52 protein-coding genes, 3 tRNA genes and 2 pseudogenes (1 of these 57 cut by a window edge) are annotated in these 56,205 nt (G+C 72.4%); 22 read left to right on the forward strand and 35 right to left on the reverse strand.

The window, feature by feature from the left end; all coding sequences use genetic code 11:
• The 4 genes from HNR61_RS10225 to HNR61_RS47515 form a co-directional block, all read right to left on the reverse strand.
• Positions 1–152, reverse strand: the 5' end (the start) of a protein-coding gene (locus HNR61_RS10225; protein WP_182842866.1) for a YdcF family protein. Its footprint begins 505 nt before the window's first position; the window shows 152 of its 657 coding nt (coding positions 1–152); its start codon is at positions 150–152; its stop codon lies off the left edge, out of view.
• Positions 130–606: a hypothetical protein gene (locus HNR61_RS10230; protein WP_182842867.1), complete on the reverse strand. Its 477-nt coding sequence runs from the start codon at positions 604–606 to the stop codon at positions 130–132. The genes HNR61_RS10225 and HNR61_RS10230 overlap by 23 nt, the downstream gene beginning before the upstream one ends.
• Before the next feature lie 275 nt (positions 607–881).
• Positions 882–957 (reverse strand) — tRNA-Ala (locus HNR61_RS10235).
• Positions 958–1,108: 151 nt separating this feature from the next.
• On the reverse strand, positions 1,109–1,228 hold the full coding sequence (locus tag HNR61_RS47515; protein ID WP_211342807.1) for a DLW-39 family protein: 120 nt from the start codon (positions 1,226–1,228) through the stop codon (positions 1,109–1,111).
• Positions 1,229–1,446: 218 nt separating this feature from the next.
• On the opposite strand from HNR61_RS47515, the gene HNR61_RS10240 reads away from it, so the two are divergent.
• The 3 genes from HNR61_RS10240 (at position 1,447) to HNR61_RS10250 (ending at position 4,397) form a co-directional block, all read left to right on the forward strand.
• Positions 1,447–1,650 (forward strand): hypothetical protein, encoded by a 204-nt coding sequence (locus HNR61_RS10240; RefSeq protein WP_182842868.1) that lies wholly within the window; start codon positions 1,447–1,449, stop codon positions 1,648–1,650.
• A 15-nt stretch (positions 1,651–1,665) separates the two neighbouring features.
• Positions 1,666–2,457 (forward strand): SDR family NAD(P)-dependent oxidoreductase, encoded by a 792-nt coding sequence (locus HNR61_RS10245; protein ID WP_182842869.1) that lies wholly within the window; start codon positions 1,666–1,668, stop codon positions 2,455–2,457.
• Between the two features lie 161 nt (positions 2,458–2,618).
• Entirely contained in the window at positions 2,619–4,397 is a 1,779-nt protein-coding gene (locus HNR61_RS10250) for a M64 family metallopeptidase (protein WP_182842870.1), read from the forward strand.
• A gap of 41 nt (positions 4,398–4,438) precedes the next feature.
• Here HNR61_RS10250 and HNR61_RS10255 read toward each other — a convergent pair whose 3' ends face one another.
• The 3 genes from HNR61_RS10255 to HNR61_RS10265 form a co-directional block, all read right to left on the reverse strand.
• Positions 4,439–5,350, reverse strand: coding sequence for a DMT family transporter (locus HNR61_RS10255; RefSeq protein WP_182842871.1), 912 nt, complete (start codon positions 5,348–5,350; stop codon positions 4,439–4,441).
• Positions 5,351–5,395: 45 nt separating this feature from the next.
• A complete protein-coding gene (locus HNR61_RS10260; RefSeq protein WP_182842872.1) occupies positions 5,396–6,169 on the reverse strand; it encodes a helix-turn-helix transcriptional regulator in 774 nt (257 codons plus the stop codon).
• Between the two features lie 82 nt (positions 6,170–6,251).
• Positions 6,252–6,485 (reverse strand): hypothetical protein, encoded by a 234-nt coding sequence (locus HNR61_RS10265; RefSeq protein ID WP_067816700.1) that lies wholly within the window; start codon positions 6,483–6,485, stop codon positions 6,252–6,254.
• Between the two features lie 162 nt (positions 6,486–6,647).
• Between HNR61_RS10265 and HNR61_RS10270 the strand changes: the two genes are divergently transcribed.
• Positions 6,648–7,394: a methyltransferase domain-containing protein gene (locus HNR61_RS10270; RefSeq protein WP_182842873.1), complete on the forward strand. Its 747-nt coding sequence runs from the start codon at positions 6,648–6,650 to the stop codon at positions 7,392–7,394.
• A 598-nt stretch (positions 7,395–7,992) separates the two neighbouring features.
• Here the strand turns inward: HNR61_RS10270 and HNR61_RS10275 are convergent.
• From HNR61_RS10275 to HNR61_RS10285, 3 genes are read right to left on the reverse strand one after another with little or no spacing between them, the layout of a single operon-like run.
• A complete protein-coding gene (locus tag HNR61_RS10275) occupies positions 7,993–8,703 on the reverse strand; it encodes a bleomycin resistance protein (RefSeq protein WP_182842874.1) in 711 nt (236 codons plus the stop codon).
• A gap of 51 nt (positions 8,704–8,754) precedes the next feature.
• Positions 8,755–10,035, reverse strand: a complete 1,281-nt coding sequence (locus HNR61_RS10280) for an SGNH/GDSL hydrolase family protein (protein WP_182842875.1) — start codon at positions 10,033–10,035, stop codon at positions 8,755–8,757.
• Complete coding sequence (locus tag HNR61_RS10285; RefSeq protein WP_182842876.1) at positions 10,011–11,540, reverse strand: MFS transporter; 1,530 nt, start codon at positions 11,538–11,540, stop codon at positions 10,011–10,013. Before HNR61_RS10285 ends, HNR61_RS10280 begins: the two co-directional genes overlap by 25 nt.
• A gap of 101 nt (positions 11,541–11,641) precedes the next feature.
• On the opposite strand from HNR61_RS10285, the gene HNR61_RS10290 reads away from it, so the two are divergent.
• Positions 11,642–12,223 (forward strand): TetR/AcrR family transcriptional regulator, encoded by a 582-nt coding sequence (locus tag HNR61_RS10290; RefSeq protein ID WP_182842877.1) that lies wholly within the window; start codon positions 11,642–11,644, stop codon positions 12,221–12,223.
• 93 nt (positions 12,224–12,316) lie between these two features.
• Positions 12,317–12,862: a dihydrofolate reductase family protein gene (locus HNR61_RS10295; RefSeq protein ID WP_182842878.1), complete on the forward strand. Its 546-nt coding sequence runs from the start codon at positions 12,317–12,319 to the stop codon at positions 12,860–12,862.
• 12 nt (positions 12,863–12,874) lie between these two features.
• Here the strand turns inward: HNR61_RS10295 and HNR61_RS10300 are convergent, their stop codons facing one another.
• A complete protein-coding gene (locus HNR61_RS10300) occupies positions 12,875–15,076 on the reverse strand; it encodes a hypothetical protein (protein WP_182842879.1) in 2,202 nt (733 codons plus the stop codon).
• A gap of 2 nt (positions 15,077–15,078) precedes the next feature.
• Positions 15,079–15,150 (reverse strand) — tRNA-Arg (locus HNR61_RS10305).
• 96 nt (positions 15,151–15,246) lie between these two features.
• Between HNR61_RS10305 and HNR61_RS10310 the strand changes: the two genes are divergently transcribed.
• Complete coding sequence (locus tag HNR61_RS10310; protein WP_182842880.1) at positions 15,247–16,728, forward strand: hypothetical protein; 1,482 nt, start codon at positions 15,247–15,249, stop codon at positions 16,726–16,728.
• Between the two features lie 145 nt (positions 16,729–16,873).
• Here the strand turns inward: HNR61_RS10310 and HNR61_RS10315 are convergent, their stop codons facing one another.
• From HNR61_RS10315 to HNR61_RS10335, 5 genes are all read right to left on the reverse strand, one after another.
• Entirely contained in the window at positions 16,874–17,608 is a 735-nt protein-coding gene (locus HNR61_RS10315; RefSeq protein ID WP_182842881.1) for an ABC transporter ATP-binding protein, read from the reverse strand.
• The gene (locus HNR61_RS10320) at positions 17,605–18,621 is read right to left on the reverse strand and encodes an efflux RND transporter periplasmic adaptor subunit (protein WP_182842882.1); all 1,017 of its coding nucleotides are present in this window, start codon (positions 18,619–18,621) and stop codon (positions 17,605–17,607) included. The genes HNR61_RS10315 and HNR61_RS10320 overlap by 4 nt, the downstream gene beginning before the upstream one ends.
• Positions 18,622–18,632: 11 nt before the next feature.
• On the reverse strand, positions 18,633–19,856 hold the full coding sequence (locus HNR61_RS10325; protein WP_182842883.1) for an ABC transporter permease: 1,224 nt from the start codon (positions 19,854–19,856) through the stop codon (positions 18,633–18,635).
• Positions 19,857–19,984: 128 nt separating this feature from the next.
• A complete protein-coding gene (locus HNR61_RS10330) occupies positions 19,985–21,094 on the reverse strand; it encodes an alpha/beta fold hydrolase (protein ID WP_182842884.1) in 1,110 nt (369 codons plus the stop codon).
• On the reverse strand, positions 21,091–21,345 hold the full coding sequence (locus tag HNR61_RS10335; RefSeq protein ID WP_182842885.1) for a hypothetical protein: 255 nt from the start codon (positions 21,343–21,345) through the stop codon (positions 21,091–21,093). Before HNR61_RS10335 ends, HNR61_RS10330 begins: the two co-directional genes overlap by 4 nt.
• A 380-nt stretch (positions 21,346–21,725) precedes the next feature.
• Between HNR61_RS10335 and HNR61_RS49110 the strand changes: the two genes are divergently transcribed.
• Complete coding sequence (locus HNR61_RS49110; RefSeq protein WP_220509154.1) at positions 21,726–22,742, forward strand: HNH endonuclease; 1,017 nt, start codon at positions 21,726–21,728, stop codon at positions 22,740–22,742.
• Here HNR61_RS49110 and HNR61_RS46750 read toward each other — a convergent pair.
• Positions 22,732–23,427 (reverse strand): sensor histidine kinase, encoded by a 696-nt coding sequence (locus tag HNR61_RS46750; protein ID WP_220509155.1) that lies wholly within the window; start codon positions 23,425–23,427, stop codon positions 22,732–22,734. The two genes, HNR61_RS49110 and HNR61_RS46750, sit on opposite strands and share 11 nt — an antisense overlap.
• Here HNR61_RS46750 and HNR61_RS47525 point away from each other — a divergent pair.
• Positions 23,365–23,760 carry an ABC transporter permease gene (locus HNR61_RS47525; RefSeq protein WP_312897833.1) on the forward strand — a complete coding sequence of 132 codons (396 nt, stop codon included), beginning with the start codon at positions 23,365–23,367 and terminating at the stop codon, positions 23,758–23,760. The genes HNR61_RS46750 and HNR61_RS47525 overlap by 63 nt on opposite strands.
• 55 nt (positions 23,761–23,815) lie before the next feature.
• On the opposite strand, the gene HNR61_RS10350 is transcribed toward HNR61_RS47525, so the two are convergent.
• Positions 23,816–25,234, reverse strand: coding sequence for a serine hydrolase domain-containing protein (locus HNR61_RS10350; protein WP_312897834.1), 1,419 nt, complete (start codon positions 25,232–25,234; stop codon positions 23,816–23,818).
• Between the two features lie 76 nt (positions 25,235–25,310).
• On the opposite strand from HNR61_RS10350, the gene HNR61_RS10355 reads away from it, so the two are divergent.
• Positions 25,311–25,937: a TetR/AcrR family transcriptional regulator gene (locus tag HNR61_RS10355; protein WP_182842887.1), complete on the forward strand. Its 627-nt coding sequence runs from the start codon at positions 25,311–25,313 to the stop codon at positions 25,935–25,937.
• 116 nt (positions 25,938–26,053) lie between these two features.
• On the opposite strand, the gene HNR61_RS10360 is transcribed toward HNR61_RS10355, so the two are convergent.
• The 6 genes from HNR61_RS10360 to recF all read right to left on the reverse strand — a co-directional run bounded on the left by HNR61_RS10360 (position 26,054) and on the right by recF (position 33,832).
• Positions 26,054–26,127: transfer RNA gene (locus tag HNR61_RS10360), tRNA-Ile, on the reverse strand.
• Between the two features lie 94 nt (positions 26,128–26,221).
• On the reverse strand, positions 26,222–27,145 hold the full coding sequence (locus HNR61_RS47530; protein WP_312897835.1) for a DUF3566 domain-containing protein: 924 nt from the start codon (positions 27,143–27,145) through the stop codon (positions 26,222–26,224).
• Positions 27,142–29,676 (reverse strand): DNA gyrase subunit A, encoded by a 2,535-nt coding sequence (gene gyrA, locus HNR61_RS10370; RefSeq protein WP_182842888.1) that lies wholly within the window; start codon positions 29,674–29,676, stop codon positions 27,142–27,144. The genes HNR61_RS47530 and gyrA overlap by 4 nt, the downstream gene beginning before the upstream one ends.
• 53 nt (positions 29,677–29,729) lie before the next feature.
• Positions 29,730–31,679: a DNA topoisomerase (ATP-hydrolyzing) subunit B gene (gene gyrB / locus HNR61_RS10375; protein WP_182842889.1), complete on the reverse strand. Its 1,950-nt coding sequence runs from the start codon at positions 31,677–31,679 to the stop codon at positions 29,730–29,732.
• 442 nt (positions 31,680–32,121) lie between these two features.
• On the reverse strand, positions 32,122–32,676 hold the full coding sequence (locus HNR61_RS10380; protein ID WP_182842890.1) for a DciA family protein: 555 nt from the start codon (positions 32,674–32,676) through the stop codon (positions 32,122–32,124).
• A gap of 16 nt (positions 32,677–32,692) precedes the next feature.
• Complete coding sequence (gene recF, locus HNR61_RS10385; protein ID WP_182842891.1) at positions 32,693–33,832, reverse strand: DNA replication/repair protein RecF; 1,140 nt, start codon at positions 33,830–33,832, stop codon at positions 32,693–32,695.
• A 176-nt stretch (positions 33,833–34,008) separates the two neighbouring features.
• Between recF and HNR61_RS10390 the strand changes: the two genes are divergently transcribed.
• Positions 34,009–34,845, forward strand: coding sequence for an NAD(P)H-binding protein (locus tag HNR61_RS10390; protein ID WP_182842892.1), 837 nt, complete (start codon positions 34,009–34,011; stop codon positions 34,843–34,845).
• Between the two features lie 190 nt (positions 34,846–35,035).
• Here the strand turns inward: HNR61_RS10390 and gnd are convergent.
• From gnd to dnaA, 3 genes and pseudogenes are all read right to left on the reverse strand, one after another.
• Positions 35,036–36,022 (reverse strand): annotated as a pseudogene (gnd, locus tag HNR61_RS10395) (phosphogluconate dehydrogenase (NAD(+)-dependent, decarboxylating)); the annotation flags it as partial.
• Positions 36,023–36,040: 18 nt separating this feature from the next.
• Positions 36,041–37,168 (reverse strand): DNA polymerase III subunit beta, encoded by a 1,128-nt coding sequence (gene dnaN, locus HNR61_RS10400; RefSeq protein ID WP_067816775.1) that lies wholly within the window; start codon positions 37,166–37,168, stop codon positions 36,041–36,043.
• Positions 37,169–37,751: 583 nt separating this feature from the next.
• Positions 37,752–39,020, reverse strand: a pseudogene (gene dnaA, locus HNR61_RS50755) (chromosomal replication initiator protein DnaA); the annotation flags it as partial.
• Positions 39,021–40,494: 1,474 nt separating this feature from the next.
• Between dnaA and rpmH the strand changes: the two are divergent.
• Genes rpmH through HNR61_RS10430 form a run of 5 tightly spaced genes read left to right on the forward strand, consistent with a single transcriptional unit; the run spans position 40,495 to position 42,965 of the window.
• A complete protein-coding gene (gene rpmH / locus HNR61_RS10410; protein ID WP_067816781.1) occupies positions 40,495–40,632 on the forward strand; it encodes a 50S ribosomal protein L34 in 138 nt (45 codons plus the stop codon).
• Positions 40,633–40,649: 17 nt separating this feature from the next.
• Entirely contained in the window at positions 40,650–41,036 is a 387-nt protein-coding gene (rnpA, locus tag HNR61_RS10415; protein WP_182842895.1) for a ribonuclease P protein component, read from the forward strand.
• Positions 41,033–41,446 (forward strand): membrane protein insertion efficiency factor YidD, encoded by a 414-nt coding sequence (gene yidD / locus HNR61_RS10420; RefSeq protein ID WP_182842896.1) that lies wholly within the window; start codon positions 41,033–41,035, stop codon positions 41,444–41,446. Before rnpA ends, yidD begins: the two co-directional genes overlap by 4 nt.
• Positions 41,439–42,440, forward strand: a complete 1,002-nt coding sequence (yidC, locus tag HNR61_RS10425) for a membrane protein insertase YidC (RefSeq protein ID WP_182842897.1) — start codon at positions 41,439–41,441, stop codon at positions 42,438–42,440. The genes yidD and yidC overlap by 8 nt, the downstream gene beginning before the upstream one ends.
• Positions 42,441–42,476: 36 nt before the next feature.
• Positions 42,477–42,965 (forward strand): Jag family protein, encoded by a 489-nt coding sequence (locus HNR61_RS10430; RefSeq protein WP_182842898.1) that lies wholly within the window; start codon positions 42,477–42,479, stop codon positions 42,963–42,965.
• 182 nt (positions 42,966–43,147) lie between these two features.
• Here HNR61_RS10430 and HNR61_RS49115 read toward each other — a convergent pair whose 3' ends face one another.
• Positions 43,148–43,609 (reverse strand): DUF6458 family protein, encoded by a 462-nt coding sequence (locus HNR61_RS49115; RefSeq protein WP_182842899.1) that lies wholly within the window; start codon positions 43,607–43,609, stop codon positions 43,148–43,150.
• A 159-nt stretch (positions 43,610–43,768) separates the two neighbouring features.
• Between HNR61_RS49115 and rsmG the strand changes: the two genes are divergently transcribed.
• The 3 genes from rsmG to HNR61_RS10450 all read left to right on the forward strand — a co-directional run bounded on the left by rsmG (position 43,769) and on the right by HNR61_RS10450 (position 46,580).
• Positions 43,769–44,434, forward strand: coding sequence for a 16S rRNA (guanine(527)-N(7))-methyltransferase RsmG (gene rsmG, locus HNR61_RS10440; RefSeq protein ID WP_067816799.1), 666 nt, complete (start codon positions 43,769–43,771; stop codon positions 44,432–44,434).
• 332 nt (positions 44,435–44,766) lie between these two features.
• Positions 44,767–45,588 carry an AAA family ATPase gene (locus HNR61_RS10445; RefSeq protein ID WP_067816831.1) on the forward strand — a complete coding sequence of 274 codons (822 nt, stop codon included), beginning with the start codon at positions 44,767–44,769 and terminating at the stop codon, positions 45,586–45,588.
• Positions 45,585–46,580 (forward strand): ParB/RepB/Spo0J family partition protein, encoded by a 996-nt coding sequence (locus HNR61_RS10450; RefSeq protein WP_182842901.1) that lies wholly within the window; start codon positions 45,585–45,587, stop codon positions 46,578–46,580. The genes HNR61_RS10445 and HNR61_RS10450 overlap by 4 nt, the downstream gene beginning before the upstream one ends.
• Positions 46,581–47,260: 680 nt before the next feature.
• Here HNR61_RS10450 and HNR61_RS10455 read toward each other — a convergent pair.
• Together HNR61_RS10455 and HNR61_RS10460 are read right to left on the reverse strand one after the other, a co-directional pair.
• The gene (locus tag HNR61_RS10455) at positions 47,261–48,205 is read right to left on the reverse strand and encodes a D-alanine--D-alanine ligase family protein (RefSeq protein ID WP_182842902.1); all 945 of its coding nucleotides are present in this window, start codon (positions 48,203–48,205) and stop codon (positions 47,261–47,263) included.
• Between the two features lie 72 nt (positions 48,206–48,277).
• Positions 48,278–49,513: an aminotransferase-like domain-containing protein gene (locus HNR61_RS10460; protein WP_182843207.1), complete on the reverse strand. Its 1,236-nt coding sequence runs from the start codon at positions 49,511–49,513 to the stop codon at positions 48,278–48,280.
• A 280-nt stretch (positions 49,514–49,793) separates the two neighbouring features.
• Here HNR61_RS10460 and HNR61_RS10465 point away from each other — a divergent pair, with 280 nt between their 5' ends.
• Both HNR61_RS10465 and HNR61_RS46760 read left to right on the forward strand, forming a co-directional pair.
• Positions 49,794–50,411 (forward strand): GCN5 family acetyltransferase, encoded by a 618-nt coding sequence (locus HNR61_RS10465; RefSeq protein ID WP_067816806.1) that lies wholly within the window; start codon positions 49,794–49,796, stop codon positions 50,409–50,411.
• Between the two features lie 99 nt (positions 50,412–50,510).
• The gene (locus HNR61_RS46760; RefSeq protein ID WP_220509157.1) at positions 50,511–52,115 is read left to right on the forward strand and encodes a serine/threonine-protein kinase; all 1,605 of its coding nucleotides are present in this window, start codon (positions 50,511–50,513) and stop codon (positions 52,113–52,115) included.
• A gap of 104 nt (positions 52,116–52,219) precedes the next feature.
• On the opposite strand, the gene trxA is transcribed toward HNR61_RS46760, so the two are convergent.
• Positions 52,220–52,549 carry a thioredoxin gene (trxA, locus tag HNR61_RS10475; protein WP_182842903.1) on the reverse strand — a complete coding sequence of 110 codons (330 nt, stop codon included), beginning with the start codon at positions 52,547–52,549 and terminating at the stop codon, positions 52,220–52,222.
• Positions 52,550–52,625: 76 nt separating this feature from the next.
• Positions 52,626–53,603, reverse strand: coding sequence for a thioredoxin-disulfide reductase (gene trxB / locus HNR61_RS10480; RefSeq protein WP_182842904.1), 978 nt, complete (start codon positions 53,601–53,603; stop codon positions 52,626–52,628).
• A 106-nt stretch (positions 53,604–53,709) separates the two neighbouring features.
• Between trxB and HNR61_RS10485 the strand changes: the two genes are divergently transcribed.
• Complete coding sequence (locus HNR61_RS10485) at positions 53,710–54,285, forward strand: dienelactone hydrolase family protein (RefSeq protein ID WP_182842905.1); 576 nt, start codon at positions 53,710–53,712, stop codon at positions 54,283–54,285.
• Between the two features lie 59 nt (positions 54,286–54,344).
• On the opposite strand, the gene HNR61_RS10490 is transcribed toward HNR61_RS10485, so the two are convergent.
• Both HNR61_RS10490 and sigM read right to left on the reverse strand, forming a co-directional pair.
• Positions 54,345–55,169, reverse strand: coding sequence for an anti-sigma factor family protein (locus HNR61_RS10490; protein ID WP_182842906.1), 825 nt, complete (start codon positions 55,167–55,169; stop codon positions 54,345–54,347).
• Complete coding sequence (sigM, locus tag HNR61_RS10495; protein WP_067831149.1) at positions 55,166–55,789, reverse strand: RNA polymerase sigma factor SigM; 624 nt, start codon at positions 55,787–55,789, stop codon at positions 55,166–55,168. The genes HNR61_RS10490 and sigM overlap by 4 nt, the downstream gene beginning before the upstream one ends.
• Positions 55,790–56,205 lie beyond the last annotated feature (416 nt).

The raw sequence follows: 56,205 nt of genomic DNA on the forward strand, positions 1-56,205 counted from the left end.
TACAGCTCCGCGGTGAAGGTGGCCACGCCCAGGTCGTGGCTGCCCAGCCCGATGCCGATGTCACAGGGGCGGACCGTGTGACGCATGTCGTGGTACGCCCACAGGACCTCCACGTCGGAGCGGTGGGCGTCAGGCAGGGTCGCGTCGACCATGGCTGCTCCTCGATGCAAGCGGGGAGGGACTCCCCGGCCCGGCGCGGTCAGGACCGATGCCGGTACCCCGGCGGTGGGGCCAGGGCGCCGACCGGCAAGGCGCCCCCAGCGCGTTTATCAGCCGGTCGATGTCCTGGCTCGCGTAGTGCTGGGCATACACCTTGACGAGCAGGTTGCGGTGCTCGTCGAGCAGGAACAGGGTGCCGGCGGGAGCCGGGTGCGGCGTGCCTTCGGTCACGCGCCATACTTCCGCGATCCGCGCGCGGGGTCGGCGTCGCCGGAGAACCGGCCCGTCCACGTTGATCTCATGCGGGGTCAGGACGATCCTGGAGCGACCGAGCTGCACGGCCACCCAGGCGAGCACCAGGGCGACCAGGGCGACGGTCCCGACCTCGATCGTCGATGGCCGGCGTCCCAGGGCCAGGAGCGTGACCACACCCGCCGTGGCGGACATGGCGGTCCCCACCGCGAGGCCCAGGGCCCTCAGTGTTCTCCGTCTGTTGGGCCGTAGTACGAGATCGGCCCTCTGCCGGCGCACGCGGACACCGCCCTCCCCCGATCCTTGAGGATCTTGTCTCACCTCAGACGAGACGATCAGGGCTGCCGTTGCACCTTGCTTGGTGGCGCTGGATGCTCTGCCCTCTGGGAGCGGCCCGGAAATCACGTGGCCTAATCGCACGTTAATTGCACGAACGCCCTCATCCATGATCAGGATGGGGGCGTTCCGGCTGGTGGAGCCACGGGGATTCGAACCCCGGACACCCGGCTTGCAAAGCCGGTGCTCTGCCAACTGAGCTATGGCCCCTGGTCAACGTAGGCGTGGACAGCTTACCCGTGCTCCGTGGGCGGTGGGGCACGGTGGACGGGCGCGTCCGGTGGGCTCCGGCGGTGGCCCGGCGGGATCGGGCGGTCGGGCCGCGCCGGTCTCGCCGGGTCCTGCCTGAGCCAACCGGTCGTCAGTTGTCGGAGGACGTCGCCTCGGTCCACAGGTCCAGCTCGGCGCGGTCCTGCTGGAGCCTGCGCCAGACCGCGAAACCGCCGAGGGCGACGACAGCCAGAATCAGAAGCTTCTTCACGGTGGGGACCCCTTCACCTCGACTATGAAGCCATATGCCCGAGGGGAACGATCGACTCGCGTATGAGAGTTCCCCCAGGTTCGGTCGCAGCCTAGCAACCCGGCCACGGCGCTCCGCACCCCCTCGCCGTTGTGGGACCCAACGTCCGAATCCGGGCAGGGGGGTGTGGCGGTTCCGTCATCTCGTCGGCGGGGCAGGGTCGCCGCATAATCCGAGGGGTGAGCGCGGAGGACGACTTCCGCCTCTGGGAACGGGAGTTCCGCGAGCCGGAGGCCGATCAGGACGGCTGGGGCGTGCTGCCGGTGGCCGTGGGGGTCGCGGCCGGGTGCTTCGTGCTGGTCGCGTTCGGCGAGGTCATGCTCGGGCTGATCGCCCTGGGGCTGGCCGGTGTGATCCTTCTGCTGTGGCGTTCCGGGATGTAGTGGGATGATCCGGAGATGGATCTGCGTGGCGCGAGGGTGTTGCTGACCGGAGCGACCGGGGGGATCGGGCAGGCGCTGGCGGTGGCGCTGGCCGGGCGGGGCGCGGACGTCGTCCTGACGGGCCGGCGCGTCGAGGTGCTGGAGCCGCTGGCCGAACGCGTCGGCGGGACGGCGGTGGCCGCCGACCTGGCCGACCGGGACGGGGTCCGGGAGCTGGTCGGCGAGGTCGGGGACGTGGACGTGCTCGTCGCCAACGCGGCGCTGCCCTCGTCGGGGCCGCTCGGCGGGTTCTCGCCGGAGGAGATCGACCGGGCGCTGGACGTGAACCTGCGCGCGCCGATCATGCTGGCCCGGCTGCTGGCGGACCGGATGGTCGAGCGGCGGCGGGGGCATCTGGTGTTCGTCTCGTCGCTGGCGGGCAAGGCCGCTTCCGGTCATGCCTCGGTCTACAACGCGACCAAGTTCGGCCTGCGCGGGTTCGCGCTGGCGATGCGCGAGGAGCTGCGGCCCCACGGGGTCGGCGTGTCTACGGTGTTCCCCGGGTTCATCCGGGACGCGGGCATGTTCGCCGAGGCCGGGGTCGCGTTGCCGAGGGGCGTGGGGACCCGGTCGCCGCGGGACGTGGCGGTGGCGACCGTCCGGGCCGTGGAGCGGGACCTCGGCGAGGTGGACGTCGCGCCGCTCGGGCTGCGGCTGGGCGCGCTGGTCGGCGGCGCGGTCCCGGGGCTGGCGGCGGCGGTGCAGCGCGCGGCCGGCGGCGGCCGGATCGCGCGGGAGCTGGGGGAGCGGCAGCGCGACAAGCGCTGAGGGAGCGGTGGGGCCACCGGTTCTGTGCGGAACTGCCGAGGACAAAGACGGATCTTCGCGACATAATCCGGGTCGGTCCGTGTGATCAACGCGGGCCGGGCCGGTGCGTGTCCCCCTGGAATGACCCCGTCCACCACGCGCGGGCCCGAGGAGGTCCGTGCATGAGGACAGGCAGGAAGGCGGCGCTCGTCACGGCCGCGTTCGTTCCGCTGACCGCGCTGGCCGCGCCCCCCGCGCACGCCGCCGCTCCCGCGACCGTGGTCCCGGTGCAGGTCACCGGCGACCCGGCCAAGCGCTTCAACCTGGTGATCCTGGGCGACGGGTACACGTCGGCCGACCGGGCGAAGTTCCGCGCCCACGTCGACAAGCACCTGTCCGACCTGTGGACGATCGAGCCGTTCAAGTCCTACCGCAGCTACGTCAACGTCTACGCCGTCGAGATCGCCTCGGACGAGTCCGGGGTGAGCTGCGACCCCGCCCTGTCCTCGCCGCGCCGCACCACCCCGCTCGGCATGGCGTTCTGGGGCGGCTGCAAGGAGGCGGGCCCGCAGCGCCTGCTGACGATGAACGCCACCGCCGCCAAGTCCTACGCCGACCTGGTCGCCGGGACCAACGCGGGCAACCGGCAGATCCTCGCGCTCGCCAACAGCGACACCTACGGCGGCGCGGGCGGCGCCTACGCGACCGCGTCCGGCGGCAACGCCCTGTCCGCGCTGATCACCCCGCACGAGCTGGGACACTCGCTGGGCGGGCTGGACGACGAGTACGACTACTACCAGCGCGGCGTTCCCGGCGGCACCTACACCGGGCCCGAGCCGGAGTCGATCCACCACACGCTGCTGACCGAGCGGCAGATGCGCGAGCAGAAGAAGAAGTGGTGGCGCTGGCTGGGCGAGAGGAGCGAGTCCGGCGGCGTGATCGGCCGCTACGAGGGCGGGCTGTACTCCACCAAGGGCGTGTGGCGGCCGAGCCGGCACTCGATGATGAAGACGCTGGGCTACTACTTCGACCAGGTCGGCCGCGAACGCATGACGCAGCGGATCTCCGGCAAGGTCAGCCTCATCCAGGACCACACCCCGACCGACGCGCCCGTGGGCGCCGACCGGGTGCTGTGGCTGGAGACGACGCATCCGGTCGGCCACGACCTGGCCGTGACCTGGACCGTCGACGGCAGGAGGCTGAAGGGCGGCACCCGGAACCTCGACCTCGGCGACCTGCGGCTCAGGCCCGGCACGCACACCGTGACCGCGACCGTCACCGACCCGACGCCGTTCGTCCGCGACCCCGAGATCCGGAACTCCCCGGCGCTCACCCAGTCCCGCACCTGGACGGTCGACACGAAGGTCACGACGCCGCCGCGCAACGACCCCGCGGGATTCGGCCCGACCACCCCGACCGACCGGCCGGTGGGCGCGGGCGACGTGATCTACGCCGAGACCACGCACCCGACGCACCGGGTGCCGACGGTCCGCTGGTCGCTGGACGGCAGGAGGGTCCGGGGCGGGGAACGCTCCCTGGACCTGAAGCGGTTCCGGCTGAGGTCGGGCACCCACACCGTCACCGCGCGCGTCGGGTCGCAGAAGCGGACCTGGACGGTGGACGCGAACCGGCCCACCGCGACGTTCGAGCTGTCCAAGGCGGCACGGGCCAAGGGCGGCGGGTACGTGTTCGACGGGCCGTTCACGATGAGGCTCACCGGGGCCGACGACCGGCCGGGCACGGTGGTCAACGAGTTCCGGGTGGACGGCGACGGCTGGTTCAACTACTTCGGCTGGCCGACCGACTCGACCAAGCCGTTCCTGTTCACCGAGAACGGCACCGTCATCGACCACCTGACCTACGGCAAACTCGGCAAGGGCCGCCACACGATCGAGTACCGGGCGATCGACGCCGCCGGGAACATCGGCAAGGCGAGGAAGTTCGTGGTGACGCTGCGCTGAACGCGCGTGCGGCCCGGGGCGCGTTCCCCGGGCCGCACGGCTCAGCCCTTGACGGTGTCCACCTCCACCGCCTCGGGGACGGCGACCGGCCTCCCCTTCGGCGGGCGGAGCGTCGCCAGCACCGACCCGCACAGGATCAGCCCGAACGCCGCCGCGATCTCCCACGTCAGCGACTCGTCGAGGAACAGCACCCCGGCCGCGACCGCGACCGCCGGGTTCACGTAGGTGAACACCGGGGCGCGCGTCGGCCCGACCTCCCGGATCAGTTCGAAGAACAGCACGAACGCCACCGCCGTGGACGCCACCCCGAGCACGGCCAGCGCCGCCAGCACCCGGCCGGGCGGCAGCGCGGCCGGGGCGGTCAGCGCCGCCGGGACCGCGTAGACCAGCGCGGCGATCCCCAGGCACGCCGTCGTCATCGTCAGGCTCGGCACGTCGCCCAGCTTCCGCGCCAGGATCAGCGGCGCGGTCGCGTACCCGACCACCACCAGCGCGACCTCGGCGACGGCCCACGCGCTGCCGCCGTCCAGCTGCGGGGCGGCCAGCACCGCGACCCCGCCGAGACCGAGCAGCAGGCCCGCCCAGCGCAGCGGGCCGAGGCGCTCGCTGTCGCCGGTGGCGCGCGCCGCCAGCACCCCCACGATCGGCACCGCCGCGATCAGCAGGCCCGCCATGCCGCTGGACAGGGTGCGCTCGGCGTCCGACAGCAGCGCCCACGGCCCCAGGACCTCCAGCGCGGCGAACGCCAGCACCGGCTTCCAGTGCTTCCTGACCTTGTCGAACCCGCCGGTCCGCACCGCCAGCGGCAGCAGCACGAGCGCCCCCAGAGCCGTGCGCGCGAACACCACGCCCGGCACCGAGATGTCGTTCTCCACCGCCACCTTGATCAGCAGATAGGGGATGCCCCACAACACGCTCATCAGCGCGAACAGCACCCAGCCCCGCCTACTCACCGCGTCCTCCTGACACGGGCCGCGCCGCCCTGGCACGGCCCGTGCTCAGTGTCGGCGCAGCAGCACCGCGCCGTCTTGAACGCCGTTGCGGTACGCCCCCGGCGTGACGCCCATCACCCGCCGGAACCAGCGGGTCAGGTGCGCCTGGTCGGCGAAGCCCACCAGCGCCGCCGCCTCCGCCGGGCGGCGCCCCGCGTCCAGCAGCGAACGCGCCCGCGCCACCCGGTGCTGCGCCAGCCACGCGTACGGCGTCATGCCGGTGGCCTCCCGGAACGCGCGCAGCACCTGGTAGCGGGACATGCCCAGGTCGGCGGCCAGGTCGTGCAGCGTCGGCGGGTCGGTCACCGCGTCGGCGAGCCGCGCGGTGACGGCCCGCGCGACGTGCGCGCCCCGGCCGGGCGGGCCGACGGGACGGGCGGCGGCCTCGGCGTGCCGGCCGACCAGCGCGGCGAGCGCCCACAGCAGCCGCGACTCCCCCTCCAGCGGATCGCCGGGCGCGCTGAGCGCCAGGTGCGCCGCCCGCAGCGCGCCCGACACCTGGGGGTCGGTGAGCACCGCGTCCCGGAAGTGGGGGACCGCCCGGGAGCCCTCGGCGAGCAGCTCGACGCTCGGGTAGAAGACCCGGTAGGTGAACCCGTCGTCGCCCGCCGGGCCGCCGGTGTGGGTCTCGCCCGGCTCCACGATCACCAGGTCGCCGGGGCCGGAGCGGATGCGCTCGCCCCGGTAGACCATGGTCTCGACCCCGGCGACGGTCACTCCGATCGCGTACTCCTCGTGCGCGTGCGGGGCGTAGTGCCGCCGCCCGATCCGGGCGGTCATCAGGTGGAGCGGAGTCCGCCCGATGCCCTCGACCCGCCGCCAGACCAGCTGGTCGGCCGGGGCGGGGGACGCGGGCGGGCGGTCAGGCGGAGAAGACGTGGCGGAGGCGCCAGCGGTCGGCGTCACGGCCCAGCTCCGCGACGGCGGGGCCGTTCTCGCCGGTGATCCGGACGCGGTAGATCCGGGTCTCCGGCGCCGCGCCGTAGGTCTTCAGGACCTCGTCCACCGCGTAGCGCGCCCCCCGCCACTCGTACGCGGTGAGCCGTCCCGACGGGTCGTGCTCGGCGCTGATCGGCTCGTTGAGAAGGTGCCCCATGGGATCGCGAGCGTAGCACCGGATCGAACGCGTGTTCCCTGCCTTGCCGGCCTCTTGGCGCACCTGTGACGTGGTTATCCACGGCGCGGGAAGGTCGTGGCCGCCGCGCCGGTGCTCCTGACGCTTGACTTCATGTCGGCATTAAGCCCCAGCATGGGGAACATGTCCACATCACGGTTCTCCCCCTCCGAGCTGACGGCCATCCTCGACACCTTCGACACGCTGCCCGGGGTTCCCGAGGTGCGCGCCCGGACCTACGACCTGCTGCCGCCGGACGGGCTCGTGGCCGACGTCGGGTGCGGGGCGGGCCGCGCGGTCGTCGAACTGGCCGCCAGGGGCGTGCGGGCGGTCGGCGTCGACCTCGACGAGCGGATGGTCGGGCTGGCGCGGGAGCGGTTCCCCGGCGGGGACTTCCGGGTCGGGGACGCGTGCGCGCTGCCGTTCGGGGACGGGGAGCTGCGCGGGTACCGGGCCGACAAGGTGCTGCACGACCTGGCCGAGCCGGAGCGGGCGCTGGCGGAGGCGCGGCGGGTGCTCGCGCCCGGCGGGCGGGCCGTGCTGACCGGGCAGGACTGGGACGTGCTGGTGATCGACTCCGACGACGGGGAGCTCACGCGGCGGATCGTGCGCGCGCGGGCCGACCTGGTGCCGAGTCCGCGCGCGGCGCGGGCGTTCCGGGCGCTGCTGCTGGACGCGGGGTTCGGGGAGGTGGCGGTGGAGGTCCGCACCGTCGTGCTCGCGGAGCCGGGGGTCGAGGCGTTCCTGGCCAGGGTGGCCGAGGCGGCGCGGGCCGCCGGCGCCGTGACCGACGCGGAGGCCGAGGGGTGGACGGCCGAGCAGCAGGAGCGGGCGCGCCGGGGCCGGGCGTTCGCGGCGATCCCGTTGTTCGTGGCGTCGGCCACCCGCTGAGCGGAGTTGTCCACAGGCTGGGGGGAATTTCATGCACAGGCTCCGACCTGCGGTGGAGGGGGCGGAGGGGGTCCGGTTCCACAGCGAAATCCCCAGTTGATCAGGGGTTTCGCACATCTCGCGCCGGGTGTTTCCACAGTCTTGGGGTGTCGGTGATCGACCGTCCCGTCATCCACAGAATCCACAGTCTGTGGATAACTTCCGTGCACAACCTGTGGTTCACGGGCCGACGCGGTCGTCCACCGTTCCTCCCCAGTTCACCCCCAGGCGCCCCGGGCCGTCATCCACTTCGTGGATAACGCTCTGAACAGGGGAAAGCGGCCCTCTCGACCACGGTCGCCCACAGGGCGTTCACAGCCTGTGGGCATCTCGTCTCCACAGCGCGGCCCGTCCGGTGGACAACGTCGTGCACCGGGAGTCCCCAGCGCTGTCCCCAGGCTTTACCTCCTTGTGCACGACACGATCGCGGCCCGTGCACATCGCGCTCCAGCCGACACACCGGAGAAGAACGCAGAGATCAGACAATGCGCGACGCCCCCGGCCCGGGGCGGGCGCGGGGGCGTCGTACGGGCGAGCGGGCCCGGCGCCGGGAGGCGGGTCAGGAGGCGGCGGCCTCGTCCAGGTCCTCCATGCGGCGGAACAGGTCGCCGGCCTCGGCGCGGTCCCCGTCGGTCAGCGGGAGGGCGCGGGCCTCGTCCAGCAGGGCGCGGGCCCGCGCGGCGTCGTCGTCGCGGATCGCCAGGTCGGCGCGCATGACCAGGGCCTTCAGGCGTTCCGGGGCGGTCATCGGGTGGTCGGAGTCCAGCAGGCGGTCCAGGATCGTGGTCGCCGAACGCAGGTCCTCCTTGGAGTCCAGCATCTGCATGGCCAGGTGGAGGGCGCGGGCGACGGGCTCCTTCGGGACGGGCGCGTGCGCGAAGTCGCCGGAGATCGGCATGCCGATGCGCAGCTGGTTGCCGTCGGTGTCGGTCAGCAGGAACTGCCGGACGCCGTAGGTCATGTCCTTGAGCGCGCCGATCCGGGGCAGGCCGCGGGTCGGCACGCGGCCGAGCGACGCCTTCAGGCCGGAGCGGAACGCCTCGTACAGCGTGTCCACATCATCGGTGATGACGTAGCACATGTGCATCGAGGCGGCCGGGTCGTACTTCTTCAGCCCGAAGAACTGGAGGATCAGTTCGCCGCGGGAGACCTCGACGAACGGGTTCGGGCTCTTCTGCTTGAAGGTCGTCTCGAAGCCGAGGGCCGCGTAGAACTCCTCGATCGCGTCGACCGACCGGCACGGGAATATCGGGATCGTCTTCTCGCCCATGCCCTCGACCGTAGGCCGCCCCACCTCGCTAGTCAAACTTGAACAGTGGAGTCACAGGTTGCCCGGATCGATGGCGGCGGCGAGGGCGAGGTGCCCGGCGTCGTTGGGGTGCAGGCCGTCCTTGAAGACGTAGCCGGGGCGCGGCATCCGGGGGTCGTCCGGGGCGGCGAGCGCCTTGGCGCCGTCCACGACGGCGTCGTACTCGCCGCTCTGCCGGATCCAGCGGTTGAGCTCCTGGCGGAGGCGCTCGGCCTCGGCGTTCCAGAACGGGAACAGGGCTCCCTTCATCGGCGGGAGCGTCATGCCGACCGTCTTGACGCCGCGCTCCCGCGCCGCCCTGATCAGTTCGCGGTGGCCCTGGACGAGCTGCTCGGCGGTGACCCTGGGGTTGGGCTGGACGCAGGGGTCGGAGACCTGGGGCGCGCCGATGTCGTTGGCCCCCAGATGGACGATCACGGCCTTGACGCCGGGGCGGTCCAGCACGTCGCGCCGGAACCGGGCCAGGGCGCTCTCGCCGCCGCAGGGCGAGGAGCGCAGGAGCTTGTTGGAGCCGATGCCGACGTTGACGACGCCGTACCCGTGGCGGCCCGCGGCGAGGCGTTCGGCGAGGCGGTCGGGGAAGCGCGCGTCGGCCTCGGGGGTGGTGCCGACGCCGTCGACCAGCGAGTCGCCGAACACCGCCACCGAACGGCCCGGCCCGCCCTCGGTCTCCACGCCACTGAGGAAGTACCAGGAGGAGGTGGACTCCCTGTAGGCGTCGCCGGTGTCGGTCAGGCGGTCGCCCGCGGCGCGGTAGCTCCGGGTGAGCGCGAAGCGGTGGAACGTCGCCGGGCCGGTCGCCTCGGTGAAGCGGAGGCTGACCGCCAGCTTCTCCATGGGCGAGGTGGTCAGCTCCACCGGGTCGCTGACGATCTCCGCGCCGGGCGCGATCTCGGTGGCGGCCGCGCGGCCGAACGTGATCGGCCTGGACGATCCCGGCCACACCAGCGCGTCGCCCGCCGACCGCCCGACCGCCGCTCCGGCGATCGTCAACGGCCGCTCGCCGTACCGGTTCGACAGCCGGACGCGGACGCGCCTGCCGCCCGCGCCGACCCGGACGACCTGCCGCACCGACTCGTTCCGGAAGCCGCGCGGGGACCAGTTGGGGCCGGAGTCCTCGTCGCCCGCGACCGGCGGCTGCATCGCCGCGCCCCAGGTCGTGGCCCACGGCTCGGCGGCGGTGAGCCGCGCGACCGCGTGCCGGGCGGGCGAGGCCTGCACCATGCCCGCGATCAGGACGGCCCCCGCCGCCGCGCCCACCGTTATCTTCACCGCCGCCGGAACGTTCGCCATGGTTCGATCACACCGTTCCGGAGCCCGCGGCGCATCGGGGGCAGCACCCCATTCGGGGTGGGGAAGCCCCCACCCGGGGAGTCGGGGGCGTCCCCGACCACAGGGGGAAGCCCGGGTCGGCGGGCGGCGCGGCGGTCCGGCGCGACCGGCGTTCCGGCGGAGGCCGGGCGGGGCAGCGCCGCCGTCATGACGGCGGCCAGGGCGGGGAGCGCCAGGGCCGCCCAGAACGCCGCGCGGTAGCCGTCGGCCGGGGCGTCGGGGCCCGCCGCCGCGACCGCCACCGCGCTCGTCGCGGCCAGGCCGAGCGGCGCGCCGAGCTGGAACGCGGTGTTCAGCAGCCCCGAGGCCAGTCCCTGGTCGTCGTCGGCCACGCCGGTGGTGGCCACCGCCATCGACGGCGCGAACGAAAGGCCCGAGCCCGCGCCGCTCAGCAGCAGGCCCGGCAGCGCCATGGCCCAGCCGCCGCCGAACGCGGGCGCGAGCGCCAGCAGCACCAGCCCCAGCGCGGTCACCGCCGCGCCGCCCAGCAGCAGGGCGCGGGCGCCGAACCGCGCCATCAGCCCGGCGGCCCGCCCGGAGATCAGCACGATCACCAGGGTGACCGGCGCGAACACCAGCCCGGTGCCCAGCGGGGACAGCCCGGCGGCGTTCTGCAGGTACAGGGTGCCGAAGTACTGCGTCACCAGCGCCGCCGAGGCGGTGAACGCGCAGATCAGGTTGCCGTGGCGCACGTGGGCGTTGGCGAGCAGGGCGGGTTTAACCAGCGGGTCCGCGCCCCGGCGGTCGCGGCGCAGCTGCACGGCCCAGAACGCCGCCAGCAGCACCGGCGCGGCCGCCAGCGGGAGCGCGGCGCCGGACAGGCCCATCGCCAGCAGCACCGCGCCGGAGGTGAGCAGGGCGGCCCCGGCGAGGTCGGGGCGCGCGGCGCGGGCGGGCCGGGCGGCGGGCGCCAGGGCCAGCACCGCGCCGACCGCCAGCAGGCCGACCGGCAGGTTCACCAGGAAGATCGCGCGCCAGTGGAGCAGGTCGGTGAGCAGGCCGCCGACCAGCCCGGCCGCCGCCACGCCGCCGGAGGCGACCGCGCCCCAGATCCCGAGCGCCCGGTTGCGCGCCGGGCCCTCGGCGAAGGTGGTGGTGAGCAGGGCCAGCGCGGCGGGCGACACGAGCGCCGCGCCGAGGCCCTGGGCGGCGCGGGCGGCGACCAGCGTCGGCGCGTTCGGCGCGGCCCCGGCCAGCAGGGAGGCGGCGGTGAACGCGACCAGCCCGGTGACCAGCACGCGGCGGTGTCCGTACAGGTCGCCGGCCCGGCCCGCGACGATCATGAAGCCACCGTAGGCGAGGCCGTAGGCGGTGACGATCCACTGCTGGTCGGCCTCGGCCATGCCGAGCCCGGCGCGCATCGCCGGGAGCGCGACGGTGACGACGACCACGTCCAGCACGAGCATGGTCTGGGCCAGGCAGAGCGCGACCAGCAGCGGGCCGGGGCGGGATGGGGAACGGGACACGGGGGCCTCCGGCACCAATTAGTAAATGTACATTCGTTTATGAACGTGGCCGGTGCGGTAGCGTTTGTGAAGAGACGTTTACAAACCGGGAGGGACGACGGATGGCCAGACCCCGCACGACCAGCGACGAGGAGATCCTGGAGGCGGCCACCCGGGCCGTGTGGCGGCACGGGGTCGGCGGGCTGACGCTGGCGGCGGTCGCCCGGGAGGCGGGGCTCGCGCCCGCCACGCTGGTCCAGCGTTTCGGTTCCAAGCGCGGCCTGCTGCTGGCGCTGGCCCGGCGGTCCTCCGACCCGTTCGGGGAGGCGCGGAAGGGGCACGACTCACCGCTGGCGGCGCTGCACGCGGCGCTGGAGGCGATGGTCGCCGACGTGCGCACCCCCGCCGAGCTGGCCAACAGCATGAGCTTCCTGCAACTGGACCTGACCGACGAGGAGTTCCACGGGCACGCGGCGGAGGGCGCGCGGCGCACGCACCGGCGGATCGCCGACCTCGTCGCCGAGGCGGTGGCGGCCGGGGAGCTGGCGGACGGGACGGACGCCGGGCGGCTGGCCCGCACGGTCCAGGTGACCTACAACGGCACGCTCATCGTGTGGGCGCTCACGCGGGAGGACGAGCCGCTCGCGTCGGTCCTGCGCGCCGCCGTCGACGAGGTGCTGCGCCCCTACCGGGCGGAGCCCTGAGCCAGATTAGTAAACGAATATTTGTTTACTTACTGGGCGATCAGGGCTACGGTGGTTACCGAACAGCCGTTCACAAACCTGGGAGGTCCCGCCATGAGCACCCCGCACCCCTTCACCGCCCGCGTGTTCATCGGCGTCAGCGTGGACGGGTTCATCGCCCGCCCCGACGGCGACCTCGGCTGGCTGAACGAGCGCGGCGAGGCCGCCGGGCGGGACCTCGGCTACCAGGCGTTCATCGACGGCGTGGACACCGTCGTCATGGGCCGCGCCACCTACGAGAAGGTGCTGACGTTCGGCCCCGACGCCTGGGGCTACGACGGCAAGCACGTCGCGGTGCTCAGCACCCGGCTGCCCGCCGACGCCGACCCGCGCGTCACCGTGTACCGGTCGATGGACGACCTGGTCGCGGGGCTGACCGGGCGCGGCGCCAAGAGCGTGTACGCCGACGGCGGGCAGGTGGTGCGGGCGTTCCTGCGCGCCGGGCTGGTCGACGACCTCACGATCACCACGGTGCCGGTGCTGATCGGCCGGGGGCTGCCACTGTTCGGCGACCTGGACGCCGACGTCCCGCTGACCCTGCGCTCGGTCGAGGACATGGGCGCGGGCGTCGTGCAGGCCGTCTACGCGGTGGACCGGTGACCGGGGCGGCCCTCAGGTCCGGCGCCGGGCGCGGTCCAGCATCCAGTGGCCGCCCGCGGCCCAGCCGGTGAAGCGGCGCGCGCCGGGGACGCGTTCGCCGGTCGCGGCCTCGCGCAGGCCGCCGAGGACCGGGCCGAGCCGTTCCCGGACGTGCGCGGGATGGCGGCCGGCCTCCTCGCCCAGCCACGCGAAGTCGCGCGTCCTCGCCATCGTCAGGAAGAACACCGTCTGCCGCCACGCGTAGGCCGCGTCCTTGACCGTGCCCAGCGGGCGCGGGTTGCCGTGGACGCGCTCCAGCAGACGGCACACCGTGCCGAACGCCCGCCGCGCCAGGTCCTCCCAGCCCGGCGCGGGCCACACGCCGACCGGGCCCGCCAGCGCCGCCAGGTTGTGCGTGGTGAGGATCTGCGCCTGCTCGATGACCATGCCGTTGGCCGCGACGGAGTGCCCGCGCGCCCCCTCCCCGGCGCGGCGGGTGCACAGCCCGGCGAACCCCTGGGAGTCCGACGCCCGGAAGCGCCGCTTCCTCGACACGTCCTCGATGGCCTGGACCGCCTGGTAGTCGATGTCGTAGTACCGCGCGTACAGCGACCCGTCCAGGAGTTTCCCGGCGAGCTTGGCGGCGCGCAGGAACTTGCCCGAGAACGCCCCCATGAAGATGTCGGCGGCGAGCTCCTCCACGAACACCACGTCCAGGCCGGCACCCCGGGCCAGGGTGTCCATCTCGCGGAGCAGCGGATTGGGCAGGATCGTGCCCGGGAACCCCTGCAACGCCAGCTCGCCGATCTCCCGCAGCGCCGTCCGCGCCGTGCCGTCGACGACGCGCCGGTGCCCGTCCACGGCCCGCACCCAGGGCAGCTCCTCGACGCGGACCTGGTGGTCGAGGTTGAGGAGCAGGAGCGAACGCCGGTTGCGGAACGCCCGGTAGTGCGCGGCCATCAGCAGCCGCAGCGCCTCGTCGGCGTAGGTCTCGGCCGCCGTGGACGCCACGATCTGCGGGACGAGCCCGGCCAGGACCTCCGCCGAGGGCACCACGCCGCGTTCGATGAGCGCGCCGATCGGGGCGCGCAGGGCGCGTTCGACGGCGTGCCGCAGCGCCTCCGGCGGTTCGCTGCCCGCCGGGATCCCGGTCAGCGCCTCCTCCTCGCCGGTGACCGGCCGCACGAGCGGCCCGACGTCGTCCACGCCGGTCGTCTGCGGCAGCGCCGACAGCCGGCTCAGCACGATCTGCGCCAGCGCGTGGTGCGTGGGCCGTTCGGCGACCGCGGCCTGCGCCCTGCGGAGCTCGGTGTGGCTCCGCGAGCCGGGCTCTCCGCGCTTGGCGACCATCGAGCGGACGGCGTACCGCACGCGGCCCCGGTCCGGCTCGCGTCCCTCGACGAGGTCCTCCAGCGCGGCCCGCAGGATCCCGAGGTTCTCCTTGGGCCTGCGGTGCTTGGCGCACAGGGTGTGGACGGCGGCGAGCCCCCGGTACCGGGCCAGCAGCGCCCGGCCGCGTTCCCGCCACTCCGGCGAGCCGTCGTCGGCGAGCCAGAACTCCAGCAGCTCGTCGGCGAACGGGTTCCACACCGACAGGGCCTCGTTCATGGCCTCGATCCGCGGGTTGGGCCCGCGCGCCGCCACCGCGGCCCGGACGTCGCCCACGGTCTCCCGCGACACCACCGACGGATCGGGCACCGGCGCGTCCCCCGGCCGGGGCGCGAACCGCAGCCGGTCGGCGTAAGGCTCGATCTCCTCGACCAGCCGCAGCGCCGCCGCGATGTCCCCGGCCCGCAGCAGCCACGCCACGACCGGCAGCGCCGCCTCCTCGGGGACCTCGACCTCGTACCGGCCGCTGTCCAGCAGCTCCGCCAGCCCGGCGACCCCCGCGTCGCTCAGATGGTGCTCGAAGACGGCCCGCCGCTCGGCCGGGATCCCGGCGCGTTCGGCGACGGCCCTCTCGTGGGGGGTGAGCGGGCCGCCGGCGGCGGCGTTCCCGGTGGCGAACCCGCCCCGGACCACCTCGGGCGTCGCCCACACGGGCAGTCCGGCGACCGGCGCGCGCTCCCCCACGGAGATCGTTCCGTCGGCGATGCCGTCCATGACCTGCCGCCACCGCCGCATCCGGCGCTCGGCGAGCCGCCTGACGTCGGCGTCCTGGTGCGTCACCGCGGTCACGAACGCCTTCGCCAGCTGCCCGGTGGCGTACCCGGAGCGCTCCTGCTTCTCGTCCATAGCCAGCGTGGCGGGTTCCGCCCCCGCGCCCTCCGGGTCCGAAGCCCGGTGCTCTGCTGCTGAGCTACACGCTGAACGCCCCTCAGGCTACGAACCCCCGCACACCCCCGCAACATATTTCCCCACCGGGAAAAACCGTCGTCCATGCGGCGATCACCCAGAATGAGGTGATGACCAGCACGGACACGACACTCGACGCCCTCGTCCACGACCTGGACCGCGGGCGTTCCGTCGACATGTGGGTGCTCGTCCACCAGTTGGTGGACGCCGCCGGGGACCCGAAGGCCGGGGAGGCGGCGTTGCGCGCGCTGTCCTCCGCTCGGCCGGGCGCCTGGACGCGGATCGACGACGAGGTGCGGAGCCACAGCGCGTACCGGGGGACCGGGAAACGGTGGCGGGCGGTCGTGGCGGCGGCGCGGCACGGCGAGGACCCGCTGGCGGTGCTGCTGGCCGCCTGCTCCCACGACGGGCGCGAACGCGAGGCGGCCCTGTCCGCGCCCGCGATGCGGCTTCCGTCGCTGCTGCCGGTCCTGATGATCCGCGCGACCGACTGGGCGGCGCCCGTCCGGCGGAAGGCCCGAGCCGTGCTGGAGCAGGTCGCCCCGGACCCCGGGCGGGCCGCCGCCATGGCCCTGCACCTGCGGGAACGGTGGCGCGGCCAGGACGTCATGGACGCGCTGCTGGGAGAGCTGCACGACGCCCCGGAGGCGACGCTCCACCGGCTGCGCGCCGACGGCGACCGGCGGGTGCGGCGGCTGGCCTACCGGATCTGGCTGGACGGCCGGGCCGGGCTGGAGGAGGCGGTGGCGGCGGCGATGACCGAGCCGGACACCGTCTGCCGCCGGCTCGCCGTCGCGGACGCGGTCGCACGCGCCGTCCGCGACGCGCGCACCGACCTCCTGGAGCACCTGCTGACCTCGCGGAGCGCGCCCACGCGCGCCGACGCGTTGACCGGCCTGGTGACGCTGGGGCGGCCGGAGCGGGGGCGGGCGTTCCTCGCGGACCGGTCGGCGGCGGTGCGGGCCGTCGCGCAGTGGGCGGTGCGGCGCGCGGGAGGCGACCCGGCCGAGGAGTACCGCGCGGCGCTGGACGCGGGCGGGCCCCGGACGGCCGCCCTGATCGCCGGGCTGGCCGAGTGCGGCGGCCGGGACGACGCCCGGCGGATGCCGCCGTTCCTCGGCCACGAGCGGGTCCGGGTGCGGGCCGAGGCGGTGCGGGCCGTCCGGCTGCTCGGCGGCCCGGTGGAGCAGGCCGCCGAACTCATCGCCGACCCGTCGCCCCGGGTGGTGCGCGAGGTGGAACGCGCGCTCGGTCCGTCCTCCGCGGTCCCGTCTCCCGAGCTCCTGTGGTCGCTGCTCGACGACGGGGAACGGCCGTACCATGTGCGGCTGGCCGCCGCCGGGCGGCTGACGCGGCGGGACACCGCGACGCGCGTCGAGGCGGTCCTGCGGCTGCTGATGTCGGGCGACGCCGTTCTGTGGAAGCGCGGCGCCGACGAGTGGGACCGGCTGGCGCGCGACAGCACCGCCTTCTACGGGGCGGTCACCCCGCCGGCGCGGGAACGCCTGGCCGCGCTCATCACCGCCGCCGGACCGGTGCTCGGCCCGCGGCGCGCCGACTGGCTGCGCCTGTGGCTGGGGCTTCCCCGCTGACCGGACATCCACAACCTGTGGACAACTCTTCGCTTATCGCTCTACCAGCAAGAAAAGCCCACCAACCAGGACCGTTCACCACCCGTCATCCCCAGCCGACCACCGTCGGTGACGCCCGGCCCCGGCGTCGGCCGACACACCGGTCCTAGGCCGGGGACAGCCGTCCCTTGTCCAGGACGTAGACGTCGTCGGCCCGGCGCGCCAGCGCGTGGTCGTGGGTCACCAGGACCAGCGCCCGATCCTCGGCCCGCGCCCGGTCGAACAGCAGGTCCATCACCTGCGCCGCCGTCTGCGGGTCCAGCGCGCCGGTCGGCTCGTCGGCCAGGATCAGCCGCGGGTCGCGGATCAGCGCCCGCGCGATCGCCACCCGCTGCTGCTCGCCGCCCGACAGGCTCGCCTGGGTGGCGTGCAGGCGCTCGCCGAGGCCGACGCGGCGCAGCGCCTCGTCGGCCAGCTCGTAGCGGCGGCGCAGCGTCCGGCCGCCCGCGTACAGCAGCGGGGCCGCGACCTGCTGCCGGGCCGTCCGCCGCTGCAACAGGTTGAGCTGCTGGAACACGAACCCGATCGTCTCGCCGCGCAGCCCCGCCCGGTCGCGCTCGCGCATGGTGGTCGTCTCGCGGCCGTAGATGCGGACGGTCCCGGTGTCGGGGCGTTCCAGCAGGCCGAGCACGTTGAGCAGGGTGGACTTGCCCGCGCCGGACAGCCCCACGATCGCGGCGGTCGCCCCCGGGCGCACCGTCAGCGTCACGTCCTCCAGCACCGTGAGCGGATCCGCGCGCCCCTTCAGCTTGAAGCGCTTGGTGACGCCCTCGACGGCGAGCACGGGCTCGGGCGGCGGTCCGGCGACGCGCAGGTCACCGGGCTCGGGGATGACGCTCACGACGTCGGCCCCTCCTCGGGGCCGCCCTGCGGGGCGGGCGGCACGTCGAACGCCGCGTCGTCGGGCGCCCGGTCGAGGATCCTGTCGCCCTCCTTCAGGCCGCTCACGATCTCGACCTGCTTGCCGTCGTTGACGCCCAGCTCGACCTTGCGCGTCTGGCGCGAGCCGTCCTCGCCGACGACGGTGACGCGTCCCTTGGACGCCTGGCCGAGCACCGCCGACAGCGGGACCACCACCGCGTCGTCCACCCGGTCCGTGGTGATCGCCATCTTGGCGCGGATGCCCGCGAACACCCGCTGGTGGGCCGGGATCCGGCAGGTGACCTCGACGTTCTCACCGCCACCGCCACCACCGCCATCACCGTCGCCGGTTCCGGGAGCCGGGGGCTGCTGCGGGCCGCCCTGCCCCTGCGGCGCGGTCGGCTTGCTGGACGCCCCGGCCCCGTAGGCGAGCAGGCGGCACCGGAACGGCTCGGGCCCGTGGTCGATCGCCAGCTTGATCTCCTTGGGCCGGTTGTAGAGGCGGTACACCTCCTTGGCGTCGATCGTGGCGACGGCCTGGAACCGGCGCTGGTCGAGCTGCGCGACCGGCTCGGCGGGCGTGATCTCCTGCCCCACGGTCGCGGCCAGCCCGGAGACCCTCCCGGCGACCGGCGCGAGCACCGCGACGGTCTTGTCCTTGCCCTTGCCCGGCACCTTGATCGACAGCAGGCTCTCGCCCCGGCCGACGAGCTGCCCGTCCCGGCGGTGCACGGCGGCCACGGTGCCCGACCTGGTCGCCTTGACCGGGACCGGCGGGTCGGCGCGCACCACGGCGTCCACGTTCAGGCGGCTGACGATCGTCCCGGTCCCCACGGTGATCGTCTTCGGGGACAGGTCGGCGGCGGGCAGCGGGTCCATCGGCACCGGCGGCGTGGCCCCGCCGGTGCCCGCCAGATAGCCGGTGCCGCCGACGACACCCAGCACCGCCACGAGAATCCCGGCCTTGGCCAGGCGGTTCCCCCATCGGGGCATGGTCGCTCTCCCTAACTGCGGATCGCCTGGATCACCGAGCGCTGCATCGCCCGCAGCGCCGGGATCAGGCCGGTCAACAGGCCCACGCACACGGCCACCCCCATGCCGAGCAGCGCCGCCCGCCACGGGAACACCATCGCCAGGTCGGCCTCGGCGAACGGCCCCTGATCGCGCAGGAACCCGAACAGCGGCCCGCTGATCGCGTACACCCCCGCGATTCCCAGGGCCCCGCCGGCGCACGACACGATCAGCGCCTCCAGCAGCACCGTCAGGAACAGGTCGGGCCCGGTGGCGCCGAAGCACCGCTGCACGCCCAGCTCGCTGCGCCGCTGCCGCACCGCCATCAGCCCGAGCACCAGTCCCGGAAGCGAGCCCAGCACCAGCAGGAACGCCGCCACGGCCAGCAGCACCTTGCCGAACGTCCCGCTGATGACGCCGGTGTCGCCCTCCTGCCGGTAGATCTCCACCCGGCCGAGGCCCCACGAACCGGCGGCGTCGGCCTTGAGCTGCTCCTTCACGCGTTCGGCGTCGGCCTTGGGCACGCGCACCACGTACGAGGTCGACTCCTCGCCGAGCCGCCACCGCGCCATCGCCCGGTACGGCATGTAGATCTCCGAGGCGGCCCAGGGCGCGCCGCCGCCGAGCACCCCGACGACCCGGCACCGCACCCACTGGCGGGGCGCCCCGACCTCGACGACGGCCCCGACGGGGTTCGGGCCCAGCTTCTTGGCGAACTTGGCGTTCACCACCAGTTGCGGTTCCATCCGGTGGTCGTCCACGGGCTTGAGCCACCGCCCGGACACCACCGAGATCCGCCGGATCCGGTCCAGGCTCGGCGCGGCCCCGACGACGCTCAGCTCGCCGCCGTCGTCATCGCCGGTCTTGATGGGACGGACGCCGTCCGGCAGGACCTGCCGGAACGCGGGCGCCTGCGCGGTCCGCAGCGGACTCCCCACGACCCGGTACCGGCGCAGGTCGGCCTCGATCCGCGTGATGGCCTCGTCGGACAGCTTGGGCGGCCCCTCCTGCGAGGCGGCGTCCACGGTCAGCGTGACCGGCCGCCCGACCTGCTGCTCGAACGTCTGCACCACGGCCTGCTGCGCCAGCCCGCCGAGCGCGATGGCGAGGGTCACCACGGCGACCAGCGCCGACACGCACAGCAGCGTCAGGGTGACGCGGACCTTACTGGTGCGAATCTCCGCGAACGCGGACAGCACCATCCCCCATACGGGCATAGCCCCCGCCCCCAGCCATGATCACCCGATCCAGGTGATCATGCACCCTACAGCAATGCATACCGCGTACGTAAGACCTTCCCGCAACCCCGGACGAACCCCCTGTTCAGGGGACCAACCCGGGTCGTTCAGCGGGCGTCCGGCGGCGTGGAGCCGCACCGCGCCCGCGGCGCCCGCAGCCGGACGAGGTAGTCGTTCACGATCCGGGCCTCGCAGCCGCCGTTGAAGACCTTCACCGCGTGCGTCCAGTCGTCCAGCAGCACCAGCCGGGCCCCGCCGCCGAGCTGGCGCCCCACCTCCCGCGCCCAGGCGGCCGGGGTGGCGTTGTCGTGACGGCTCTGGAGCAGCAGCAGGGGGTTCCGGGCGGTGCTGGCGGCCCGCGACTGCGGGTTGCGGACGGGCCCCGGCCAGCCCTGGCAGGCGAGAACGGCCCTCATCGCGTTGGGCGAGTACCCGACCAGGGGGGCCGCCCGGCGCGCCGCCGCGAGATCGGCCCGCAGCTCACCGGCGTTCCGGTAGCGCATCGCGTAGTCCTGGCACACGACGGGATCCGCATGGTTGAGGGTCGCCGGGGGCTTCTCGCGTTCCTCCTCCCACGCCCGTCCCGCGTTCAGCGTCCTCAGGAATGAGGCGACCGCGCCCCAGGAGGGCGTCCACAGCATCGCGTCCGCGGTCGCGGCCACTGTGTGGGGCGTCCAGTCCCCCTCCAGCCTCCCGGCCCGCGCCTTGGCGACCACCTGCCGGTACGCGCCGCGCGCGTCCATCCCGCACTCCCGGCTCCGCGCGCACCACCGGGCGAACTCCCCGAACGCGTCCTCGAACGCCCGGGCCGCCGTCACCACGAACCGCCGCCGGGACGCGCTGTGGTCCATGACCCCGTCCAGCACGGCGGCCCGCACGTGCCGGCCGAACCGGGCGGCGTACTCCTGGCCGAGCAGCGTCCCGTACGAGTGCCCGTACAGGTGGACGACGCGTTCCCCGAGGGCCTTCCGCACGAGGTCGAGGTCGCGGGCGGCGGAGTCCGAGTCCAGCGGGGCGTCCCAGCCGCGGCAGGAGGCGGCCAGGCGGCGGTTCCGGTCCCGCAGCCGCCGCAGGTCCCGTCCGCTCTCCGGCAACCGGACCGGCTCGGCCCGCAGGACCCCACCGGCCGGGCAGGTCAGGGGAGCGCTGCGCCCCACCCCGCGCGGGTCGATCCCGACCAGGTCGAACCGCTTCTCCAGCCCGCCGAACCCGGTCATCTGGGCGACGGCGTCGGCCCCGACTGCCCGGGGCCGCCCGGCAGGAAGACCAGCGTTCCCCTCCGTTCGGCCGCCGGACGCCGCGCGACCCGGATCCGGATCTTGGCCCCGCCCGGCTTCCGGTGGTCCCGCGGGACCTCGACGTCCCCGCACCGGACGTTCCCGACCCCGCCGGGGCAGTCCCGCCACCGCACCCGTTCCCCAGCCTGCGCGGGAACGGCGACCACCCCCGAGGCCAGAACCGTCCCCACCACCAGAAGCCGCCGGTAATACACGCGAAAAACCCTCTCAGCCGTCACTCCGACTTCGAAGGTGCCGCCCGGCGCCCCCGCGCCGCATCCCCCTCAGGACTCCCTCCGGACCGCGCCCCAGCCCCAGGTCGTACACACGGGGTCGCAGCCCACCCCCGCTTGACCAGGAGTTCCAGCACGGAACGGCCCCGCCGAACCCCGCGGGCCCGACCTGCCCCAACCCGAAAAACGTCCCGTCGACGTGATGCCGCGACATGCGGCTCCACGTCCTCCGCGCCCCCGCCGTACCGAACGATCATCAGATACGGCACGCGATCACCCCCGCCAGCGATGTCCGACAGGCACCATAAGTTGGGAATGCAGCGATTCAGGGAGCCGCCGTGAGCGAGGACTTCTACCGCGCCGACCCGACCCCGTACGCGTCGTGGCGGCTGGCCGTCCTCATGGGGCGGAACGTCCGCACCTACAAGTTCGCCCTCGGCCACGCCCTGCTGGAGGCGGCGGCCCGGGACCGCACCGAGATCCCGCTCACCGAACTGGCCACCACCTACGCGACGGGCCTCCTGCGACGACTGGAACACGCCCCCCAGGCGTCCCCGAACGCCCCGACCGCCAGGACCGACCTGCTCGTCATCGCCGCCGAGGAGGCCGCGGAGAGCCGCCGGATCGGCCGCCCCACCGAACGGCTGGTGGAGGCCGCGACCGCCAACATGCCCGGCATGGTCATGCAGAAGTTCCACAACCTGCACGGCTCGGAGGTGCCGCACCGCTTCTACGAGGTGACCGGCCGGGGCCGCGACCGCCTCGTCCGCCTCACCCCCGCGCTCCGCCGGGTGGCGCTGTCGGACCGGATCGACGTCCTGCGCGGCGAGCTGCGGTCCCGCTGGGAGATCGTGGAGAGCTCGTTCAGCACCGGCATCGGCCCGGCCCTGCTGGCCGAGGGCCTGGTGCCCGACCTCGCCGACGGGCTCCTCTACGACAGGCGCCGCCGCCGTCCCGTCACGGGCGTCAGGGACGCGGTCATCGGCTTCCAGCACGGCAGGTGCCTGAGCTGTCACCAGCCGATCAACGCCGACGACGAGTACGCCGTCGACCACGTGTTCCCGTACGCGCTCATGGACCGTCTCGGCGCGCACGGCGGCTGGACGGGCCCGGACCTGGACGCCGTCTGGAACCTGGCCCCCGCCCACGCCGCCTGCAACTCCACCAAGAGCGACCGTCTCCCCAACTCGGATGAACTGCGCCGCCTCGCCGAGCGCAACGAGGCCGTCATGCGCTCCCCGGTCCCTCTCCGGAGGACGCTGGAGCTGGTCCTCCGGAACCACCGCTACAACGCCGCGAAGCCCGGCGAGTGGCGGCGCTTCGTCCGCGACGTCAACCACCTGATCAACAGTTGACCCGTTCCGCGGTCCTGGCGAACGTGACGCGGACGGTCAGGCCGCCGTCGGGGTTCGGGGTGGCGGTGGCCTGGGCTCCGTGGGCCTTCGCTATGGAGGTCACGATGGACAGGCCGAGGCCCGTGCCCTCGCCCTTCGTGGGGCGGCGGGGGTTCAGGCGGCGGAACGGCTCGAACAGGTGGGGGACCGTGTCGGGTGGGATCCGCGGGCCCGTGTTGGTGACCGTCAGGCCCCTCTCGTCCAGGTGGACCGCTATGCGGCCGTCCGGGACGTTGTAGCGGGTCGCGTTCTCCAGGAGGTTGCGGACCAGGTGGCTCAGCAGCGCCGGGTCGCCCTGGAGGACGAACGGCTCCAGGCGGGTGTCCAGCCGGAGGGAGCGGGACTCGCGTTCGGGGGCCTGCTCCGCCGCCGCCTGGACGATCACCTGGGCCAGGTCCACGGGTTCGGTGCGGTCCAGGCCCTGGTCGCTGGCCGACAGCAGCAGCAGGCCCTCGATCAGGCGCTCGCTGCGGTCGGCGACGGTCAGCAGGCGGGTGCGGACCTCCGCCACGCGTTCGGGGGTCGGGTCGGACAGGCCGATCTCCAGGGCGGCGCGCTGGACGGCCAGGGGAGTGCGCAGCTCGTGGGCCGCGTTCGCCACGAACCGCTGCTGGGACGCCACCAGCGCCGAGATGCGGTCCAGCATCGCGTCGAACGTGTCCGCCAGGTCCTTCAGCTCGCCGGGCGGCGCCGCCAGGTCGGACTGCAGCGGTCGCTGGGCGCCACGCGCGGACAGATCCGCCTCCAGTTCGTGACCGAGTCACTGCTGCTGTCGGGGCTCGGCGGGATCGCGGGCGCGGTGCTGGGCGCGGCGGCGACGTTCGGCTACGCGACCTTCATGGGGCTGCCACCGACAGTGCCGCTCTGGTCCCTCACCGGCGGCCTCGCCGCCACGCTGGCCATCGGGATGCTCGCCGGGCTCTACCCGGCGGTCCGCGCCGCGCGGCTGTCCCCCACGGTCGCGTTGCAGGCCACCTGAACCGCCCCGGGCCGTCGGGGCGCGACGCCGGCCCGCGTCCCCGACGGCGAGCGGGTCACCGTCGTCGGCTGCCACACCTGACCAGGGTGAACGCCCCGCACACGACGGTGACGACACCGGCGGCCACCGCGACGCACAACGCGGCGAACGCGTCAGGCAGCCACGTCGCCAACGACCGCACCCCTATCTGGCCGGACGCCCACACCGCCAGGGCCAGCGGCACCACGCCCACCAGAACCCAGGCGACGGAACTCCGGCGCGAGACCTCCGGGCGGCGCAGCCGGACCACCGAACGCCCCGCCGCCAGCACCAGCCCCAACGCGAGCACGGTCACGCCCCAGACCGCCGCGTGGTAACCGGTCGCGGAAGGGGCACCATCCAGGCCGCCGCCCGCCAACAGCCGGGCGGCGTCGAAACCCACCTGCATCACCGCGCCGTCATGCAGCAGACCGTGCAGGTTCTGGTGCAGCACGAGCGCGAGCCCGCGCTCCGGGATCAGGAACACCATCGCCGAATAGCCGGGGGTCGCCCCCGTGTGCCAGACGGCCCGGTCGAGCGGCGGCTTCAAGCCGCCGACACGCCAGCCCATCCCGTAACCCGAACCGGGCCTGCCCTCCCGGCGCATGAGCCGCACGTCCTCGGGCGCGAGCGTCCCGTCGCCCGAACGCAGCTGGAACGCCGCGAACGCCGCCAGATCGTTCAGGTCACCGCCCAGGTAGCCGTAGGCCGCGCCGTGGTCGTCGAACCCGTCGGCGACCGCGGACGGCATCCCCCACATCAGCTGGTGCCCCGGCGGCAGCCCCCTCCTCGAAGCCGTCGCGGCATCGGCGATGGCCCCGTCCATACCCGCCGGGTCCAGGACCGCCCGGCGCAGGTGCTCCGCGAAGGGACGCCTGGTGACCGCCTCGACCACGGCCGCAAGCACCAGGTAGTTGGCGCTGGCATAGGCGTACCTGCTCCCCGGCGGGCCCAGCGGGTCCACACCGTCCAACCCGCCGAGACGCTCAGCGGGGCGCGGGCAGCCGAAGCAGTCGGCGAGCTTGAGAGTGGGCCGTTCGGGGATCCCCGCCGTCTGGTTGAGCAGATGGCGGACCGTGACACGGGAGGCGTGCGCCGCGCCACCGAACCGGAAACGCGGCAGGTGCTCCACGACCCGGTCGTCCAGGCCGAGCCGCCCCGACCGCACCAGAGCCATGACCGCCGTCGCCGCCGCCGGTTTGGCCACCGAACCCCACAGGAACGGGGTGCCGGCCGTCACCGGACGGCCGCGCCCGTCCTTTCCCCAGGCCCGTTGGTGCACAGGACCACCGGGACCGACCACGGCATAGGCGAGCCCCGGCACCCGCGCGTTCCTCATCCGGGAGCGGGCGTGCGCGTCGAGCGCGGCGTACGCGTCGGGCCGGGCCACTGCGGGAGCGGCGGGGAGAAGAACGGACAGGAGCAGCAGCAGGATCGCCGCGTTCCACCAACGCACGGGGCCTCGCCTTCCGAGGGACGCACGGATAACCATATCGCCATACGGTTTTACCGTATGGCGATATGGTCAACAAGTGCCCAGGACCGCCGATCACCACGAACGCCGGCGCCAGATCGCCACCGCCGTCTGCGAACTCATCTCCCACCACGGCCTCGACGCCGTCACCGTCGCCCGCACCGCCGCCACCGCCGGCATCTCCGTCGGGCTCGTCCAGCACTACTTCCGCACCAAGGACGACATGCTGCTGCACGCCTTCCAGCAGGTCACCACGCAGATCCGCGACCGCGTGAACGCCCACGTCCAGGCCGGGGCCCGCCACCACCGCCCCATCGCCGGCATCCTCGCCGAGGCGATGACCGAACTGCTCCCCCTCGACGCCGTCCGCCGCACCGAGTTCCGCGTCACCCGGGCCTTCGCCGGACGCACCCTCGACGTCCCCGCCCTCGCCGAAGTGGACGTGCGGACCGCCCGAGCGCTCCGCGACGACCTGGCGCAGGCGATCCACAACGGCAAGGAATGCGGCGAGGTCGCCGAGGACCTGGCCCCCCGCCCCGCCGCCGTCCGCCTCGCCGCCGTGACCGAGGGCCTGGCCATGCAGGTCTACCGCACCCCGGAAACCGCGGACGAGCCGCTCGCGACCTCGATCATCAGATCCGAGCTCGCCACCGTCTTCACCGGCGAGTGCCACCAGTACACGTGACGCGCCAATGCCCGGCCCCGGAACGTGCGGGGTGGACGCCGCCGCCGGTTCGGCGGCGGATAAACAAAAGACCCCACTCATGGAGTGGGGTCCTCTATCCAGAATCCGGATATGTGTGGGCGTACCAGGACTTGAACCTGGGGCCTCATCCTTATCAGGGATGCGCTCTAACCGACTGAGCTATACGCCCTCGCTGCGTCGCCGGTCCTCGTTGCTGTTTCCCGGCGACGCATGAGAGATTACCGCATCTCGTGAGCGGACCGGTAATCGTTATGGCAGGTCGGCTACTCGGCCTCCTTCAGGGTGACCTCGACGCCTCCGACCAGGTCGGCGGCCAGGTTGTAGATCACCGAACCGACCGTGGACAGGGCCGTGATCAGCAGGACGTTCAGCGCGCCGACGAGGACGGTGTAGCCGAAGACGCGGGCGAAGGAGAACCAGCTTCCGGCGTCCAGGCCGCCGCCGGTCTGGCCCTGCTGGCGGGTCAGCTCGTTGACGGTGTCGCTGATCGCCGAGAAGACGCCCAGGCCCGACAGGATGAGCCACAGGACGATCACCGCGACGAGCAGGACGACGAAGCAGACCAGCGACATCACGAAGCTGAACTTCATGACCGACCAGGGCTCCAGGCGTGCGAGCTGGAGCTGGGCCCTGCGGGCCGGCTTGCCGGTGGCGGGCTTCTTCGTCGCGTCGTCCTTGGTGTCCTTCTTGTCGGTCGCCGGGCGGTCCTTCAGGACCGTGCCCGCGAAGCCACCGGAGGAGCGGGTGGCGCTCGCGGCGGGCGCGGCACCGGAGCCGAGCGGCTTGTCCACGCGGCTGCCGGAGACCGAGGACGCCGGTTCGGCGGGCTTGGTCCAGTCGGGCTTCCTGGTGTCGGTCTTGGTGTCGGCCTTGGCCGGCTTGGCCGTGGCGTCGGCCTTGATGTCGACCTTGGTGTCCTTCGCCGCGGCGGGCTTCGTGGAAGCCTCGGTCTTCGGCTTGGGCGTTTCGGCGGTGCCCTTGACCGGGTCCTTCACCGGGTCCTTCACCGGTGCGATCGCCTTGTCCTCGGTGTCGGCCGGGGAGTCGTCCTTGATCGCCGTCAGGTCCGGGGTGGTCTCGTCCACGGGCTTGAGGTCGACCTTGGTCTCGTCCCTGGCGGGCTTGGCGGACGCGGCGGCCACGGTCTTCTTGGGCTTGCCCTTGCCGTCACCGGGCTGAGTGGTCACGAGTCCTCCTGGGCGGGGGAAACGTCACTGGCCGTGCCCCCTTCGTCCGTCTCGGCGTCCGAGTCCTCCATGGACTCTACGTTCCTCGCGATCGCGACGACGCTGTCCCCGTCCGCGAGGTTCATCAGACGCACGCCCATGGTCTGGCGTCCGGACTGCTTGACCTCTGCCGCACGCGTGCGGATGACGCCGCCGTTGGACGTCATGGCGAACACCTCGTCGTCCGGGCCCACCATGAGTGCCCCTACCAACCTGCCGCGAGATTCCACGATCTTAGCGGTGAGAACGCCCTTGCCGCCGCGTCCCTGGGTCGGGTACTGGCCGGCGGGGGTGCGCTTGGCGTAGCCGCCCTCGGTGGCGACCAGGACGTCCTGCTCCTCGTCCTGCACGACGAGCATGTTGAGGACGTGCTGGTCCTCCTCGAAGCGCATGCCGATGACGCCGGAGGTGGCGCGGCCCATGGGACGCAGGGAGTCGTCGTCGGCGTGGAACCGGATGGACTGGGCGTTGGTGGAGACCATCAGCAGGTCGTCGTCGGGCGAGACCAGGCGGGCGGCGATGACCTCGTCGTCGTCCAGCAGGTTGATGGCGATGATGCCGCCGGAGCGGGGCGAGTCGTAGTCGCGCAGGGCGGTCTTCTTGACCTTGCCCTTCTTGGTGGCGATGACCAGGTAGGGCGCGACATCGTAGTCGCGGAGGTCCATGACCTGGGCGATGCGCTCGTCGGGCTGGAACGCGAGGAGGTTGGCGACGTGCTGGCCACGGGAGTCGCGGCCGGCGTCGGGCAGCTCGTAGGCCTTGGCGCGGTAGACGCGGCCCTTGTTGGTGAAGAACAGGATCCAGTGGTGCGTCGTGGTGACGAAGAACTGGTCGACGATGTCGTCCTGCTTGAGCTGGGCGCCGCGGACGCCCTTGCCGCCGCGCCGCTGGGCGCGGTAGGCGTCGGTGCGGGTGCGCTTGGCGTAGCCGCCGCGGGTGATGGTGACGACGATGTCCTCTTCGGCGATGAGGTCCTCGTAGGAGACGTCGCCGTCGAAGGGGATGATCTGGGTGCGGCGCTCGTCGCCGTACTTCTCGACGATGGGGGCGAGCTCGTCGCCGACGATCCGTCGCTGCCGCTCGGGGGAGGCGAGGATGTCGTTGTAGTCGGTGATCTCGGCCATCAGCTTGTCGTACTCGTCGGTGATGGACCGGCGTTCCAGGGCGGCGAGCTTGCGGAGCTGCATGTCGAGGATGGCCTGGGCCTGGACCTCGTCGATCTCCAGCAGGCTCATCAGGCCCTGCTGGGCCTCCTGCGCGGACGGGGAGCGCCGGATGAGGGCGATGACCTCGTCGATGCGGTCCAGGGCCTTCAGGAGGGCGCGCAGGATGTGGGCGCGCTCCTCGGCCTTGCGCAGCAGGAAGCGGGTGCGGCGGACGATGACGTCGATCTGGTGGTCGACCCAGTGCCGGATGAACTGGTCCAGCCGGAGGGTGCGGGGGACGCCGTCGACCAGCGCGAGCATGTTCGCGCCGAAGGTCTCCTGGAGCTGGGTGTGCTTGTAGAGGTTGTTGAGGACGACCTTGGCGACGGCGTCGCGCTTGAGGACGATGACGAGGCGCTGGCCGGTGCGGCCGGAGGTCTCGTCGCGGACGTCGGCGATGCCGTCGAGCTTGCCGTCCTTGACCAGCTCGGCGATCTTGAGCGCCAGGTTGTCCGGGTTGACCTGGTAGGGCAGCTCGGTGACGACCAGGCAGGTGCGGTTCTGGATCTCCTCGACCTCGACGACGGCGCGCATGGTGATCGAGCCGCGGCCGGTGCGGTAGGCCTCCTCGATCCCCTTGCGGCCGACGATGAGGCCGGCGGTCGGGAAGTCGGGGCCCTTGACCCGCTCGATGAGGGCTTCGAGGAGCTCCTCGTCGGTGGCGCCGTAGTTGTCGAGGAACCAGCGGACGCCGTCGGCGACCTCGCGCAGGTTGTGCGGCGGGATGTTGGTGGCCATGCCGACCGCGATGCCCGCCGAACCGTTGACCAGGAGGTTGGGGTAGCGGGACGGCATGACGTCCGGCTCCTGGGAGCGGCCGTCGTAGTTCGGCGAGAAGTCGACGGTCTCCTTGTCGATGTCGCGCAGCAGCTCCATGGCCAGCGGCGCCATGCGGCACTCGGTGTAGCGCATGGCGGCGGCGGGGTCGTTGCCGCGGGAGCCGAAGTTGCCGTTGCCGTCGACCAGCGGGTAGCGCATCGACCAGGGCTGGGCGAGCCGGACCAGCGCGTCGTAGATCGCCGAGTCGCCGTGGGGGTGGTAGTTACCCATGACGTCGCCGACGACGCGCGCGCACTTGAAGTAGCCGCGGTCGGGGCGGTACCCGCCGTCGTACATGGCGTACAGCACGCGGCGGTGCACGGGCTTCAGGCCGTCGCGCACCTCGGGCAGGGCACGGGCGACGATGACCGACATCGCGTAGTCGAGATAGCTCTTCTGCATCTCGACCTGGATGTCGACCGGTTCGATCCGCTCGCCGGGTCCGTCCGCTGTGGTCACGTCCGTCACTGTGTAAGACCTCTTCTTCGTTGTGGAAGCAAGCTCGGGCCGCGGTCAGCGCGTCAGATGTCCAGGAAGCGGACGTCCTTGGCGTTGCGCTGGATGAACTCGCGGCGAGGCTCGACCTCCTCGCCCATCAGGACGCTGAACAGCTCGTCGGCCTGGGCGGCGTCGTCGAGCTGGACCTGCAGGAGGACGCGCTTGGCGGGGTCCATGGTGGTGTCCCACAGCTCGTTGGCGTTCATCTCGCCCAGACCCTTGAAGCGCTGCACCTGGTCGCGGGGGCGGGGGTCGCGCTTGCCCGCGGCGATCCCGGCCTCGATGATCTGGTCCCGCTCGCGGTCGGAGTAGGCGTAGTCGACGTCGGTGCCGCGCCCGTCCCACTTGATCTTGTAGAGCGGCGGCTGCGAGAGGTAGACGTGCCCGGCCTCGATGAGCGGCTTCATGAAGCGGAACAGCAGGGTGAGCAGCAGCGTGTTGATGTGGTGGCCGTCGACGTCGGCGTCCGACATCAGGATGATCTTGTGGTAGCGCAGCTTCTCGATGTCGAACTCGTCGTGCACGCCGGTGCCCAGGGCGGTCATGATCGCCTGGACCTCGTTGTTCTTGAGGATCTTGTCGATGCGCGCCTTCTCGACGTTCAGGATCTTGCCGCGGATGGGCAGGATGGCCTGGAAGTGCGGGTTGCGGCCGCCCTTGGCGGAGCCGCCGGCCGAGTCGCCCTCGACGATGTAGAGCTCGGACCGGCTGGGGTCGGTGGACTGGCAGTCGGCCAGCTTGCCCGGCAGGGAGGTGGACTCCAGCAGGCTCTTGCGGCGGGTCAGGTCGCGGGCCTGGCGGGCGGCGACGCGGGCGCGCGCGGCCTGGGTGGCCTTGCTGATGATCTCCTTGGCCTCGCCGGGGTTCTCCTCGAACCAGTCGCGCAGGTGCTCGTTGCAGGCGCGCTGCACGAACGCCTTGGCCTCGGAGTTGCCGAGCTTGGTCTTGGTCTGGCCCTCGAACTGCGGGTCGGCCAGCTTGATCGAGATGATCGCGGTGAGGCCCTCGCGGACGTCCTCGCCGGTGAGGTTGTCGTCCTTGTCGCGCAGCAGGCCCTTGTCGCGGGCGTACCGGTTGACGATGGTGGTCAGCGCCGCGCGGAAGCCCTCCTCGTGGGTGCCGCCCTCCGCCGTGTTGATGGTGTTGGCGAAGGTGTGGACCGACTCGGTGTAGGAGGAGTTCCACTGCATGGCGATCTCGACCGACATGCCCTCGGTGTCGTCGCCGAAGTAGATGACCGACTCGTGGACGGCGTCCTTCTTGGCGTTGAGGTAGCGGACGAAGTCCTCGATGCCGCCCTCGTAGTGGTAGGCCACCACGCGGGGCTCGCCGCCGTCGTCGCCGTTGAGGTGGTCGGGGCGCTCGTCGCGCAGCGTGATGGACAGGCCGCGGTTGAGGAACGCCATCTCCTGCATGCGGCGGGAGAGGGTCTCGAAGTTCCAGTCGAGGGTCTCGAAGATCTCGGCGTCGGGCCAGAAGGTGATCTGGGTGCCGGTCTCGTCGGTGGGCTCGCCCTTCTCCAGGGGGCCCTCGGCGCCCTGCCAGGTGTAGGACTGGCGCCAGTAGTGGCCGTCGGTGCGGATCTCGGCTTCCAGCCGGGTGGACAGCGCGTTGACCACGGCGGAGCCGACGCCGTGCAGGCCGCCGGAGACCGCGTAGGACTTGCCGTCGAACTTGCCGCCGGCGTGCAGGGTGGTCAGCACCAGCTCGACGGCCGGTTTCTTCTCCACCGGGTGCTCGCCGACGGGGATGCCGCGGCCGTTGTCGAGGACCCGCACGCCGCCGTCGGCCAGCAGGGTGACCTCGATGGCGTCGGCATAGCCGGCCAGGGCCTCGTCGACGGAGTTGTCGACGATCTCGTAGACCAGGTGGTGCAGGCCGCGTTCCCCGGTCGACCCGATGTACATGCCGGGCCGCTTGCGAACCGCTTCCAGGCCCTCAAGGACGGTGATCGAACTAGCGTCGTACGCCAAAGGAGATCCTCCTGCCGGGGACGCGTCGCCGCCGCCCCACACCCTGCTTATGAACTCACGGTGAACGCGGTGTGCCCCGTAACACACGTAAGGGCGCCCTCACGCTCTGGCCGTGTCGGCCAGAACCCCGGGGCGACCCATGGCGGCGCAGCATCCTGAACCCGGTTTCATTCTACCCGGTGACGGGTCGGAAAGTGGCACTGACGGACGCTGTGTGGCCGTGTGGCGGTCGAACGGGCGCGGAGGTGCATCCCCCCATTCACCCCCGGGGCTTGTCTGGTCTGTGAAGCGCTCGTAGCGGAAACCGCTGCCGCTCACTCCACATTGATGTTCTCACCCGGCACCGACAAAACGATGCCTCCCGGGGACGGGGTGTGATCAGCGCGTTCGCGGGGCCCGGACGCGACTGGCCCGGTCGGCCCGGCGGACACGGCGGGCGGGGTCAGCGGACCCGCCAGGCCCCGGTGCGGCGGGGGCCGGAGGAGGGGCCGACGACCTTGACGCGTTTGACGGTGCCCTGGCCGAGCTCCTCGTTGAGGCGGCGGACCAGGGTGGCGGCGAGCAGGCGAAGCTGGGTGGCCCAGGTGTTGGAGTCGGCGACGACGGTGAGCTCGCCGTTCTCGAACTTCTCGGGCCTGGTGTGCTCGGCGAGTTCGGGGCCGACGATGCCGGGCCAGTTGCCGAAGACGCCGCCGACGGCGGCGCGCTGCTCCCAGCCGCGGGTGGCCAGCAGGTCGCGGATGGCCGCGCCGAACGGCCGGGGGTCGCCGCCGCGCCCGGGTTCGAGGGGGCGGGCGGGCAGGGGGTTCCGGGCGCGTTTGCGGCCCTGGCCGGGGAGGGTCCCGCGTTTGAGGGCGTCGGCCTTGGCCTGGGCGAGGGCCTCGCGCGCGAGCTCGATGCCCGTCTTGGCGGGCGGCGAGCCGGGGGCCGGGCCGGAGTCCGCCGGGGAAGCGGGCTCGTCCGGCGGGTTGTGCACACCCTGTGGATCGTCGGTCATCTTCTCCCCCTTCCGGTCAGCCGAGCATGTCCCGCTCGGGGACCACCTGGCCGCCGGAGACGGCGTAGGTCGCGCCGGTCAGCTCCTTGGGAACGTCCTCCGGGACGGCGGCGGTGACCAGCACCTGCTCGGCGGGCGCGACCATCCCGGCGAGCCGCGCGCGGCGTCCGGCGTCGAGCTCGGCGAACACGTCGTCCAGGATCAGGACGGGGTCGTCGCCGTCGGCGCGCAGCAGCTCGAACGCCGCCAGCCGCAGCGCCAGCGCGAACGACCAGGACTCGCCGTGGCTGGCGTAGCCCCGCGCGGGCAGGTCCCCCAGCCGCAGGACGAGTTCGTCGCGGTGCGGGCCGACGAGGCTGACGCCGCGTTCCAGTTCCTGCTTGCGGGCCTCGGCGACGCCGCCCAGCAGCTGTTCGGCGAGCCGCGCGCGGTCGGTGGACAGCTCGGCGGCGCCGAGGGAGCTCTTGTAGAGCAGGTCGGCGGCGCCGCTGTGGGGGGCGAGCTCGGCGTAGGAGGCGGCGACCAGCGGGCGCAGCCCCTCCACCAGCTCCAGCCGGGCGGCGAGCAGCTCGGACCCGGCGCGGGCCAGGTGGGTGTCCCACACGTCGAGGGTGGCCAGCACCTCGGGGCCGGGGGAGCGGCGGTGGGCGGCGGCGGACTTGAGCAGGGCGTTGCGCTGCTTGAGGACGCGCTCGTAGTCGGAGCGGACCCCGGCGAAGCGCGGGGCGCGGGCGGTCAGCAGCTCGTCCAGGAACCGGCGGCGCTCCCCCGGGTCGCCCTTGACCAGCGACAGGTCCTCGGGCGCGAACAGCACGGTCCGCAGCACCCCCAGGATCTCCCGGGGCCGGGGGACGGGGGAGCGGTTGAGCCGGGCGCGGTTGGCCTTACCCGGGTTGATCTCCAGCTCGATCAGGGCCTTGCGGTCGTCGCGGACCACCCCGGCGCGCACGATGGCCCGCGGCGCCCCCTGCCGGACCAGCGGCGCGTCGGTGGCGGCCCGGTGGCTGCCGTGCGTGGCGACGTACCCGATCGCCTCGACGAGGTTGGTCTTGCCCTGACCGTTGGGGCCCACGAACGAGGTGACGCCCGCGTCGAGCGGCACCTCGGCGGTGGCGTACGAGCGGAAGTCCTGGAGCGAGAGATGGGCCACGTGCACGAGTAACGAGGGTAGGGCCTCGTCGCGGCATCCGCGTTGTCCACAGCGGTGGAAGAAGGCCGGGGCCCGACCGGTCAGGTGACGGATTCGGCCGGACCGGCGGCGTCCTAGCGTCCCTCACCTGCACACCGGTACCGAGCGGGCTCCCTCGCGGGAGCCCGGGGAGAGGACGACGCATGATCCTGGTGACCGGAGCCTCCGGCAACGTCGGACGGCCCCTCGTGGACCTGCTGCTGAGGGACGGGGTCCCGGTCCGCGCCCTGACCCGCGACCCCGCGGCGGCGGGCCTGCCCGCCGGGGCCGACGTCGTGGCCGGGGACCTGGCGACGATCGAGGCCGCGCTGCCGGGGGTGGAGGCGGTGTTCCTGGTCTGGCCGATGCCGACCGCCGACGCCGCGCCCGCCGTCGTCGAGGCGGTCGCCGCGCACGCGCGGCGTGTCGTGCTGCTGTCGTCGGCGGCGGTCCTGGACGGGGTGGGGACCGACGACAACGTGATCGGGCGGCTGCACGCCGGCCTGGAGGCGCCGATCGCGGCGTCCGGGCTGGAGTGGACGTTCCTGCGCCCCTGGGGGTTCGCGACCAACACGCTGGCGTGGGCGGAGGAGATCCGCGCCCACGGCACCGTCAGCGACATCCACGGCCGGGTCGCCGCGTCGCTGATCCACGAGCGGGACATCGCGGCCGTGGCGGCCCGCGCGCTCACCGGGGACGGCCATGCCGGCGCGGCCTACGAGCTGACCGGCCCCGACCTGCTGACGCAGGTCGAGCAGGCGCGGATCATCGGGGAGGCGATCGGGCGCCCGGTGCGGTGGCGGGAGATCTCCCGCGCCGAGGCGCACACCCGCAAGGTCGCGGCGGGGTTCCCGCCCGAGTTCGCCGACGTGATGCTGGACGGTTTCGCCGCGCTGGCGGAACGGCCCGGCAGGGTCACCTCCGCGGTGGAGGAGGTCACGGGCGTTCCGGCCCGGACCTTCCGCCAGTGGGCGGCCGACCACGCCGCGGACTTCCGCTGACGTTCCACCGGGAGGCCGTCCACGCCCTGTGGGCGGCCTCCCGGCGCCCTCGCCCGTCCGCCGCGTTCGATGGCCACAGGGTGTGGACAACGCCCGGCGTCCCGGCCGCCGTCCACGGTCTGTGGACGAACGCCGACGGGCCGCCCCCGCGGTGGGGGCGGCCCGTCGGCGTCGGCCTGGATCGGCGAGGTCAGGTCGCCGGGGGAGCCACGTCGGCGCCCGGGGAGTCGGCGCCCTTGGCCGACTCCACCGCGTGGCCGCCGAACTGGTTGCGCAGGGCCGCCACGACCTTCATCGCCGGGGAGTCGTCCTGGCGGCTCGCGAAGCGCGCGAACAGCGACGCCGTGATCGCCGGGAGCGGGACCGCGTGGTCGACGGCCGCCTGGACCGTCCAGCGGCCCTCGCCGGAGTCGTTGGCGTAGCCGCGGATGCGCTCCAGCTCGGGGTCGTCGGCCAGGGCGCGGTTCATCAGGTCCAGCAGCCAGGACCGGATGACGGTCCCCTCCTGCCAGGAGCGGAACGTCTCGGGCACGTTGGTGACGATGTCGGCGGCCTCGATCAGCTCGTAGCCCTCGCCGAACGCCTGCATCATCGCGTACTCGACGCCGTTGTGGACCATCTTCACGAAGTGGCCCGCGCCGACCCTCCCGCTGTGGACGAAGCCGAACTCGCCCTCCGGCTTGAGCGTCTCGAAGATCGGCATGAGGCGCTTGACGTTGTCCTCGTCGCCGCCGACCATCAGCGCGTAGCCGTTCTGCAGGCCCCACACGCCCCCGGACACGCCGCAGTCGACGAACCCGATGTTCTTGGCGGCGAGCTGCTCGCCGTGCTTCTGGTCGTCCACGTAGTGGGAGTTGCCGCCGTCGATGACGACGTCACCGGGGGACAGCAGTTCCCCCAGCCTGTTGACGGTCTCCTGGGTCGGGGCGCCGGCCGGCACCATGACCCACACGGCCCGCGGCGGCGACAGGCGTTCGACCAGCTCCTCCAGCGAGGACACGTCGCTGATCTTCGGGTCGCGGTCGTACCCGACGACGGTGTGGCCGCCGCGGCGCAGACGTTCGGCCATGTTGCCGCCCATCCGGCCCAGGCCGATCATCCCCAGCTCCATTGCTTCACTCCCCTGTCCTTGAGGTCCGTGCCCATCATGGCGCGGCACGGGCTGATCCCCCCTGGTATGCCCCCTTGACGCGTCTTACCCCGTCAGCCGCACCGGCATGATCAGGTAGCGGTAGTGGGGGTTCTCGCCCTCGGCGGCGGGCTTGCCGGTCAGGACGGCGGGCTTGGTCGGCGTGGTGAACGACAGCCGCGCCACGTCCGAGCCGATCTGTGACAGGCCGTCCAGCAGGAACCCGGGGTTGAACGCGATCTCGATGTCGTCGCCCTCCAGATTGGCCTCCAGGGCCTCCACGGCCTGCGCCTCGTCCCCGGTCCCGGCCTCCAGGACGACCTCGCCCTTGCGGAACGACAGGCGGACCGGCGTGTTGCGCTCGGCGACCAGCGACACGCGCTTGACGGCCTCGATGAACGGCGAGGTGGACACCTCCGCCAGGCCCGCGTACTCCGACGGCAGCAGCGACCGGTACTTGACGAAGTCGCCGTCCAGCAGCCGCGAGGTGGTGCGGCGGCCGCCGCCGGAGAAACCGATCATGCCCTCGCCGGTGCCGCCCGCCCCGCCCAGCGCGATCGACACCTCGGCGCCGGAGGTCAGCGACTTGGCGGTGTCGGCGAGGGTCTTGGCGGGCACCAGGGCCACGGCCGAGAAGTCGGGGCGCTCGGGCTTCCAGTGCAGCTCCCGGACCGCCAGGCGGTACCGGTCGGTGGACGCCAGCGTGACGGTCTCGCCCTCGATCTCCACCCGCACGCCGGTGAGCATGGGGATGGTGTCGTCGCGGCCCGCGGCGATGGCGACCTGGGACACGGCGGCGGCGAACTCGTCGCTGCCCACCGACCCGGCGGCCGGCGGCATCTCCGGCAGCGTCGGGTAGTCCTCCACAGGCATGGTGAGGAGTGTGAACTTCGCGCTGCCGCAGCGCAGCATCACCTTCGCGCCGTCGGTCGTGAACTCCACAGGGTGGGGAGGAAGCGCGCGGCAGATCTCGGCGAGCAGCTTGCCCGACACCAGGGCGGTGCCCGGGTCCTCGGTGTCGATGTCGGTGGAGACCTGCGCCGAGACCTCGTAGTCGAACGCCGACAGCTTCAGCCGGTCGCTGGCCTCGATGTGCATTCCGGCGAGCACCGGGACCGGGGGCCGCTGGGGAAGGGTGCGCGCGGTCCAGGCCACGGCTTCGGCCAGGGCGTCTCTGTCGATGCGGAACTTCAAGGGGACCCGCCTCCTGCAGGTGTCGGACAAGGGTGAGGTGGAGCGGGGCCGGGTCGCGCGCTCGGGACGCTCCATCCCCAGGCCCTAACTTGAGAGGGATCTTTTCTTGGTTAGAACAAAGAGGTAGTACTCGTCATAGGGACTGTGGACACGGTGGACAACCCTTGTTTCCGCAGGTGAGCGGGCGGTTTTTTGTCCACGTCCCGTGTGGAGCGCCGGTGGACGGGGCGGGCGCGCATGGGGACGACGAAACTTTCCCCACACGGTGTCCCCACCTCTTCCCCCGGTTCTCCACGAGTTTTCCGCAGGTTCTCCCACCCGTAGCGTCGGGCGGGCAGTGACCGGGTGGTCGGGAACGGGGTCGTCCCCACCCCGTCCCCAGGGCTTCCCCAAGTCGTCCACGGAGTCGTCCCCATGATGCCCCCTGGCCGTCCCCAGCCGGTCCACAATCCATCCACGAGTCGTCCCCAGCTTCTCCGCAGGTTTTCCCCCGGGTTATCCACGGACTTCCCCAGGGTTTTCCCCAGCCTGTGTGAACCGATCTTGAAATGGGTAGGGCGGAGCGGCCCCCGGGGCGGTCGGCTCAGCGCTTGCGGGCCTGGTGCTTGATGCGCCCGGTCAGCTCGGTCACCTGGTTGTAGATGGCCCGGCGTTCGGCCATCAAGCTGCGGATTTTCCGCTCGGCGTGCATGACCGTGGTGTGGTCGCGGCCCCCGAACTGCTGCCCGATCTTGGGCAGTGACAGGTCCGTCAGCTCCCGGCACAGGTACATCGCGATCTGCCGGGCGGTCACCAGCATGCGCGACCGCGACGGTCCACAGAGGTCCTCGATCGTCGTCCCGAAGTACTCCACAGTCTGCGCCATGATCATCGCGGCGGTGATCTCGGGACCGGACTCGTTGGGGATAAGGTCCTTCAGCACCGTCTCGGCGAGCTTCATGTCCACCGACTGGCGGTTCAGGCTCGCGAACGCGGTGACGCGGATCAGCGCCCCCTCCAGCTCGCGGATGTTGGAGGCGATCTGCGAGGCGATGAACTCCAGCACGTCCGGTGGCGCGGCCAGGCCCTCCTGGCGGGCCTTCTTCTGCAGGATCGCGATGCGCGTCTCCAGCTCGGGCGGCTGCACGTCGGTGGTCAGGCCCCACTCGAACCGGTTGCGCAGCCGGTCCTCCAGCGTCACCAGCTCCCGCGGCGGGCGGTCGCTGGAGATCACGATCTGCTTGCTGGCGTTGTGGAGGGTGTTGAAGGTGTGGAAGAACTCCTCCTGCGTCTGCTCCTTGCCCTCCAGGAACTGGATGTCGTCGACCAGGAGGATGTCCACGTCCCGGTAGCGGCGGCGGAACCCGTCGGCCTTGCCGTCACGGATCGAGTTGATGAAGTCGTTGGTGAACTCCTCGGAGCTCACGTACCGCACGCGCGCCCCGTTGAACAGGCTCTGCGCGTAGTGGCCGATGGCGTGCAGCAGGTGCGTCTTGCCCAGCCCGGAGTCGCCGTAGATGAACAGCGGGTTGTAGGCCTTGGCGGGCTGCTCGGCGACCGCGACCGCCGCCGCGTGCGCGAACCGGTTGGACGAGCCGATGACGAACGTCTCGAACGTGTACTTGGGGTTCAGCCGGTCGGGGTTCGCGGCGGCGGCGCCCCCGCCGCCCTGTCCACCGTCCTGTGGACGGACGTCGCCGCCGTCCTCCTCCGAGCTCCGGAACGGGTCGCTCTGCGGCCCGTAGGAGTCGGTGTACGCGTCCTCGGAACGCCCCGGCGCGTCGGGGCGCTGCGGCTCGTGCCCCTGCGGCTCGCCGGGCATCCCCGGGACGCCGGGACGCTGCAGGCCGGGCCCGCCCGGACGGGGGGCCCCCAGGGTGCGGTCGTTCAGATGGGAGGGGGCGTGGGGGCGCGCCGACGGATCGAAGCCCTCGCGGTCACGGTCGCGGCCGGGGAACTGCTGCGTGCGGTTCTCGAACGGCGACCGCCCGCCCGGTCCCGCGCCATAGGCGGGCGGACGCGCGGTGGACGGGAAACCGCCGCCGTGGTCGCTGTCGCGGCGCGGCCAATCGCGTTCGTCCTCAGCCTGGGGATAACCGCCGGGGTTGTGGGAAACCCCCGCCGAGGAACGGCCGCCATAGCCCTGGTCGCCGAACGGGGACTCGTGCCGGGGGCGTTCCGGATATGTCTGGTCCCCATAGGAACGGTCGTCATACGACCGCTCCTCATAGGGGCGGCCTTCGTACGGGCGTTCCTCGAAGGGGCGTTCCTCGTAAGGCTTCTCATAGGGCTGGTCGCCGTAGGAGGGGCGGTCCCCATAGGAGTTGTTGCCGCGGTCGTGATGCTGCTCGCCCGAGGACGCGGGCGGCTCGGGCTGAACGGTCACCGCGACGCGGATCTCCCGGCCCAGTTCACGCGACATCACGTCGGTGATGAGGCTGCGCAGGCGGCTTTCCAGAACGTCCTTGGCGAAGTCGTTGGGGGCCGCCAGCAGCGCCGTGCCCTCCACCAGGGCGAGGGGGCGCACCATCGGCAGCCAGGCGCGGTAGCCGGGGTGCAGGTCGCTGTCGGACAGCGCCGTGAGGGTACGTGCCCAGACCGATCCGAGATCCTGACCGTCCATGCGCAAGGTCCCCTCCCCAAAGAACTCCGATGACCCGGGGCACCAGAACCACCCGGTTCGCCCACGTTCGAGATCGCCTCACCGATCACTGGAGACGTCGTGGGGGACTAACTCTCTCACGAGTTGTCCACAGAGTTGTCCACATGCTGTGCATGAGGACGGGATCCCTGTGCAAAAGCCCACACGGGCGCACGGGACCGGTCAGTTGACGTTCAGGGGAGCCCCGGTTCCCGACCCGCGGGCGGGAGCCGAAAAAAGAAGGCCGACGCACGTACGGGTCGGCAGCGGTGGAAACCTTAGCCGCTGCTCGCGAGCGCTCGCAACACGAACCGCATTCGCCGCCAGGACGGTCGCATGGCCATCCTCCATCACCCCCGACCCCTTCCTACCCAGCCGAGATCAGCGCCTCACCCGGCCGTTCCGGGGGCGTCCGGGAGCCGTTCCGCCGAGGGCGAAACCCGGCATTCCCCACAGGGCGCGCCGCGCCTGTGGAAAACGATGGGGGAAAACAGGAACGGGCCCGGCGCGCCCGCCGGCGCCGGACGTTCCGTTTGACCAGACGGGCAGGCAGCCCGTAACGTTCTGAGGTCGAGTCGCATCGACCGGGATGACGCGTGCCCGCCGTCAACCAGAACGGACGGGCCCCCGCTGCGGGGGACCGGACGCGCCCCTCGATGCGAGACATCGCACCGGACCCAACCGACCGCAGCACCTGGAGCCTCTAGTGAGCAAGCGTACTTTCCAGCCGAACAACCGTCGCCGCCACAAGAAGCACGGCTTCCGGCTGCGCATGCGCACCCGCGCCGGCCGCGCGATCCTGTCCGCGCGCCGCGGCAAGGGCCGCGCCCGCATCGCGGTCTGACGCTCTAGACCCTTCGCATGCTGCCCTCCGGTCACCGGATGCGGCGGCGGGACGAGTTCACACTGGCCGTCCGGCGCGGTCGCCGCGCCGGACGGCCAACTGTCGTCGTACACCTGCTGCGCCGGGACGCCGAAGCCGACCCCGCGGTCGGCGCCGTGACCGACACGCCGCCCCTGGTGGGGTTCATCGTCTCCAAGGCGGTCGGCAACGCCGTCGTGCGCAACCGCGTGCAACGCCGGCTGCGCCACCTCGCACGCGCGTACCTCGATCGACTCCCGGGGGGTAGCCTGCTCGTAGTGCGCGCCAACCCCCGCGCGGGGACGGCGCGCCACGACGAACTGGCCGCGGACCTGGAGTCGGCGCTCGACCGGCTGCTGCGGCCCACGTCCAAGGGGCACAGATGACGGATCGGCCAGGGGCGGCCTCCCCGCCCGCGGGTTCCCCCGCGAGCTCCGGGGCCGGGGCGACCGCCCGGCGGCCGGGCCTCGCCGCCCGCGCCCTGATCCTGCTCGTCCGCGCCTACCGCCGCTTCTTGAGCCCCCTGCTCGGGCAGCAGTGCCGGTTCCAGCCCACCTGCAGCGCCTACGGCCTGGAAGCCCTCCAGACGCACGGCGCGCTGCGCGGGTCGTGGCTGACGGCTCGCCGGATCGGCCGGTGCCACCCGTTCCACCGCGGCGGCTACGACCCCGTGCCCCCGCCCCGGAACGCGTCCGAGCCGTTCCGCACGGCGCCCGACCCGGCGCCCACCCCGACCTCCGGCCGCGCGGAGAGCGGCCCCGCCCAAGCAGAGCCCAAGGAGCTGCCCGGTGCTTGACTGGTTGTACTCGATCGTCGCCCAACTGATCGTCTGGATCCATACGGGCCTGAGCGCCATCGGCATCGACAAGGACAGCGGATGGGCGTGGGGTGGCTCGATCATCCTGCTCGTGGTCCTGCTGCGGCTGCTGATGGTCCCGCTGTTCGTCAAGCAGATCCACGCCTCCCGCAAGATGCAGGAGCTCAACCCCCAGATCCAGTCGCTGCGCAAGAAGTACAAGAACGACAAGCAGCGCCTGAACCAGGAGGTCATGAAGCTCTACCAGGAGAACGGCGCCAACCCGCTGTCGGGCTGCCTGCCGATCCTGGTGCAGTTCCCCGTCTTCATCGGCCTGTTCCAGGTCCTCAAGCGGATCTCCGACGCCAAGCCGAACGCCTCGGGCCAGTACCCCGACGTGTTCGCCGTCACCGGCGACCTGGTCGCCAGCGCGCAGAAGGCCAGCATCTTCGGCGCGCACATCCCCGACACGTTCATCAAGGCGTGGGGGCTGGACCCGCGGCCGATCAGCGCGCTGGTCGTCACCGGCATCGCGGTGATCATCTCGTCCTGCACGACGTTCTTCACGGTGCGCGCCAGCATGCGCCGCCAGCCGATCACCGACGAGAACAACCCGATGATGCAGGCCCAGAAGATGATGGTGGTCCTGGCCCCCGTCTTCGGCCTGTTCGGCCTCGGCTTCCCGCTGGGCGTCCTGCTGTACTGGGTGACCTCCAACACCTGGACCCTGGTGCAGCAGCACTACATCTACTCCAAGTACCCGCCGGCGACCGCCGACGGCAACGGCGCCACCGCCACCACCGGCGCGAAGACCGGTGCCAAGGCGGGCGCCAAGGGCGGCAAGCAGGACGCGGCCACGACCAGCCTGAAGAAGGGCAAGGCCAGGAAGGACGCCGAGCCCGACCCCGAGCCCGAGTCCGACAAGCCCAAGGTCGTCCGCAACCAGCCGACGCGTAAGCCGCGCAGCAAGCGCAGCGGCTCCCAGAAGCGTTAAGTTTGACCGCAGTCCCTGTCGAAGAAGGAGATCCCGTTGAGCCAGACCGACACCACTGAGGTCGACGTCCAGGCGCTTGAGCAGGAAGGCGAGATCGCCGCCGACTACATCGAGGGCCTGCTGGACATCGGTGACTTCGACGGTGACATCGACATGGACGTCGAGGGCGAGCGCGCGATCGTCGCGGTGGTCGGCGCGTCCCTGGACGAGCTGGTCGGCAAGCGCGGCGAGGTCCTGGAGGCGCTGCAGGAGCTGACCCGGCTGGCCGTGCACCGGCAGACCGGCGCCCGCTCCCGGCTGATGCTCGACATCGGGGGCTACCGCGAGCGCCGCCGCGCCGAGCTGTCCAAGCTGGGCCGCGACGTCGCCGACGAGGTCCGGCAGTCGGGCAAGGCCAAGCCGCTGGCGCCGATGACCCCGTTCGAACGCAAGATCGTGCACGACGCCGTCGCCGCCGCCGGGCTGCGCAGCGAGTCCGAGGGCGAGGAGCCGGAGCGGTACGTCGTCGTCCACCCCGCCGAGTAGCGCGGGCCGGACCACCCGAGCAGGGCAGAGGCCCCGCCGTCCACGATCGGGATGGCGGGGCCTCTGCGTGCGCCCGGTGCGCACCGCCGCCGTAGCACACCGGGCGTTCCAGGGTGGCCCGTCAGGTCGGTGGCGACGTCACCGGCCGGATCTCCGGAGGCGTCCTGCCGGTCGGTCTCGGGTCATCCGCGCTCGTGCGGCGGGCGCCGCCTGGTGCGGGACGCGGGGTCGGCGAGGGTGGAGCTCGGGATGTTCTGGGCGGGGTCCTGCGCGATGGCGGGATCCTGCGCGCGGGCCGGGTCCTGGGAGGTGTGGCCCCGGGCGGGCGGCGCGACCGGACGTTCGATCACACGTTCGACCACCGGGCCGGTGGGCCGCTCCTCGATGATGCGCTCCTCCACGACCGTCTCGGTCCCGGCGGCCTCGGGGGACGCCGGGTCCACGTAACCGGGGTCGGCCCCGGCCATCAGGCTCGCCCGGCGGCGCGGACGGGTGTAGAGCAGGGTGAAGGCCATGCTGATGAGGCCGACCAGGATCAGGATCCAGCCGACCATCGTGATGTTGATGCCGCTGAGATCGACTTGGAGGGCGAACGCGAGGATCGCTCCGATGGCGATGAAGGCCAAGCTGACTCCGATACCCATCCCTCGGAGCCTCCTTCCGTGACGGGCGGGTGGCTCTGGTGACCCTCTACCCCAGCAGCGCCGAATATGCGCGGAACCCCCGGCGGATCCGGTGCCCGGCGCCCCACCAGCACGTTTCGCGTGTACGCGCCCACCGTGTTTTGTGGAACGATTCGTACGGTGGGGATTGCACGTGAGGTTTTCGGTGACGCACTGCCCGTGGCGGAACGCTATGCGGAGTTCCTCGCCGACGCGGGCGTGGAACGCGGCCTGATCGGTCCGCGCGAGGTGGACCGGCTCTGGGAACGCCATCTGATCAACTGCGCGGTGGTGCAGGAGGCGATCCCGGAGGGCGTCCATGTGGTGGATATCGGCTCCGGCGCGGGACTGCCCGGCCTGGTGCTGGCGATCGTCCGTCCGGATCTGACGGTCACGCTGCTGGAGCCGCTGCTGCGCCGCACGACGTTCCTCAACGAGGCCGTCGCGCTGCTGGAGCTGAAGAACGTGGCGGTGCGCCGCGGCCGGGCCGAGGAGGCCGCCAAGGACTACGCCGTCGACGTGGTCACGGCCCGCGCGGTCGCCCCGCTGGAGCGGCTCGCCCGGTGGGCGCTGCCGCTGCTGCGCCCCGGCGGCGAGCTGCTGGCCATGAAGGGGGAGCGGGCGGCGGCCGAGCTGGAGGAAGCCAGACCCGTTCTCGACCGATTCGGTGTGCGGACCACCGAACTGCTCCAAGTCGGGCGCGGTAAGGTCGACCCGCCGACAACGCTTGTCCGTGTGGTCGCCGAACGCGCGCCCCGTAACGAGAAGAACAGGCGCGCCAAAGGGTCGAGGAAGAGGTCTTCATGAGCACGGGACCAGGACTGGGCCGGCCGGAGCGCGCCGGCGACACCCCCGACGATCGCGAACCGGCCGCGGAGACGGCCACGCCGCCCGAGGAGAGCGCCGCCGAGGACCAGGACCGGCCGGCCGCGCCGTCCGGACACGCGATGTGGGGTGCCACCACGTCCGGGACCGCGGATAACGTCGGGTACGTGCCGACGGGCACCGGGGGCGGCACACCGCCCGGACGTTCATCTCAGGGGGAGTCAGAACTCGTGCGCGAGGCGCTCAGGGACGCCAAGGTTTCACGTGAATCATCCACGGTGGTGCAGGAGACCGCGGTGGCCGCGCTCAAGGCGATGGCGGGACGGCGGGAACGTGACTGGCCCCGCCCCGACCACTGCCGCGTCATCACGATCGCCAACCAGAAGGGCGGCGTCGGCAAGACCACCAGCTCGGTCAACATCGCCGCGTCGCTGGCCCTGCACGGCGCCCGCGTCCTGGTCGTCGACCTCGACCCGCAGGGCAACGCCTCCACCGCCCTCGGCATCGACCACCACGCCGAGATCCCGTCGATCTACGACGTGCTGATCGAGGACACCCCGATGGAGGACATCGTGGTGCCCTCCCCCGAGATCCCCAACCTCCACTGCGCCCCCGCCACCCTCAACCTGGCCGGCGCCGAGATCGAGCTCGTGTCCAAGGTCGCCCGCGAGTCCCGGCTGCGCCGCGCCCTGGACTCCTACGACATCGCGAAGTTCGACTACGTGCTCATCGACTGCCCGCCGTCGCTGGGGCTGCTCACCGTCAACGCCCTCGTCGGCGCCGACGAGCTGCTGATCCCCATCCAGTGCGAGTACTACGCCCTGGAGGGCCTCGGCCAGCTCATCCGCACCGTGGACCTCGTCAAGGCCCACCTCAACCCGAAGCTCAACGTCTCCACGATCCTGCTGACGATGTACGACGCCCGCACCCGCCTGGCCGCCCAGGTCGCCGAGGACGTCCGCGCCCACTTCGGCGAGATCGTCCTCAACACCGTCATCCCCCGCAGCGTCCGGGTCTCCGAGGCCCCCAGCTACGGGCAGTCCGTCATCACCTACGACCCCGGCTCCAGCGGCGCGCTCGCCTACAGCGAGGCCGCCTCCGAGATCGCGCACCGGGGTGCGGGAGCCGCCAAGTGAGCCAGCAACGACGCGGTCTGGGCAAGGGCCTGGGCGCGCTCATCCCGACCGCCCCGCCCGCGCCGGAGCCGCCCGCCGTCCCCACGCACGCCGACCCGGCCTCCCCGGCGCCGCAGGGCGGCCACACCGAGAACGCCCCGGGCCTGGCGCCGGTGGCGGGCGCGCACTTCGCCGAACTCCCCCTCGACGCGATCCGCCCCAACCCGCGCCAGCCCCGCAAGCACTTCGACCCCGAGGCGCTTGAGGAACTGGCCGACTCGATCCACATCGTGGGCCTGCTCCAGCCGGTCGTCGTCCGCCGGATCGAGTCCGACGAGCACGACTACGAACTGATCATGGGGGAGCGGCGCTGGCGTGCCGCCCGGAAGGCCGGTCTCGACGTCGTTCCGGCGATCGTCCGGGAGACCGGCGACGACGACATGCTCCGGGACGCCCTCCTGGAGAACCTCCACCGCCAGCAGCTCAACCCGCTGGAGGAGGCCGCCGCCTACAAGCAGCTGCTGGAGGACTTCGGCGCGACCCACGAGCAGCTCGCCGCCCGTATCGGCCGGTCCCGCCCGCACATCACCAACACGCTGCGCCTGATGAACCTCCCGCCGGCGGTCCAGAAGCGCGTCGCGGCGGGCGTGCTGTCCGCGGGCCACGCCCGTGCCCTGCTGGGCCTCGACAGCCCGGAGGCCCAAGAGAACCTGGCCAAGCGCATCATCGCCGAGGGCCTGTCGGTCCGCGCCGTCGAAGAGATCATCGCCCTCCGCGAGGTCGACGAGGAGGAACCCGCCCCGCGCCAGGGCCGCCGCAAGAAGCAGGTGTCCCCCGCCCTGCGGGATCTGGCCGACCGCCTCTCCGACCGCTACGAGACACGGGTCCGCGTCGATCTCGGCCGCAACAACAAGGGCAAGATCGTCGTGGAGTTCGCCGACCTTCAGGACCTGGACCGCATCCTCAAGTCCCTGGCCCCCGGCGAATCCGAAGTGGCCGACCTGGACGCGTGACGCCCCTCGCCGACGCCCCCGGGAGAACCCGGGGGCGTTTCCTTTTGTGACCGGCAGCCCCACCCGGAACGCTCGCCCCTCGCCTCACGTTCGGACGCCGACCAGCCCACCACGGCGCTTCACGTGAAGAGCCGCCACCCCACCCACTCGCGGTCCGCCTCGTCTGGGCCAGGCCACTGCGCGCCCGGGGGTGGGTGATCTGCCATCCTGCGACTGGCTAGTGTGTGGCGGCGTTTCACGTGAAACGCAGCGGGCTCAGGGTGCGCTTCTTCGCTGGCCTCGCCCTCTGGCCTCCACCCGTCCCCCATGCCTCACTAGAGCGCCCACTGTCGTTCCCTGGAAAGGTCGGGCCTACATGAGGCCGGGGAGGGCGGTGGTCCGGCTCCGCATGGGACAGGGAAGAGGTTTTCTGGTCGCGACCGCTCCTCGGCGAAGCGTCACATGAGGGATGCCTTCATCCCTCGGATGTCACCGCGAGCCGTTAGCCGCTGCTCGCCGGAGGAGGAGATGGTGCATGAGTGGGTGCGTTTCACGTGAAACGAGCGTGGCGGTGCGGTGGTCGTGCGGCCGTGGACCGGATCCGTTTCACGTGAAACGGCGGGCGGAGGTTTCCCGTGAAACGTGGCGGTGGAGAGCCGAAGGGTGTTTCACGGGAAACCTTGGCGATGGGCGCGAGGGCACTACGGCGTGCGGCGCTGGAGCAGGAGGTCACGGCAGACGTCCGCCAGGTTCAGGTCCGCGGCCGCGATGGCGCGGGGGAGGAGGCTGGTCTCCGTCATCCCGGGAGCCACGTTGACTTCCAGGAAGTGGACCTCGCCGGAGGGGGAGACGATCAGGTCCGTACGGGAGAGGTCCCGGAGGCCCAGGGCCCGGTGCGCCGTCACGGCCGCTTCCGTGGCGCGGGCGGCGGCCTCCGGGGCCAGGCGGGCCGGGGTCACGAACTCCGTGTCGCCGGAGTCGTAGCGGGCCGTGTAGTCGTAGCGGCCGTTCGGGGTGACGATCTCGACGGCGGGCAGGGCGTGGGGCTCGCCGTCGCGTTCGACGACGCTCACGGCCACCTCGGTCCCCTCGATGTGCCGCTCGATGAGGGCGGCGTCGCCGTAGCCGAAGCAGGCGACCATCGCGGCGGGCAGGTCGGCGGCCTCGCGGACGACGGACGTGCCCAGGGCCGAGCCGCCGCGCGTCGGCTTCACGAACAGGGGGAGGCCCAGGTGCCCCAGGATGCGGTCCATGACCGACGCGGCGCCCAGGTCGTGGAACGTCTCCCTGGGCAGGGCGATGGAGGCGGGCGTGTTCAGGCCGGCGCGGCGCACGACGGCCTTCGCGGTGGGCTTGTCCCAGGCGACCCGGCAGGCGTCGGGGCGGGCGCCGACGTAGGGGATGCCGAGCAGCTCCAGCACGCCGCGGACCGAGCCGTCCTCCCCCGCCGCGCCGTGCAGGACGGGGAAGACCACGTCGGGGGTGTCGCGGGCCAGGGAGTCCAGCAGGGCCGCGTCGGCGTCGCGCAGCTCCACCGGGACGTCCAGGGAGCGGAGCGCGTCCGTGACGCGGCGGCCCGACCGCAGGGAGACCTCCCGTTCGTGCGACAGTCCCCCGGCCAGAACGACGACGTGCCCGAGTTCCAAGTTCAGTGCCTTCCTGTGGGATGAAGAACGCCCGGCCCCCTGGGGAGCCGGGCGTTCCTTCCGAAGGTCCGGTCAGACCGTGTCGGGGCCCGGGGTGTGGACCCCGCCGGCGGAGCCGCCCGGCGCGACTCCCCCGAAAGTGTCTCGCAGCTCCAGCTCCCGCTCCACCACGCCCGCCAGGCGGCGGACGCCCTCGCGGATGCGGTGCGGCTCGGGGTAGCAGTAGGAGATGCGCATGTGGCGGTGGCCCGAGCCGTCGGCGTAGAAGCCGGTGCCGGGGACGTAGGCGACGCGTTCGGCGATCGCGCGCGGGGCCATCGCCTTGGCGTCCAGGCCCTCGGGGAGGGTCAGCCACACGAAGAAGCCGCCCGCGGGACGGGTCCACGTGCAGCCCTCCGGCATGAACGCGTCGAGCGCGTCCAGCATCGTGTCGCGGCGCTCCCGGTACAGCTCGCGGAAGTCCTTGATCTGCTCGCGCCACGGCTGGGTGGTGAGGTACTCGCGGACGGCGAGCTGGGAGAAGTTCGACGGGCACAGGATCGCCGACTCGGCGGCGAGGACGAGCTTGGCGCGCACGGCGTGCGGGGCGAGCACCCAGCCGACCCGCAGCCCGGAGGCGATCGTCTTGGAGAACGAGCCGAGGTAGACGACGCGGTCGGCGTCGTCGGCGCGCAGCGCCCGCATCGGCTCGTGGTCGAAGCCGAGCAGGCCGTAGGGGTTGTCCTCGATGACGAGGACGTCGTACTCGGCGCAGATCTCCAGCACCTGGGCGCGGCGCGCGGCGGTGAGGGTGACGCCCGCCGGGTTCTGGAACGTGGGGACGGTGTAGAGGAACTTGACGCGGCGGTTCTCGCGGCGCAGCCGCTCCAGCGTCTCGCGGAGCGCGGCGGGGACGAGGCCCGCGTCGTCCAGCGGAACGTGGACGACGTCGGCCTGGTAGGAGGCGAACGTGCCGAGCGCCCCCACGTAGGACGGCGCCTCGGCGAGGACCACGTCGCCCGGGTCCACGAAGAGGCGCGTGACGAGGTCGAGGCCCTGCTGCGCGCCCACGGTCACGACCACGTCGTCGGCGCACGCCTGGATGCCCTCCAGGGACATCACCTCGCAGATGCGCTCGCGCAGCAGCGGGTCGCCCTGCGCGGAGGCGTACTGCAGGACCTCCGCGCCGCTGCGGGAGATCAGGTCGCCGACCATCGCCCCGACCGTGTCGAGGGGGAGCGCCGAGACGTACGGCATCCCGCCGGCCAGGGAGACCACCTCGGGACGAGCGGCCACGGCGAACAGAGCCCGGATCTCCGAGGCCACCATGCCGGCGGCACGGGCGGCGTAGCGATCGACGTAGGCGTCCGTACGCGTGTGCTGTTCCACGAGGCACCTCCAGGGTGTTCGGAGCGATTCCCGCAATCTACGGCAGTGCCGTGCGGGTCGGCGGGACCGGCCCCCGAGCGCCCGTGGTTCGCGCCGGGGCGGAACCCCCTCTCTCCGATACGATGCCCGAGGGTCCCGGTTCGTTGCCGGGAATTTCCCCGAAGCGGTGCTCCGCTCCGAACCACCTTGACCTCTCAGGGCCCCAGGGGGTGCCGACCAGGTGTCGCGTCGTCTCGTCAACATCACTCTGGACAACCTCGACGACCTTCCGCGTCGCTGCCGCCGCTGCGTCTTCTGGGAGCTGGACCCGGTGAGCCGAGACCGCGCCGTGGAGAGCGGCGACACCGAGCTGGAGAAGGAGGCGTGGGTCTCCTCGACGCTGCTGGAGTGGGGCAGCTGCGGGAAGATCGCGTACGTCGACGACGTTCCGGCGGGGTTCGTGCTGTACGCGCCGCCGCTGTACGTTCCGCGCTCGGTGGCGTTCCCGACCAGCCCGGTGAGCGCCGACGCGGTGCTGCTGATGACCGCGCACATCCTGCCGGACTTCACCGGCGGCGGCCTCGGCCGGATGCTGGTGCAGGGCGTCGCCAAGGACCTCACCCGGCGCGCGGTGAAGGCGATCGAGGCGTTCGGCGACCTGAAGGGCGAGGAGGGCACCTGCGTGGTGCCCGCCGACTACCTGCTGTCGGTCGGCTTCAAGACGGTCCGCCCCCACCACCGCTACCCCCGGCTGCGGCTGGAGCTCAAGTCGGCCCTGTCGTGGCGTGAGGACGTCGAGGTGGCCCTGGAACGCCTGCTGGGCTCCATGAGCCCGGAGGGCGCCCTCCGCCCCGTCTGAAACGATCTCAGCGACGGGAAGAACTCCATGCGGGTGACGGGCGTCTGACTCCTGTCACGTCCGGCTCCGCCAGACCCGAACGCACCTCCGGGAGACGCCATGCCGCGAGAGACCCCCCTCGATCCGCGCGACCCCCTCCGGCTCGGCGGTTGCGAACTGGTCGGGCGGCTGGGCGAGGGCGGGCAGGGCGTCGTCTATCTCGGCCGGGCGGCCGACGGGACACTCGCCGCCGTCAAGGTGCTGCACCGCGGGCTGGTCACCCGGGGCGAGGACCGTCGCGCCCTGGCCAACGAGCTGGCCGTCGCGCAGCGCGTGGAGCCGTTCTGCACGGCGCAGGTGCTGGCCGCCGACCTCGACGCCGACCCGCCGTACGTGGTGAGCGAGTACGTGGACGGGCCGTCGCTGGCCGAGGCGGTGCGGCGCGACGGGCCCCGGACGGCGGGCGCGCTGCACCGGCTGGCCGTGGCGACGGTCACCGCGCTGGTGGCGATCCACGAGGCGGGTATCGTCCACCGCGACTTCAAGCCCGCCAACGTGCTGCTGGGACCCGACGGTCCGCGCGTCATCGACTTCGGCATCGCCCGCATCCAGGAGACCACGCTCTCCACGACCGGGCGGCTCATGGGCACCCCCGCCTACATGGCCCCGGAGCAGACCACCGGGCAGCGGGTCACGGAGGCGGCCGACATGTTCGCCTGGGCCGGGGTGATGACGTACGCGGCGTTGGGGCGGCCCGCGTTCGGAACCGGCCCGCTGCCCTTGGTCGCCACGCGGATCACCTACGGGGAGCCGGATCTGGGGAACCTGTCGGGGCCGGTGCGCGGGCTGGTCGAGGCGTGCCTGGCCAAGGACCCGGCGGAACGGCCCTCCGCGCACGACGTCCTGATGGCGCTGCTCGGGGCGGCGCGCCGCACGGCACCGCTCCCCGAGATGATGCGCGAGGCCGCCGACCTCGCCCGCCCGCGGTCCTCCCCGGAGCCCTGGGAGTCGCCCGCCCGCGACGTGACGCTCCCGGCGGCCGTGTCCCCCACTCCGAAGAGCACACCGCAGGGGGAGCCCGTCGCACGGGAGACCATGGACCCGTCGCTGCGGGACCGGCGCGTCGCCGGGGCCGGACGGAATCCCGTGCGGGGCGGTGGGGTCCGCCGGCGGGTGTGGTCGGCGGGTGCGCTCGGTGTGGCCGTGGTGGGTTTGGGCGCGGTGGGTTTCGTGGCGTTGGAGAACATCCGTAGTGGTTACTACGTGGGTGAGGAGAACGGTCGGGTGGTGCTGTACCGGGGCACCACCCAGGAGGTTCCGTTGATCAGCCTGTCCCGGCGGGCCGACGCGCGGGAGCAGCCCAGGCCGCCGATCGAGGTGGCGGACCTGCCGCCGGTCCAGCGGGCCGCGGTGAAGGCCGGGTACGAGGTCAAGGGGCCCCAGGCCGTCAGGGACCTGATGAACGTGGTCTGCCGCCATGTGATCACCACCGACCGCGACGGCAGGGTCGTCGTCGTCAAGGGCCTGAACCAGAACCAGTGCGGCTCCTGGACCATCCTCGGCAGCCAGTTCCCCCTGGGCGAGCTGCCGGAGAACGACCAGAAGGCGATCCGCGACGGCAGGCTCACGTTCGTCGGCAGGCAGGCCGCCCAGCAGGAGCTGGCGAGACTGTCCGAGCGCCGGGATCGGTGCCGGGCGGCTCCCTCGACCCAGGGCTGCCCGTGACGCGCCACGGCGTCCCCGGAAACGACCACGGCCCGCACCCCGGAACGGGGTGCGGGCCGTCGCGCGTTCGCCGCGGGTGGCGAAGATCGGGGAAATCCGGTGGGTCAGCCCTTGCCGACCTCGATGAACTCCGCCAGCTCGCGGAGCAGGGCGGCCTTCGGCTTGGCGCCGACGATCTGCTTGACGACCTCGCCGCCCTGGTAGACGTTCAGCAGCGGGATGCTGATGACGCCGGCGGCGGCGGTCGACTGCGGGTTCTCGTCGGTGTTCAGCTTGACGATCTTGAGCTTGTCACCGTGCTCGTTGGAGATCTCCTCCAGGATCGGAGCGACCATCCGGCAGGGGCCGCACCACTCCGCCCAGAAGTCGACCAGAACGGGCTTGTCGCTCTTGAGGACTTCGGCTTCGAAGTCGGCGTCGGTCACGGCCTGCATTGCGTCTCCTTCGATGTTCCCCGGCGGCGGGGCCGTCCCCGCCGCCGCAGCTTCGTCCGGCCGGTCAGGACGGGGCTCAGCCCTCGCCCCGCAGCTCCTCGGGGGTGTGCGGGACCAGCGACTCCAGGTCCTGGTCCTGCAGCCAGCGCTCGGCGTCGATCGCCGCCTGGCAGCCGGTGGCCGCGGCGGTGATCGCCTGCCGGTAGATGTGGTCCACCACGTCGCCCGCGCCGAACACTCCGGGGATCTTGGTGGCGGTGGTCGGGTGCTGGACGACGAGGTAGCCGTCCTCGTCGGTGTCGAGCACGTCCCGGAACAGGTCGTTGCGCGGGTCGTGGCCGATCGCGATGAACAGGCCGGTCGCCTCCAGCGTGCTCTCCTCACCGCTCACGCGGTTGCGGATCCGCACGCTCTGCAGCCGGTCCTCGCCGGTCAGGCCGACGACCTCGCTGTCCCAGACGAACTTGATCTTCTCGTTGGCGAACGCGCGCTCCTGCATGATCTGGCTGGCGCGCAGCTGGTCGCGGCGGTGCACCACGGTGACCGAGCGGGCGAACTTGGTCAGGAAGATCGCCTCCTCCATGGCCGTGTCGCCGCCGCCGACCACCACGATGTCCTGGTCGCGGAAGAAGAACCCGTCGCAGGTGGCGCACCAGGACACGCCGCGGCCCGACAGCCGGTCCTCGTCGGGCAGGCCCAGCTTGCGGTGCTGCGAACCGGTCGCGACGATCACCGCGTGCGCCCGGTAGACGTCCTCGCCCACCTTGACGATCTTGGGGCTGGCGGTCAGGTCCACCTCGGTGACGTCGTCGGTGACCAGCTCGGCGCCGAACCGCTCGGCCTGCTTGCGCATGCTGTCCATCAGGTCCGGACCCATGATCCCGTCGGGGAACCCGGGGAAGTTCTCCACGTCGGTGGTGTTCATCAGCGCGCCACCGGCGGTCACCGAACCCTCGAAGACCAGCGGCTTCAGATCCCCTCGGGCGGCGTAGACCGCGGCCGTGTACCCCGCCGGGCCCGAGCCGATGATGATGACGTTGCGGACGTCGCTCACTGTTGAATCCTTCTCCTCAAGGGTGACCGCCCTGCCAGTGGCGTCAACCGATCCTAGGGCCCGGGGATTCCCGGACCGATGCGCCGCTGGTCATAAGCTTGCACACATGGCGCGGATTCTTCTCCTCCACTCGGTTCACGGACTGCGGCCCGCCGTGCTCCAGGCCGCCGAACGGCTGCGTTCGGCGGGGCACGAGGTGCACACCCCCGACCTGTACGACGGCCGTGTCGTCGACACCCCCGAGGAGGGCCGGAAGATCCAGGAGGAGATCGGCCGGGACGAGCTGCTGAAGCGCGCCGTCGCCGCCGCCGCCCCGCACGTCGACGGAGGCCTGGTGTACGCGGGGTTCTCGCTGGGCGGCGCGATCGCGCAGAACCTGGCGCTGGCCGACGAGAAGGCGCGCGGGCTGCTGCTGATGCACGGCACGTCCGACCTGTCCGAGGACGTCTCGACCGAGATCCCCGTCCAGTTGCACGTCGCCGACCCCGACACCTCCGAGCCGGTGGACTGGCTGAACGCCTGGTACCTGCTGATGCGGCGGGCCGGAGCGGACGTGGAGATCTTCCGCTACCGGGGCGTGGGGCACCTGTTCACCGATCCGGACCTGCCCGACCACGACGCCGAGGCCGCCGGACGCGCCTGGGCGATCGCCCTGGACTTCCTCTCCGAACTGGATTCCTGACCCGTGAAACGAGGGGGCCGCGGATCTCTCCGCGGCCCCCTCGTCGTGTCCGGCGGACGTCAGGTGGTGACGTGCGTCAGGACGTTCCTGTCCCGGGGGGAGCAGTTCGGGCCGACGACCCAGATGTCCCACTGGCCGGGCTTGGCGCCGTTCAGCACGACGACCGTGGCCGGGGAGCCCTCGAACCTCGCGGAGTCCACCAGCACCGGGGCCTTGCCCCCGGTCACCGACGCGACGCACTCGGCCAGCCTCGCGTCGGATCTCCGCGGCTCCAGGCGCGCCTCGTTGCCCTTGCCGAGCAGATCGTTCACCTGGGAGCCGAGCGTCGCCGCCCGGTAGTCGGTGCCGGTCCGCGCGACGCCGAACGACGGCGCGTGCGCGGCGAAGGTCCGCTGGGTGGTCTTCCCGTTCTCCGCCTGGCCGCCCGACGGCGCCGACGGGACGGCCCCCTTCGGGGAGTCCTGCTGGTCGCCGCCGTCCAAGAGGGGCGTGGTGCGCGTGGCCGAGGCCTGGCCCTCGTCCCGGGCGTCGTCCAGCGCCGCCTTGCCGACGACCGCTCCGCCGCCGAGCACCACCACGGTGGCCGCGGCCGCCGACAGGATCCGCCAATGCCGCCTGCCGCGCCGCTGCTCCAGGCTCACCACGGTGGCGTTGTTCAGCGACTCGGCGGCGATGGCCGAGTCGATGCGCGACGCCAGGTCGGCAGGCATGGACGGGACGGGAGCCTCCGCCAGGATCCGGGAGACGTCCGCAAGGTCGGCGGAGCGTTCCCGGCACTCGGCGCAGGTGTCGAGGTGGGCGTTGACGGAGGCGGCCTGGTCGTCTTCGAGCAGACCCTCGGCCAGATCGGCGAGGGTGTCGTAGTCAATATGCGCGGGGTTCATTTAGGCATGCCACCTCCTTCCACACCTCCGACGTTCCGGCGGTCCCGACGGTTCCGATGGTGGACCAGAAGCGGCGCCAGCCGAGCCCTGCCCCGCGCGCAGCGACTCTTGATCGTTCCCGGCGGCACCTCCAGGACCTGCGCCGCGTCGTCGACGGAATACCCCATCATGTCCACCAGGACCAGCGCCGCCCGCTGCTCGAACGGCAGCTCCAGCAGCGCCGCGTGCACGTCCAGCGAGACGCCGTGCGCGTCGGTCGGGTCGGGCATCTTCGGGGCGACCGCGTCGAACGTCGCGTCGTCGCCCATCGGGGTGGCGGGCCGCACCGACTTGCGCCGGATGCGGTCCAGGCACGCGTTCACCACGATCCGGTGCAGCCAGGTCGTGACGGCGGCGTCCCCACGGAACCGGCCCGCCGCGCGGAACGCCGACAGGCACGCGTCCTGCAACGCGTCGGCGGCCTCCTCCGGGTCTCCGAGCGTGCGCAACGCCACGGCCCACATCCGGTCCCGATGCCGGTTGACCAGCTCGGAGAAGGCGTGGGGGTCGCCCTGCGCGTGCCGCGCCAGCAACTCCTTGTCGGGAACCTCGTCAACGCGCCGCACGCTCACCGACGCCATACGCCTGGACTTTCCACCACGGCGGAACCCGCCTGGCCCGGACTTCGCCGGGAAGCACCTGCTGGGGAAGACACCACAGATTCCTGGGGAGAGGGGACATTCTGCTGACAGGAACGATACCGACTGCCCCCACCCCCCGTCACAACGCAAAAAGCCACAGAACCTCAACCGATCCCGCCCAACCCGGAACCCGGGCGGAACCGCGACGGCGACACCCCGATCCCCATCCGGCGATGAGCCCCCGTCCGGCGCTGGAAACCTGCGCGAAATCGGACGCGCCGCGCTCGGAACGCGCACGACGGCTCCCCGCACACGTTGACAACGAGCAGGCGAACAGCGGCCCCACGGGCTTCCCCCAGTCCGCGAGGCGCGCAGAGATTTCGGCACGCGGCAGCCATGGATCACGACACCGAAGA

The sequence above is a fragment of the Actinomadura kijaniata genome (genome assembly GCF_014138665.1).
In the GTDB taxonomy this organism is placed as follows: domain Bacteria; phylum Actinomycetota; class Actinomycetes; order Streptosporangiales; family Streptosporangiaceae; genus Spirillospora; species Spirillospora kijaniata.

Coding starts and splice junctions, on each gene's coding strand:
- HNR61_RS10230 (WP_182842867.1), bottom strand. CDS start 606: ATGTCCGCCACGGCGGGTGTGGTCACGCTCCTGGCCCTGGGACGCCGG.
- HNR61_RS10245 (WP_182842869.1), top strand. CDS start 1,666: ATGGATCTGCGTGGCGCGAGGGTGTTGCTGACCGGAGCGACCGGGGGG.
- HNR61_RS10250 (WP_182842870.1), top strand. CDS start 2,619: ATGAGGACAGGCAGGAAGGCGGCGCTCGTCACGGCCGCGTTCGTTCCG.
- HNR61_RS10260 (WP_182842872.1), bottom strand. CDS start 6,169: ATGACCGCCCGGATCGGGCGGCGGCACTACGCCCCGCACGCGCACGAG.
- HNR61_RS10265 (WP_067816700.1), bottom strand. CDS start 6,485: ATGGGGCACCTTCTCAACGAGCCGATCAGCGCCGAGCACGACCCGTCG.
- HNR61_RS10270 (WP_182842873.1), top strand. CDS start 6,648: ATGTCCACATCACGGTTCTCCCCCTCCGAGCTGACGGCCATCCTCGAC.
- HNR61_RS10275 (WP_182842874.1), bottom strand. CDS start 8,703: ATGGGCGAGAAGACGATCCCGATATTCCCGTGCCGGTCGGTCGACGCG.
- HNR61_RS10280 (WP_182842875.1), bottom strand. CDS start 10,035: ATGGCGAACGTTCCGGCGGCGGTGAAGATAACGGTGGGCGCGGCGGCG.
- HNR61_RS10290 (WP_182842877.1), top strand. CDS start 11,642: ATGGCCAGACCCCGCACGACCAGCGACGAGGAGATCCTGGAGGCGGCC.
- HNR61_RS10295 (WP_182842878.1), top strand. CDS start 12,317: ATGAGCACCCCGCACCCCTTCACCGCCCGCGTGTTCATCGGCGTCAGC.
- HNR61_RS10300 (WP_182842879.1), bottom strand. CDS start 15,076: ATGGACGAGAAGCAGGAGCGCTCCGGGTACGCCACCGGGCAGCTGGCG.
- HNR61_RS10310 (WP_182842880.1), top strand. CDS start 15,247: ATGACCAGCACGGACACGACACTCGACGCCCTCGTCCACGACCTGGAC.
- HNR61_RS10320 (WP_182842882.1), bottom strand. CDS start 18,621: ATGCCCCGATGGGGGAACCGCCTGGCCAAGGCCGGGATTCTCGTGGCG.
- HNR61_RS10325 (WP_182842883.1), bottom strand. CDS start 19,856: ATGCCCGTATGGGGGATGGTGCTGTCCGCGTTCGCGGAGATTCGCACC.
- HNR61_RS10330 (WP_182842884.1), bottom strand. CDS start 21,094: ATGACCGGGTTCGGCGGGCTGGAGAAGCGGTTCGACCTGGTCGGGATC.
- HNR61_RS46750 (WP_220509155.1), bottom strand. CDS start 23,427: ATGCTGGACCGCATCTCGGCGCTGGTGGCGTCCCAGCAGCGGTTCGTG.
- HNR61_RS10380 (WP_182842890.1), bottom strand. CDS start 32,676: ATGACCGACGATCCACAGGGTGTGCACAACCCGCCGGACGAGCCCGCT.
- HNR61_RS10390 (WP_182842892.1), top strand. CDS start 34,009: ATGATCCTGGTGACCGGAGCCTCCGGCAACGTCGGACGGCCCCTCGTG.
- rnpA (WP_182842895.1), top strand. CDS start 40,650: ATGCTGCCCTCCGGTCACCGGATGCGGCGGCGGGACGAGTTCACACTG.
- yidD (WP_182842896.1), top strand. CDS start 41,033: ATGACGGATCGGCCAGGGGCGGCCTCCCCGCCCGCGGGTTCCCCCGCG.
- HNR61_RS49115 (WP_182842899.1), bottom strand. CDS start 43,609: ATGGGTATCGGAGTCAGCTTGGCCTTCATCGCCATCGGAGCGATCCTC.
- HNR61_RS10445 (WP_067816831.1), top strand. CDS start 44,767: ATGGCGGGACGGCGGGAACGTGACTGGCCCCGCCCCGACCACTGCCGC.
- HNR61_RS10460 (WP_182843207.1), bottom strand. CDS start 49,513: ATGGTGGCCTCGGAGATCCGGGCTCTGTTCGCCGTGGCCGCTCGTCCC.
- HNR61_RS46760 (WP_220509157.1), top strand. CDS start 50,511: ATGCCGCGAGAGACCCCCCTCGATCCGCGCGACCCCCTCCGGCTCGGC.
- trxA (WP_182842903.1), bottom strand. CDS start 52,549: ATGCAGGCCGTGACCGACGCCGACTTCGAAGCCGAAGTCCTCAAGAGC.
- HNR61_RS10485 (WP_182842905.1), top strand. CDS start 53,710: ATGGCGCGGATTCTTCTCCTCCACTCGGTTCACGGACTGCGGCCCGCC.
- HNR61_RS10490 (WP_182842906.1), bottom strand. CDS start 55,169: ATGAACCCCGCGCATATTGACTACGACACCCTCGCCGATCTGGCCGAG.
- sigM (WP_067831149.1), bottom strand. CDS start 55,789: ATGGCGTCGGTGAGCGTGCGGCGCGTTGACGAGGTTCCCGACAAGGAG.